The 56,820-nt window shown below is 70.4% G+C and carries 45 protein-coding genes, 2 pseudogenes and 1 riboswitch; of the genes and pseudogenes, 11 read left to right on the top strand and 36 right to left on the bottom strand.

The genetic code is table 11. From position 1 onward, the window contains the following. Positions 1 to 20 precede the first annotated feature (20 nt). Positions 21 to 1,154, top strand: coding sequence for a LamG-like jellyroll fold domain-containing protein (locus D7V97_RS03225; RefSeq protein ID WP_147444669.1), 1,134 nt, complete (start codon positions 21 to 23; stop codon positions 1,152 to 1,154). Between the two features lie 3 nt (positions 1,155 to 1,157). Here the strand turns inward: D7V97_RS03225 and D7V97_RS03220 are convergent, their stop codons facing one another. Both D7V97_RS03220 and D7V97_RS03215 read right to left on the bottom strand, forming a co-directional pair. Then, a complete protein-coding gene (locus D7V97_RS03220) occupies positions 1,158 to 2,102 on the bottom strand; it encodes a PEGA domain-containing protein (RefSeq protein ID WP_120609096.1) in 945 nt (314 codons plus the stop codon). Beyond that, positions 2,099 to 3,760, bottom strand: a complete 1,662-nt coding sequence (locus D7V97_RS03215; RefSeq protein ID WP_147444668.1) for a serine/threonine-protein kinase — start codon at positions 3,758 to 3,760, stop codon at positions 2,099 to 2,101. The genes D7V97_RS03220 and D7V97_RS03215 overlap by 4 nt, the downstream gene beginning before the upstream one ends. Here D7V97_RS03215 and D7V97_RS03210 point away from each other — a divergent pair. Further along, entirely contained in the window at positions 3,759 to 5,081 is a 1,323-nt protein-coding gene (locus D7V97_RS03210) for a sigma 54-interacting transcriptional regulator (RefSeq protein ID WP_120609094.1), read from the top strand. The two genes, D7V97_RS03215 and D7V97_RS03210, sit on opposite strands and share 2 nt — an antisense overlap. A 4-nt stretch (positions 5,082 to 5,085) precedes the next feature. Here the strand turns inward: D7V97_RS03210 and D7V97_RS03205 are convergent, their stop codons facing one another. Continuing rightward, a complete protein-coding gene (locus D7V97_RS03205) occupies positions 5,086 to 6,108 on the bottom strand; it encodes a serine/threonine-protein kinase (RefSeq protein WP_120609093.1) in 1,023 nt (340 codons plus the stop codon). 196 nt (positions 6,109 to 6,304) lie between these two features. On the opposite strand from D7V97_RS03205, the gene D7V97_RS03200 reads away from it, so the two are divergent. Beyond that, positions 6,305 to 8,131 carry a glycosyl hydrolase family 18 protein gene (locus tag D7V97_RS03200; protein ID WP_120609092.1) on the top strand — a complete coding sequence of 609 codons (1,827 nt, stop codon included), beginning with the start codon at positions 6,305 to 6,307 and terminating at the stop codon, positions 8,129 to 8,131. A gap of 50 nt (positions 8,132 to 8,181) precedes the next feature. On the opposite strand, the gene D7V97_RS03195 is transcribed toward D7V97_RS03200, so the two are convergent. After that, complete coding sequence (locus tag D7V97_RS03195; protein WP_120609104.1) at positions 8,182 to 8,643, bottom strand: SMI1/KNR4 family protein; 462 nt, start codon at positions 8,641 to 8,643, stop codon at positions 8,182 to 8,184. Positions 8,644 to 8,833: 190 nt separating this feature from the next. On the opposite strand from D7V97_RS03195, the gene D7V97_RS03190 reads away from it, so the two are divergent. Then, on the top strand, positions 8,834 to 10,285 hold the full coding sequence (locus D7V97_RS03190; RefSeq protein ID WP_233582488.1) for a hypothetical protein: 1,452 nt from the start codon (positions 8,834 to 8,836) through the stop codon (positions 10,283 to 10,285). On the opposite strand, the gene D7V97_RS03185 is transcribed toward D7V97_RS03190, so the two are convergent. Genes D7V97_RS03185 through tal form a run of 5 tightly spaced genes read right to left on the bottom strand, consistent with a single transcriptional unit; the run spans position 10,268 to position 19,831 of the window. Further along, positions 10,268 to 13,930: a hypothetical protein gene (locus D7V97_RS03185; RefSeq protein WP_120609090.1), complete on the bottom strand. Its 3,663-nt coding sequence runs from the start codon at positions 13,928 to 13,930 to the stop codon at positions 10,268 to 10,270. The two genes, D7V97_RS03190 and D7V97_RS03185, sit on opposite strands and share 18 nt — an antisense overlap. Beyond that, positions 13,927 to 15,960 carry a CHAT domain-containing protein gene (locus tag D7V97_RS03180; RefSeq protein ID WP_120609089.1) on the bottom strand — a complete coding sequence of 678 codons (2,034 nt, stop codon included), beginning with the start codon at positions 15,958 to 15,960 and terminating at the stop codon, positions 13,927 to 13,929. The genes D7V97_RS03185 and D7V97_RS03180 overlap by 4 nt, the downstream gene beginning before the upstream one ends. Next, a complete protein-coding gene (locus D7V97_RS03175; protein ID WP_120609088.1) occupies positions 15,957 to 18,155 on the bottom strand; it encodes a M48 family metalloprotease in 2,199 nt (732 codons plus the stop codon). Before D7V97_RS03175 ends, D7V97_RS03180 begins: the two co-directional genes overlap by 4 nt. A gap of 24 nt (positions 18,156 to 18,179) precedes the next feature. Further along, positions 18,180 to 18,701: a hypothetical protein gene (locus tag D7V97_RS03170; protein WP_120609087.1), complete on the bottom strand. Its 522-nt coding sequence runs from the start codon at positions 18,699 to 18,701 to the stop codon at positions 18,180 to 18,182. 8 nt (positions 18,702 to 18,709) lie between these two features. After that, positions 18,710 to 19,831 carry a transaldolase gene (gene tal / locus D7V97_RS03165; RefSeq protein WP_120609086.1) on the bottom strand — a complete coding sequence of 374 codons (1,122 nt, stop codon included), beginning with the start codon at positions 19,829 to 19,831 and terminating at the stop codon, positions 18,710 to 18,712. 208 nt (positions 19,832 to 20,039) lie between these two features. On the opposite strand from tal, the gene D7V97_RS03160 reads away from it, so the two are divergent. Beyond that, positions 20,040 to 21,944 carry a transketolase gene (locus tag D7V97_RS03160; RefSeq protein ID WP_120609103.1) on the top strand — a complete coding sequence of 635 codons (1,905 nt, stop codon included), beginning with the start codon at positions 20,040 to 20,042 and terminating at the stop codon, positions 21,942 to 21,944. A 12-nt stretch (positions 21,945 to 21,956) separates the two neighbouring features. On the opposite strand, the gene D7V97_RS03155 is transcribed toward D7V97_RS03160, so the two are convergent. From D7V97_RS03155 to D7V97_RS03145, 3 genes and pseudogenes are all read right to left on the bottom strand, one after another. After that, entirely contained in the window at positions 21,957 to 22,517 is a 561-nt protein-coding gene (locus tag D7V97_RS03155) for an ankyrin repeat domain-containing protein (protein WP_120609085.1), read from the bottom strand. A 61-nt stretch (positions 22,518 to 22,578) separates the two neighbouring features. Continuing rightward, positions 22,579 to 22,914: pseudogene (locus D7V97_RS46445) on the bottom strand (catalase-related domain-containing protein); the annotation flags it as partial. 65 nt (positions 22,915 to 22,979) lie between these two features. After that, a complete protein-coding gene (locus D7V97_RS03145; RefSeq protein WP_233582487.1) occupies positions 22,980 to 23,672 on the bottom strand; it encodes a glutathione S-transferase N-terminal domain-containing protein in 693 nt (230 codons plus the stop codon). A 53-nt stretch (positions 23,673 to 23,725) separates the two neighbouring features. On the opposite strand from D7V97_RS03145, the gene D7V97_RS03140 reads away from it, so the two are divergent. Further along, on the top strand, positions 23,726 to 24,658 hold the full coding sequence (locus D7V97_RS03140; protein ID WP_120609084.1) for a LysR family transcriptional regulator: 933 nt from the start codon (positions 23,726 to 23,728) through the stop codon (positions 24,656 to 24,658). A 21-nt stretch (positions 24,659 to 24,679) separates the two neighbouring features. Here the strand turns inward: D7V97_RS03140 and rraA are convergent, their stop codons facing one another. The 7 genes from rraA to D7V97_RS03105 form a co-directional block, all read right to left on the bottom strand. Then, positions 24,680 to 25,195: a ribonuclease E activity regulator RraA gene (gene rraA, locus D7V97_RS03135; protein ID WP_120609083.1), complete on the bottom strand. Its 516-nt coding sequence runs from the start codon at positions 25,193 to 25,195 to the stop codon at positions 24,680 to 24,682. 164 nt (positions 25,196 to 25,359) lie between these two features. Then, positions 25,360 to 26,664, bottom strand: a complete 1,305-nt coding sequence (locus D7V97_RS03130; RefSeq protein ID WP_120609082.1) for a hypothetical protein — start codon at positions 26,662 to 26,664, stop codon at positions 25,360 to 25,362. Between the two features lie 91 nt (positions 26,665 to 26,755). Beyond that, positions 26,756 to 27,811, bottom strand: coding sequence for an alcohol dehydrogenase catalytic domain-containing protein (locus tag D7V97_RS03125; RefSeq protein ID WP_120609081.1), 1,056 nt, complete (start codon positions 27,809 to 27,811; stop codon positions 26,756 to 26,758). 17 nt (positions 27,812 to 27,828) lie between these two features. Next, positions 27,829 to 29,127, bottom strand: a complete 1,299-nt coding sequence (locus D7V97_RS03120; protein ID WP_120609080.1) for a universal stress protein — start codon at positions 29,125 to 29,127, stop codon at positions 27,829 to 27,831. 54 nt (positions 29,128 to 29,181) lie between these two features. Then, positions 29,182 to 31,983, bottom strand: coding sequence for an HAD-IC family P-type ATPase (locus D7V97_RS03115; RefSeq protein WP_120609079.1), 2,802 nt, complete (start codon positions 31,981 to 31,983; stop codon positions 29,182 to 29,184). A 106-nt stretch (positions 31,984 to 32,089) separates the two neighbouring features. Further along, a complete protein-coding gene (locus tag D7V97_RS03110) occupies positions 32,090 to 32,506 on the bottom strand; it encodes a DUF1036 domain-containing protein (RefSeq protein WP_147444667.1) in 417 nt (138 codons plus the stop codon). 39 nt (positions 32,507 to 32,545) lie between these two features. Then, positions 32,546 to 32,857: a hypothetical protein gene (locus D7V97_RS03105; protein WP_120609077.1), complete on the bottom strand. Its 312-nt coding sequence runs from the start codon at positions 32,855 to 32,857 to the stop codon at positions 32,546 to 32,548. Between the two features lie 297 nt (positions 32,858 to 33,154). Continuing rightward, a riboswitch (S-adenosyl-L-homocysteine riboswitch) is annotated at positions 33,155 to 33,227 on the top strand. Between the two features lie 87 nt (positions 33,228 to 33,314). On the opposite strand from D7V97_RS03105, the gene ahcY reads away from it, so the two are divergent. After that, a complete protein-coding gene (gene ahcY, locus D7V97_RS03100) occupies positions 33,315 to 34,745 on the top strand; it encodes an adenosylhomocysteinase (protein WP_120609076.1) in 1,431 nt (476 codons plus the stop codon). 84 nt (positions 34,746 to 34,829) lie between these two features. On the opposite strand, the gene sthA is transcribed toward ahcY, so the two are convergent. After that, a complete protein-coding gene (gene sthA, locus D7V97_RS03095; RefSeq protein WP_120609075.1) occupies positions 34,830 to 36,227 on the bottom strand; it encodes a Si-specific NAD(P)(+) transhydrogenase in 1,398 nt (465 codons plus the stop codon). Positions 36,228 to 36,416: 189 nt separating this feature from the next. Here sthA and D7V97_RS03090 point away from each other — a divergent pair, with 189 nt between their 5' ends. Beyond that, positions 36,417 to 38,312, top strand: coding sequence for a hypothetical protein (locus D7V97_RS03090; RefSeq protein ID WP_147444666.1), 1,896 nt, complete (start codon positions 36,417 to 36,419; stop codon positions 38,310 to 38,312). On the opposite strand, the gene D7V97_RS03085 is transcribed toward D7V97_RS03090, so the two are convergent. Next, positions 38,302 to 39,159, bottom strand: coding sequence for a LysR family transcriptional regulator (locus D7V97_RS03085; protein WP_120609073.1), 858 nt, complete (start codon positions 39,157 to 39,159; stop codon positions 38,302 to 38,304). The two genes, D7V97_RS03090 and D7V97_RS03085, sit on opposite strands and share 11 nt — an antisense overlap. A 71-nt stretch (positions 39,160 to 39,230) precedes the next feature. Between D7V97_RS03085 and D7V97_RS03080 the strand changes: the two genes are divergently transcribed. Next, the gene (locus D7V97_RS03080) at positions 39,231 to 40,070 is read left to right on the top strand and encodes a nuclear transport factor 2 family protein (protein WP_120609101.1); all 840 of its coding nucleotides are present in this window, start codon (positions 39,231 to 39,233) and stop codon (positions 40,068 to 40,070) included. Positions 40,071 to 40,073: 3 nt separating this feature from the next. Here the strand turns inward: D7V97_RS03080 and D7V97_RS03075 are convergent, their stop codons facing one another. After that, positions 40,074 to 40,529, bottom strand: coding sequence for a 2,4'-dihydroxyacetophenone dioxygenase family protein (locus D7V97_RS03075; protein ID WP_120609072.1), 456 nt, complete (start codon positions 40,527 to 40,529; stop codon positions 40,074 to 40,076). Between the two features lie 83 nt (positions 40,530 to 40,612). On the opposite strand from D7V97_RS03075, the gene D7V97_RS03070 reads away from it, so the two are divergent. After that, the gene (locus D7V97_RS03070) at positions 40,613 to 42,070 is read left to right on the top strand and encodes a PLP-dependent aminotransferase family protein (RefSeq protein WP_120609071.1); all 1,458 of its coding nucleotides are present in this window, start codon (positions 40,613 to 40,615) and stop codon (positions 42,068 to 42,070) included. Here the strand turns inward: D7V97_RS03070 and D7V97_RS03065 are convergent. The 11 genes from D7V97_RS03065 to D7V97_RS03015 all read right to left on the bottom strand — a co-directional run bounded on the left by D7V97_RS03065 (position 42,042) and on the right by D7V97_RS03015 (position 52,913). Next, complete coding sequence (locus tag D7V97_RS03065) at positions 42,042 to 42,485, bottom strand: nuclear transport factor 2 family protein (protein ID WP_120609070.1); 444 nt, start codon at positions 42,483 to 42,485, stop codon at positions 42,042 to 42,044. The two genes, D7V97_RS03070 and D7V97_RS03065, sit on opposite strands and share 29 nt — an antisense overlap. Before the next feature lie 26 nt (positions 42,486 to 42,511). Beyond that, positions 42,512 to 42,640 carry a hypothetical protein gene (locus D7V97_RS46440; RefSeq protein ID WP_255424746.1) on the bottom strand — a complete coding sequence of 43 codons (129 nt, stop codon included), beginning with the start codon at positions 42,638 to 42,640 and terminating at the stop codon, positions 42,512 to 42,514. Continuing rightward, positions 42,637 to 43,230: a DUF2239 family protein gene (locus D7V97_RS03055; RefSeq protein ID WP_120609069.1), complete on the bottom strand. Its 594-nt coding sequence runs from the start codon at positions 43,228 to 43,230 to the stop codon at positions 42,637 to 42,639. Before D7V97_RS03055 ends, D7V97_RS46440 begins: the two co-directional genes overlap by 4 nt. 70 nt (positions 43,231 to 43,300) lie before the next feature. After that, a complete protein-coding gene (locus tag D7V97_RS03050; RefSeq protein ID WP_233582486.1) occupies positions 43,301 to 44,146 on the bottom strand; it encodes a hypothetical protein in 846 nt (281 codons plus the stop codon). A 110-nt stretch (positions 44,147 to 44,256) separates the two neighbouring features. Next, positions 44,257 to 45,276, bottom strand: coding sequence for a hypothetical protein (locus D7V97_RS03045; RefSeq protein WP_199728684.1), 1,020 nt, complete (start codon positions 45,274 to 45,276; stop codon positions 44,257 to 44,259). A gap of 51 nt (positions 45,277 to 45,327) precedes the next feature. Further along, positions 45,328 to 46,788, bottom strand: coding sequence for a hypothetical protein (locus D7V97_RS03040; RefSeq protein WP_120609067.1), 1,461 nt, complete (start codon positions 46,786 to 46,788; stop codon positions 45,328 to 45,330). Positions 46,789 to 46,905: 117 nt separating this feature from the next. Further along, complete coding sequence (locus D7V97_RS03035) at positions 46,906 to 48,198, bottom strand: amidohydrolase family protein (RefSeq protein ID WP_120609066.1); 1,293 nt, start codon at positions 48,196 to 48,198, stop codon at positions 46,906 to 46,908. A 94-nt stretch (positions 48,199 to 48,292) separates the two neighbouring features. Further along, on the bottom strand, positions 48,293 to 48,676 hold the full coding sequence (locus tag D7V97_RS03030; protein ID WP_120609065.1) for a hypothetical protein: 384 nt from the start codon (positions 48,674 to 48,676) through the stop codon (positions 48,293 to 48,295). 14 nt (positions 48,677 to 48,690) lie between these two features. Next, complete coding sequence (locus D7V97_RS03025; RefSeq protein ID WP_120609064.1) at positions 48,691 to 49,161, bottom strand: hypothetical protein; 471 nt, start codon at positions 49,159 to 49,161, stop codon at positions 48,691 to 48,693. Between the two features lie 17 nt (positions 49,162 to 49,178). Next, a complete protein-coding gene (locus D7V97_RS03020) occupies positions 49,179 to 51,128 on the bottom strand; it encodes an FG-GAP-like repeat-containing protein (RefSeq protein WP_120609063.1) in 1,950 nt (649 codons plus the stop codon). A 129-nt stretch (positions 51,129 to 51,257) separates the two neighbouring features. Continuing rightward, positions 51,258 to 52,913 (bottom strand): cell wall anchor protein, encoded by a 1,656-nt coding sequence (locus D7V97_RS03015; protein ID WP_304988497.1) that lies wholly within the window; start codon positions 52,911 to 52,913, stop codon positions 51,258 to 51,260. A 219-nt stretch (positions 52,914 to 53,132) separates the two neighbouring features. Here D7V97_RS03015 and D7V97_RS03010 point away from each other — a divergent pair, with 219 nt between their 5' ends. Then, the gene (locus tag D7V97_RS03010; RefSeq protein ID WP_120609062.1) at positions 53,133 to 53,723 is read left to right on the top strand and encodes a DUF938 domain-containing protein; all 591 of its coding nucleotides are present in this window, start codon (positions 53,133 to 53,135) and stop codon (positions 53,721 to 53,723) included. Between the two features lie 11 nt (positions 53,724 to 53,734). Here D7V97_RS03010 and D7V97_RS03005 read toward each other — a convergent pair whose 3' ends face one another. The 3 genes and pseudogenes from D7V97_RS03005 to D7V97_RS44010 form a co-directional block, all read right to left on the bottom strand. Continuing rightward, positions 53,735 to 54,292, bottom strand: a complete 558-nt coding sequence (locus D7V97_RS03005; RefSeq protein WP_120609061.1) for a hypothetical protein — start codon at positions 54,290 to 54,292, stop codon at positions 53,735 to 53,737. 202 nt (positions 54,293 to 54,494) lie between these two features. Next, positions 54,495 to 56,288 (bottom strand): tetratricopeptide repeat protein, encoded by a 1,794-nt coding sequence (locus D7V97_RS03000; RefSeq protein WP_120609060.1) that lies wholly within the window; start codon positions 56,286 to 56,288, stop codon positions 54,495 to 54,497. Between the two features lie 214 nt (positions 56,289 to 56,502). Further along, positions 56,503 to 56,820: pseudogene (locus tag D7V97_RS44010) on the bottom strand (hypothetical protein); the annotation flags it as partial.

Genomic DNA, 56,820 nt, shown 5'->3' with positions numbered 1-56,820 from the left:
GGCGGTCGGTGTGGGGCGGGGTGCTGGGGGGCTGTCTGCTCCTGTCATCCCTGCCCGCCGCTGCCTCCGATTGGTTCGCGGACGACTTCGAGACGGGCACGTTGGTCGTGGAGGATTCGCCCGCGGGCCGCTGGGACGATGCGGTGCCGTTCAGTCCCAACACCCTCGCCAGCGGAACGGCGGGGGCCCACCGGGGGCGGTACGGGTTCACCGTGGTGGACCGGGACAGCGTCTCCGGCTCGCAGGCGAGCATCAATGTCGTGCGGGCCTCGCTGACCTCCGAGTTCCACATGCGCTCGTGGCTGCGCATGCGGGCGGTGGGCACGACAGGGAACGTGGTGCTGATGCAGGGCCTGCCGATGCTGGTGGAGCTGCGGCTCGTCCTCCTGCCCGGGCTCCGCTGGGAGCTGGCGGCGCGGAGTGGTTCGGGCCGGACCTACGTGAGCCTGCATGGCTCGGACGTGGCGGCGGATCGCTGGTACCTGGTGGAGTTCGGCATCCGGGGACTGGGGACGACCTCTGGCGAGGCCCGGCTCTGGGTGGATGGGATTGAACAGGGGACGGCGCTCAGCGGGCAGGACTTCCGCGGCGCGGCCAACATGGTGGAGCAGGTCATGGTGGGCGAGCCGTGGAGCGACACGGGGACCTTCACGGGCTCCTTCGACTTCGACGACGTGCGGGTGAGCGCCGCGCCCATGGCCAGCCGTCTGGAATTGCAGCGGCCGGTGGCTGCGTCCGGGTCATCGGGATGCCTCGCGGTGGAGGTGTCGCTGCGGTCGTCCGAGAACGGGACGCTCGCGCCCTCGCCCTATGACGCCGAGGTGGCCCTGGCCGTGAACGGCGGCGCGGGCGACTTCCACGAGGATGCGGATTGTGATTCTCCCGTGGCGCGGGTGGTCCTTCCCAAGGGGGGCTCCGAGCGCCGCGTGTACTTCCACCCCAAGGACTCGGGCGGCACGGTGACGTTGACGGCGTCGCACGGGGATTTCCTTCCGGCTTCGCTCTCGGTCGATCCGGCCAACGTCCTTCCTGGGGATGGAGACGAGGACGGGGGCGGGCCCTGGACGTGCTCGTCGGCGCCTGGAGCCTTCGGGGGGCTGCCGTTGCTCCTGGGGGCGTGGCTCTGGCGCGCACATCGGCGGCGAGCCCGCTGAGGCCTACCGGCCGGGTGTGAGGCGCAGGCCGGAGACTCCCAGCAGGTGCGTGCTCCGGTACGTGTCGCTCGACGGGAGCCAGCGTCCGCTCAGCTCGGCGAAGACGTCGAACTTCCGGGAGAGGGAAAGGCTCGCGCCCGCGGACAGCCCTCCGCCGAAGAGGGCAGGGCCTCCCAACGCATAGCCATCCAAGGACAGGAAGAAGGTCAGGGGCCCGATGAGCCGAGGCGCCTGGGCGCCCACGCGCGCGGCGGCGCCGAACTGGCTTCCCACGGTGGCGTTGAGTTCGCCAAAGACATACGTGCCGGAAAGTCTCGCACCGGCTTCCATGCCCGCGCCCGACAGCGGGGCCAGCCCCAGCGCGGCCCGCACCTGGGCGCTGAACGCGAGCGTGGAGACGAAGGACGCGGACACTGGCGCGGGCGACGGAAGGACGACGCGCACCTGCTCCGTGCGGCCGGGACGCACCTTGACCTGGAGCGTGGTCAGCCCCGGGCCCACGTCCAGCGTGTGCGTGCCAATGGGGACCGACCCCTGCCACGGGGCCTGCCCGAGCTGGCGCCCGTCCAGGTGCAGCTCCGCTCTGGAGGGTTCGACGTCGACGGTGAGCACGCCCTGGAGCCGGGAGCGCAGGCTCTCGAAGAGGGTCACCACGGTGGGCTGCACGCGCTCCGGATCCAGGTGCGCGTCCGGATCCGCTTCGAGCGCCTGGGCGAAGGCGGTCTCCATCTGGGCGTACTGACGGAGGGCCGCGTGGACCTCGCCCTGGATGAGGCGCAGGCGTGCGATCTGTGTTTCATCGCGGGTCTGCCGCAGCCCTGCTTCCACGCGGGACAGCGCGGCTTCGAAGTCCGCTTCCGACAGGGCCTGGAGCGCCGCTTCCATTTCGCGGGGCTCGGTGCCGGGGGAGGCGAGCAGCAGGGAGAGCAAGAACCCAGCGGCGCTCATGGCTGGAGCTCGATGCGGACCACGGCCTTGGTTCCCGGGAGGACGTCCACCTGGCGCTGCTGGGGAGCGAAGCCGTCGCGCTCCACCCGGACGGAGTGCCGTCCTTCGGGCAGCTCCAGGGACACGGGCGTCGCGCCGTGGTGTTTGCCATCCACGCTGACGTCGGCCCAGACCGTCTTGCCGTCGTGCACGGTCACCACGCGCAGCTCACCCTGGCCGTGGGTGGCGACCTGCCGGGGGGCACTGCCCTTGAGGGCCGACGGCGCGGACCTGGCCGGGACGCGGGCCCGGTGGGTGGGGGCGGTCTTGGATACGGGCGCGGTGGTGGTGCGTGGCTCCGGCACGTTCGCCGCATCCGACGCGGAGGCCGCTGTCTTCACGGATGCCTTCGGCGTGGGCTCGGTCCCTGACGAGGAATCCGCTGACCTCGCGGGTCCTCCGGACGGTGCCGGAGCCACGGTGGCGGGTGCTTGAACCCCGGGCTCCTCACGCGCCACCGAAGCGTTCGGAGCCTCGTGCAGGTTCCGGAGCGTGAGCGCGCCAAAGACCAGGACAGCCACACCCACGCCCCCCAGCGCCGCCAGGGACAAGGGCCGCATGCGCTTCCGCCAGGGCACGCCAGGGGCGTGAGCCGGTGTCGCCGAAGGCATAGCTCCCTTCGGAGGACTCAAGGCCACACGCTCCGCGTCCTCCATCGCCGTGAGCAGCGCGAGCGCCCCCGCGTGACGCTGCTCCGGATTCATCGCGGTGGCGCGGACGAGCACCTCCGTCAGCGGCAATGACAACCACGGCGCCTGTTCCCGCAGCGCTCGCGCCGCATCGCGCGGCCCCTCCCCGAGAAGCCGACACGTGCTCGCGGGCGGCAGGCCCGTCAGCGCCTCCAGCAACACCAGACCCAACGAATACAGGTCCGCGCGGCCGTCGACCGGTTCACCCCGCGCCTGCTCCGGCGCCATGTAGCTGGGCGTTCCCAGCCGCAGGCCACTCCGGGTGGCCTCCTCGCCGCGGTGCTCCCAGAGGATGCCGAAGTCGAGCAGCGTCGCGCGCCCGCCGGGCGACAGGAAGATGTTCGCGGGCTTGATGTCGCGGTGCACGCAGCCGCGCTGGTGGATGAAGTCCAATCCGGCGCAGAGCTGCCTCGCCAGGGCGAGCACCTCCGCGACGGGCAGGGGACCGGGCACCGACCGCAGGTAGCGCGCCAGCGACATCCCCTCCAGGTGCTTCATCACGATGAAGGGCCGTCCGCCCTCCTGACCTACCGCGTGGATGGGCGTGATGTGCGGGTGCTCCAGCCGCGCCATCGCGCGTGCCTCCCGCTCGAAGCGCGCCACGCTCTCCGGATCCTCGCACAGCGCTTCATGAAGCAGCTTGATGGCCACGGTGCGTTCCAGCGCGACGTCCAACGCCCGGTACACCTGCCCCATGCCACCGGCGCCCAGCAACTCCTCCAGCCGCCACTTGCCCTCCAGCAGGTCCCCCGGTGTCAGCGAGCGCCGCGCCGACGTGCGGGCCCGCCACCCGGCCTCGCCCGCGTGTTGGGTGATGGCGGTGCAATCGGTGCACGGGGACCCCGCGAAGGGCAGGGGAAGCCCACAGGTGGCGCACGATGAGGGTTGCTTGTGGAGCGCCATGGGCGGTCCTATGTTGCCATAACCCATGGGCGCTTCCTCCACCGAGCCGCTCTCCCCTGGTGCCCTGGCGGAGGGGCGGCCCGATGCGCGCGGCCCCCGCTTCCGCGTCGTCGTGGAGATGGGCCCCGACGCACGGCGGGAAGTCGTTCTGGAAGGCACGCTGCTGGTGGGCACCCAGGTCGAAGGCGGCCTCCAGCTGAGCGACCCGACGGTGTCCCGCGTCCACCTGGAGTTGCAGGCCCGGCCGGAGGGCGTGCGGGTCCGCGACGTGGGTTCGCGCAACGGCACGTGGTCCCTGGGCGTGCGCATCCACGAGGTCACCGTCGCCAGCGAGGCCCGCTTCTCCCTGGGCAAGACGACGCTGCTCGTGGTGCCCGAAGCGTCGGACGATGCAGGGGCCCTCACGCCCCGCACCGCCTTCGGACGCGCGCTGGGCCAGAGCGCCGCGATGCAGCGGCTCTTCGGCGTGCTGGAGCGCACCGCGCGCTCCTCCTTCTCCGTGCTGCTGCTGGGCGAGACGGGCACCGGCAAGGAGCTGCTCGCGGAGGCGCTCCACCAGCACTCGCCGCGCGCTGGGAAGCCCTTCGTCATCGTGGACTGCGGCGCGGTGGTGCCGTCGCTCATCGAGAGCGAGCTGTTCGGCCACGCGAAGGGCGCCTTCACGGGCGCGCACGCCGAGCGCCAGGGCCACCTGGTGAACGCGCATGGCGGCACGGTGTTCCTCGACGAGGTGGGTGAGCTGCCGCTGGAGCTCCAGCCGAAGCTGCTCCGCGTGCTGGAGTCGGGCACGGTGCGCCGGGTGGGCGACAACGCCACGCGGGACGTGGACGTGCGCGTGGTGGCCGCCACGCACCGTGACCTCAAGGCGGAGGTGGCCGCGGGCCGCTTCCGCGCGGACCTCTACTACCGGCTCGCGGTGGTGCCGGTGCGGGTCCCCGCGCTGCGTGAGCGTTCGGAGGACATCCCCCTGCTCGCGCGGCACCTCTTCGAGCAGGCGGGCCATCCAGACTTCCCGCTGACGGACGCGCTGGTGCAGCGATTGGTCGGCTACGACTGGCCGGGCAATGTGCGCGAGCTGCGCAACTTCGTGCACCGCGTCCTCGCGGCCGGGGAGGTGGACCTGCCGGACGCGCAGCCGGTGAGTGCTGTCGCCGCGCCCCGGGACCTGAGCGGGCTGACCTTCAAGGAGGCCAAGGAGCAGCTGGTGGAGGCCTTCACCCGCGAGTACCTCACGGCGCTGCTCGCGAAGTGCGACAACAACATCTCGGAGGTGGCGCGCACGGCGGGGCTGGCGCGCAGCCACGTCCACGGCCTGCTCCACCGCTACGGGTTGAAGGCCGGCGGCTGAAGCCTCAGCCCTTCGTGGGCGACGTCGCGTGCGAGGACCCGGTGCTGAGCGTGGCGGTGGCCACCTCCCGCGCGCGGTCCTGGCCCCAGGGCAGCCGCCCCGCGCCGGGAAGGAACGGGGCCACCAGCTCGGCCAGCTCGGGCAGGCCCACCAGCGGTGCGCCGGCGGTGCGCAGCGACTGGTCGAACACCGTCCGCAGTTCCAGCAGCGACGGGCGCTGCGAGGGCGTCTTGGACAGCGCCGCCGTCACGCTCTTCTGGAGCGGCGCGGGCACGGCGGGGCGTACGGCCCCGAGCCCTCGCGGCACCTCCGTCAACACCGCGTCCATCGTGCGCGCCGGGCTGTCGCGCCGGAAGGGCTGCACGCCGGAGAGCAGCTCGTAGAGCGTCAATGACAGTCCATGCACGTCCGTCCAGGGCTCCAGCGGTGCCTCCCGGAGTTGCTCGGGCGCGGCGTACTCCAGCCGGGCCTTCACCTGTCCGGGCTGTGTCTCGGTCAGGCGCCCCGTCCGCCGCGCGATGCCGAAGTCGAGCAGCTTCACGGACCCGGTGTCGGCGAGCATCACGTTGCCGGGATGCAGGTCGCGGTGGATGAGCCCCAGCGGTTGTCCGTCACGCCCGCGCAGCGTGTGCAGGTGGGCCAGGCACTCGGCCACGGTCGCGGCGATGCGCACCGCGTGGGCCCATGGCAGCGGTCCCAATCCCGCTGTGCGGCGGGCTTCCAGGAGCTGCGCCAGCGTGAGGCCGTGCACGTACTCGAACACCAGGAACAGCAGCCCGTCCTGCTGCCCGAAGGCACGCAGCCGCGCGAGGTACGGGTGGTGGAGCAGGGTGGACAGGTGGGCCTCGTCCAGGAACTGCCGCACCCACGCGTCGTCGCCCGCGACCTCCGGGCGCATCCGCTTGAGCGCCACCAGTCGGTCCGGCCCCACCGCGCCCTTCACCTCCGCGAGGAACACCTCGGACATCGCGCCCAGGGCCAGGCGCTTGAGGAGGACGAAGTCATCGAGGTTCGGGCCCTGTGGCATGGGTGGACAATAACAGGCACATGGCCATTGCCCGGGGCGGGGTGGAAGCCCTCCGGTGGTTTGTCACGAGTGGGTTTCATCCTGAAGAAGCAGCGGACGGAGCCGGGGCCGTTGGGAATCTTTCGGGACGTTTGACCCGAATTGATGGGGTCCGTCCTCCCTTGGGCCGCACCTTCTCCCTGGGAGGCTTCACCCCATGCATCCCCCTCGTCCCCCCTCCCGCGCGGCCCGGTCCGCGCGGATGGCCACCGCCACGCTGCTCCTGCTGCTGTTCCCCGCCCTGGCCGCCGCGGCGGACCGCGGTGCCTGGGCCCCGAACGTCGCGTATGTCGTGGGCGACATCGCGTCGTATGGCGGCAAGGGCTACGACTGCCGGCAATCGCACACGTCCCTGGTGGGCTGGGAGCCGCCCAACGTCCTCGCCCTGTGGCTGGAGCGCACGGGCAACCCGCCCGCGGACACCCAGGCCCCCACCGCGCCCACGGGGCTGACGTCTCCGTCCAAGACGTTCGACAGCGTATCGCTCGCGTGGGGCGCTTCGTCCGACAACGTGGGCGTCACGGGCTATGAAATCTTCGTCAACGGCAGCGCGACGGCGGCGGTCACCAGCACGGCGGCGAATGCCACCGTGACGGGGCTCGCGGCGAACACCACGTACAGCTTCACCGTGAAGGCGCGTGACGCGGCGGGCAACCGTTCGGCGGCGAGCGCGGCGTTCAGCACCACGACGCCCACGCTGCCTCCGGTGGACACCCAGGCCCCCACCGCGCCCGGCTCGCTGCGCTCCACCGGCGTGACGGCCAGCAGCGTGTCGCTGGCGTTCAACGCGTCCTCCGACAACGTGGGCGTCACGGGCTACGAGGTCTTCGTCAACGGGGGTGCGACGGCCGCGGCCACGAGCACGACGACGAGCGTCACCGTGACGGGGCTCGCGGCGAACACCACGTATACGTTCACGGCGAAGGCGCGGGATGCGGCGGGCAACCGGTCCTCCGCGAGCAACAGCATCTCCGCGACGACGAGCAACACGCAGCCTTCGGGCAGCAAGGTGCTGGTCGGCTACTGGCACAACTTCGACAACGGCTCCACGAACATCCGGCTGCGCGACATCTCGTCCAAGTTCAATGTCATCCAGGTCGCCTTCGCGGAGCCGGTGCCAGGCGCGGGGTCGGGCACCATGGGCTTCACGCCGTACAACGCGACGGTCGCCGAGTTCAAGGCAGACATCGCCACGCTCAAGGCACAGGGCCGCAAGGTCCTCATCTCCCTGGGCGGCGCGAACGGCACCATCCACCTGGACGACGCGGCGGCGAAGCAGAACTTCGTGAGCAGCATGCAGGGGCTCATCAACACGTATGGCTTTGACGGCCTGGACCTGGACCTGGAGGGCAGCTCGTTGGCGCTCAACGGTGGTGACACCGACTTCCGCAGCCCCACGACGCCGCGCATCCTCAACCTCATCGCCGGCACCCGGCAGCTCCTCAACGACAACGCGGGCCTCCTGCTCACCATGGCGCCGGAGACCGCCTACGTGCAGGGCGGCTACGCGGCGTACGGCGGCCCGTGGGGTGCGTACCTGCCGGTCATCCACGCGCTGCGCGACCGGCTGACGTACCTGCACGTGCAGCACTACAACACCGGCACGGTGACGGGGCTGGATGGCCGCGCCTACGCGCAGGGCACGCCGGACTTCCACGTGGCGATGGCGGAGATGCTGCTGCAGGGCTTCCCCGTGGGAGGCAACGCCAGCGCCATCTTCCCGGCGCTCCAGCCCGCGCAGGTCATCATCGGCCTGCCGTCCTCGCCGCAGGCCGCGGGCGGTGGCTACACGACGCCGGCCAACGTGCAGAAGGCGCTGGACTACCTGATGAAGGGCCAGTCCTTCGGAGGCACCTACGTGCTGCGCAAGGCGGGCGGCTACCCGGGCTTCAAGGGGCTGATGACCTGGTCCATCAACTGGGACAAGTTCACCAACTTCGAGTTCTCCAACAGCCACCGCGCCTACCTGGACACCTATCAGTAGGCAGTGATGCCGCCGCCCACCGGGTGCATGCCGGTGGGCGGGGGCAGGCGCTATCCATCCAACCAGAAGAACGCATCTCCACTGGCCAGCGCCTTCTCCAGGAACTCACGGAAGGACGCGGCGATGGGGCGCACGCCTTCGGGGAAGGTCTCGTGGTACCCGTCGAGGATCGGGTAGCGGCCGTCCTTCGGATGGGCCACGTCGAGGATGACGTAGTCGGAGTCCTGAAGGTCGACGAGGGTGTACCAGGACGCCGGGCCGAAGCTGTCGTCGTCGCGTGGTCTCATGGCGGCCCGTGCGCGTTGGATTTCAGCGAGCGGCAGCAGGTGGTAGTTCGCGTGCGGGAAGCGCTTGAAGAGGGTGGCTCCGTCGCAGTGCAGGTAGAAGGCTCGCAGTTCCGGATCCAGCGTCCACCCGACCCGCGCCTCGAAGGCGGCGATCCGCGCGGGCGTCGCGGGTGGGTTGGGGAAGTGATGCCGGGTGAGCTCGGCCAGCAATGGGTCCAGCGGCATGTTGGCGTCCTCAGTCGGCATAGGGCTGGTCCGGCCCCACCGCGCGCCATCTTCCTCCGAGCAGCGGTCCGTTGCGTCTTCGGCGAAGATGCGGGACACCGAGTCCGTCAGGCCGCTGCACCTGGGGTCACCGACCCTTGTGCCGCGGTGCTGACGTCCTCTTACTGCGAGCCGAAGGATGCCCGAGCCCGTGAAGGATGAAGCGCTGCAGCTCCTGCTCGCTCGCGCCGACGACCGCCGGCCCGTGCTGGAGGAGGGGCTTCCGGCGGAGTCCACCCACGACGCACCGAGGCCCGCGCCGCTTCCTCGCCGCGCCGAGGGCGTGACGCTGGAGCGCTCCGACGCGAACCCGAATGACTTGGCCGCGCAGCGCTGGGGTGTCATCGCGCCCGTGGGCACGGCGGGCGATGCCATGCTCCACGCCATCGAGCCGCTCCTCCAGCACCGCGAGCAAGAGCAGGGCGTTCCCGTGATGCGCTACCGCGTTCCTCCCGGCATGGATGCGAACGCGGCCGTGCGATGGAAGGAGTCGGTGCATCGGGCCGAAGATGTCCCCGAGGAGGAACGACCGAAGTATCTGCTGCTGCTCGGGGACCTGCCGGACGTGTCCATTGAGTTGCAACACGTGCTCGCGCACGGTGCGTTCGTGGGGCGGCTCCACGTGGGCCTGCCCGACGGCGAGCCGGACCTCGCGGGCTACACGGCCTACGCGGAGAAGGTGGTCGCGGCGGAGAAGCGGGGCGCGCCTCCGGAGGCCCCCGACATGCTCCTCTACACGGCGCGGGATGGGACGACGGCCACCACCTCGGGACACAAGTTGTTGGTGGAGCCGTGCCTCCAGGTGATGGAGACGCGGTGGAAGGCGAAGCGGCCCGCGCTGAAGGTCCAGGAGGTTCCCTACGCCTTCGCGGGTCCGGACGCGCTGCTGGAGGCCGCGGCCAATTCGCGCTCGGCGGTGATGCTCACGGTGGCGCACGGGTTGGGGCGGCCCTCGAAGGGCTGGGCTTCTCCCCAGGAACAGCGGGCGATGCAGGGCGCGCTGACGCTGGGCGGAGGTCCCCCGCTCACGGGGGCGCTGCTGCGGGACACGCCCTTCCTGCCCGGGGGCATGTGGTTCAGCGTCGCGTGCTTCGGCGCGGCAACCCCCCCGAACAGCGCGTTCCACGCGTGGCTGGATCAGATCGCCAGGGCTGGCGGGTTCGCGGGCCGTCCCGCCTCCGTGCTGCACAGCCTTCCCAAGGCGGGCGAGCGTCCCTTCGTGGCGGCGCTGCCCCAGGCCCTGCTGGCGAATCCGCGAGGCCCGCTGGGCATCATCGGTCACAGCGACCTGGCGTGGACGCTGGGGTTCCTGGACACGGAGGACATGACGCGCAGCCGCGCCTCGCGCGTCCTCTCCGCGCTCCAGGTCTTGTCCCATGGCAGCCGCGCGGGCGTCGCCCTGGACGCGCTGATGAGCGCGTACCGTGGCGTCAACGACGCGCTGCTGGAGGGCTACCGGGCCCGGCAGGACGCGCAGTTGTATGGCGTTCCGGACCCCGTCGACCCGAAGCGACAGGGCTACCAGTGGATGCTGCGCAATGACTTGCGCGGCTACCTGCTGCTCGGAGACCCCGCGGCGAGGCTTTCAGGGCAGCAGCCGTGAGGTCGGTAGCGGCGTCACAAGCGGATCCCGTCCCTGGATCCGCTCACACTCCGCATAGCTGCTCCGCGCCTGCTCCTCGCCTTCGTCCAGATAGCTGCGACGCACATCCGGGGGAAGGCAGTCCTTGTTGATGGAGCGAAGCCGCCGCTGAAGCTCCGGAACATCCAGGGGCCAGAGCTGCGCCGGTCCATAGGCGCAGGCCACCAGTACCTGTCGCCCGTCCGGACTGAACTCGGCGGACCCGACCCCCGTAACACAGTCCTGGAGCACCAGGGACGCTCCCGTTCCATCCGCCCTCCACAGCCGCGCGGTCCTGTCACTCGCGGTCGTCAACACCCATCGGCCATCCGGGCTGAACCCGGCGGAGTGAACGGAATCTTGATGCCCGTAGAGCACCACGGGCGTGCCCGTTCCATCCGCCCTCCACACCCGCGCGGTCCTGTCCGCGGAAGCCGTCACCACCCACTGGCCATCCGGGCTGAACCGCGCGTCGCCGACCCAGTCCTGGTGCCCCTTGAGCACCACGGGCGTGCCCGTTCCGTCCGCCTTCCACACCCGCGCGCTCCCGTCGGCGTAAGCCGTCACCACCCATCGGCCATCCGGGCTGAACCGCGCGGACGTGACTTTGCCCGCATGTGCCTCCAGCACCACGGGCGTGCCCGTTCCATCCGCCCTCAGCACCGTCGGAGTTCGGGCCGACACGATCACGACCCACTGCCCGTCGGGGCTGAAGTGGGCGGAGACCGCTTCCTCGTCGTGCCCCAGCAGCCGGGGTGCTCCGCTCCCGTCCGCCTTCCACAGCTGGGGCGCGCCCCCGATGATCCCGGTCGTGGTTATCACCCACTGGCCGTCCGGACTGAACCGCGCTGAACCGAGGGACCTGATCCGCGCCCCCAGCACCACCGGGGGGCCCGTCCCATCCGCCCTCCACACCCGCGCCATCCCGTCCTTGGAGACCGTCACCACCTGTTGCCCATCCGGGCTGAACTCGGCGGAGTCAACGTAGCCCGCGTGCCCATCGAGCACCACGGGTGCTCCCGTCCCTTCCGCGCGCCAGACGCGTGCCGTTCCGTCGACGCCCGCAGTGACGACCCGCTGCCCATCCGGACTGAACCGCGCGGACAGGACCGTGTCGGCCGGATCCTCAGGTCCCTGGAACACCACGGGAAGCTCCAGCCGGGTCGCCTTCCAGACCCGCAGCATCCCGTCCATGGAGGTCGTGACGATCCGCTGTCCGTCCGGGCTGAACTCGGCGGAGCCAACGTAGCCCGCGTGCCCATCGAGCACCAGGGGCGTGCCCCTTCCATCCGCCCTCCACACCCGCGCGCTCCCGTCCCAGGACGACGTCACCACCCACCGGCCATCCGGGCTGAACCGCGCGGACCTGACGCCGGCCGCATGTCCCTCCAGCACCACAGGCGTGCCCGTTCCGTCCGCCTTCCACACCCGCGCTGTATGGTCGTCGGAAGCCGTCACCACCCACCGGCCATCCGGACTGAACCCGGCGGAGTTGACCTTACCCTCATGCCTCTTGAGCACCACGGGCGAGCCCTTCCCATCCGCGCGCCACACCCGCGCCGTTCCGTCCTTGGAAGCCGTCACCACCCATTGCCCATCCGGGCTGAAGTCGGCGGAGGAGACGGGCTTCGTGTGCCCCTTGAGCACCACGGGCGAGCCCTTCCCATCCGCGCGCCACACCCGCGCCGTCCTGTTGTCGTACGACGCGGTCACCACCCGCCGCCCATCGGGGCTGAAGCGCGCCGAAAGGACAACGGCCTCGTGTCCGTTCAGCACCACGGGCGAGCCCTTCCCATCCGCGCGCCACACCCGCGCCGTTCCGTCCTTGGAAGCCGTCACCACCCATTGCCCATCCGGGCTGAAGTCGGCGGAGGAGACGGGCTTCGTGTGCCCCTTGAGCACCACGGGCGAGCCCTTCCCATCCGCGCGCCACACCCGCGCCGTCATGTCGTCGGAGGCGGTGGCCACCCATTGCCCATCCGGGCTGAACATGGCGGAGTTGACGCCAAGCTCATGCCCCTTGAGCATCACGGGCGTGCCCGTCCCATCCACGCGCCAGACCCACGCCCTTCTCGCCCACGAGGCCGCCGCCACCCGCTGGCCATCCGGGCTGAAGGCCGCGACCTCCAGCGAGTCCGCCCCCTGGAACGTCAGCTCCGGAAGGGGTTCCTTCAGGAAGTCATGCGCCAGCTGTGTCCACCACCGCGCCTGCGCGGGGTCGGGCACTTCGAGGAGCAGCTTCGTGGCCATCACGGTGTAGCCGCGGCTTTGCAGGTCGCGAGCCCCCGTTATCAATGCCAGTCCTCGCGCGTCTCGCGCCTGCTTGACGGCTTCCCGCGTCGCCCGGATCGCGTCGCCCCTTGCCTGCTCCGCCGAGGACCGCTCTGTCACAGCCCAGATGAGCAGCAGGGTCATCATTACCGCCACGCCCGCAGCCACCGAGGCCAGGACGATGAGTTTGCGCCGCTCGGCCGCGTCACGCCGGCGCCGTCGCTGCTCCGACTCATGCTCGATGCGCTGCTGCTTGAGGTCGAACACCTTGCGCGCGAGCCAGTCGTGTCCCAATTCGAAGTACCGGCTGCCCTGGTGCTGCTCCGCGTGCAGTACCGCCGCTGCTTCCAGGTGCGTCAGCACTTCGTCCGCGTGCTGGGGCGGCAGCTCGGCGCGGGCCTCCTGCTCTGTCAGCAGCGTCCGGCTGCCGTCGCTCGCGATGAGGTACTGCTCCAGCAGTCGGCGCGCTGCCCTCTTCTTGTCGGAGCCGAGCGCATCCAGCGTCGCCTCCAGGTAGCGGTGCACCATCGGCTCTGCGGCGACGGGCTCCACGGCCTGTCCCCGCGCCCGCTCGTCCCACAGCGCCCGGCAGACAATCTGCGCGAACGCGGCCTGCACCTCGGCGTCGTCGTCCTGATCACCCTGGCCCGCCATGCGCACCTGCCGCATCAGCCCGCGCACCTCCTGCTCGGACCACGGCTGCGTGGGCAGGCCCTTCTCGGTGGCCAGCCGGCACGACACCTTCACCATCTCGCCCACGGTGAGCGGCCCCAGCCGGAAGCCCTGCTCCAGCAACTCGCGCCTGCCCCGCACGCGGTCGCGGAAGCGCCCCAGGTAGTCCTCGCGCATCGCCAGCACGAGTTGCAGCCCGCGCACCGGCTTGCGCGCCAGCGCGTCCAGCCCCTTCAGCAGCGCGCCCGTCGCCTCCACGTCGCGCCCGGGCAGGAAGAGCTGTTCCAATTGATCCAGGTAGATGAGCACCGGCCGGTCCGACCGCTGTGAGGCGAGCTCCAGCGCCGCGTCCAGCGCCTGCACCGTCCCCGCTTCCTCCGGCGGCGGCCCCAGCTCCAGCTCCGTGTGCATCGTGCGCACGAGCCGCGCCAGCGGGGCCTCCCCCGCGAGCCACCCGTCGATGCGCACCGTGCGGAACTCGTGCGCCTCCTCCAGCAGCGGAATCACCCCGGCCTGCATCACCGACGACTTCCCCGCGCCAGAGGGCCCGAAGAGCGTGAGACACGGGTGCGCGAGGATGCGGTTCACCAGCCGCTGCGTCACCGTCTCACGGCCGAAGAAGCGCTCGCGGTCCGCCGCGCGGTAGGGCTGCGGCCCGAGGAAGGGATTCACCGGGCCGCTCATCGCGCGCCTCCAGTAGTCACCGCGCCGAGGGCCTCTGCCACCGCGCCTGCTTCCGCCTGCACTACCTGGACGCCCGCGCCCGCGGGCAGGCCCCGGCCGGACTTCCACGACTCTGCCTCATGCACCCCGGGCTCCAGCAGCACCAGGCTCTTGCGCGGCAGCGGCCGGCGTCCGAACAGCCGCGACAGCAGCATGCGGTGGTGCCACGCCAGCAATGACAGTCCCATCAGGAGCGCGGGCCGACTGTCCATCGTGCCCAGGATGGCGTCCGCCAGGTCCGGCGGCAGGACGGACTCCAGGTCGCGCACGCCGTGCAGGTAGTCGTCTTCCGTGAGCAGGGGTGTTTCAAAGACGTGGTCGGGCAGGTAGCCCCGGTACAGCCGCACCAGCGCCACGTCGCGCGACGGATCGAAGTCCGACGGCAGCGCGTCGAGCGGCTCCCAGTCCTGCCCCGGCAGGCGACGACGGATCAGTGCGGAGCCCTCGTCGGGCGTCGAGGGTTGGATGACATAGAGCGGCAGCTCCGGCCGGTGCAGCGCGAGCGCCTGCTCCAGCACGGGCATGCGCAAGAGCGTGATGTGCACGCCGGGTTTCAGTCGCCGCGCCAGCGCCTCCACCAGCGGCAGCGTGGGCGTCGCATCCCGGAACACCTCCTGGAAGTGCGAGTCCAGCGTCTTCGGCCCGAAGCGCAGCGTGAACCGCTGCGCGAGCGCGCTCATCGGCAGCGCCTCCGGGACGGCCCAGGGCGTGCCTCGCATCCGGCCGTGCAGCAGCTCCCGCAGGTCCTCGTCCGTGGCGCCCCCGTGGTCGCCCAGCACCAGGGAGAAGGGACGTGAGACCAGGTCCAGCAGCCCGCGCAGGGACGGGTCCTCTCCTCGCACCGGCTCGGCCTGCACGGGCGCACGAGGCGCGGTGTTCGCCCGGGCGGGCCGGAAGGAGAAGAGGGTGGTGTCACTGCCCCGCAGGTACAGCACGGGAGAGAACGCCTCGGCGCTCTCTCCGAACTCCGTCAGCACCGTGCTGCGCGCGTCGTGGAGGCAGCGGGCCACGTCGCCCCGGTGCCGCGTGTCTCCCACCAGCGCGCGGTAGAAGGCCCGCGAGCATGCGCGCGCCACGTCTGTCTTCACCGGCCACAGGTGCGCCACCACCGCGTCCGCGCCGCCCTGCGCGAGCAATTCCGCCGCGCTCGTCAGCGTCCCGGGTTGCGCGCCCTGACAGGCTTCGAGCACCACCAGGCGCAGGTCGCCCCGGAAGGCTCCCGCCAATTCCTTTGCCAGCAGCTCCACGGGAAGCCACGCGGGCGCGCCGTCCGCGTCCGTGAGTTCGAGGACCGGGGCACCGCGCGCGTCCACGCCGCCATGACCGATGAAGTGCAGGATGTGCGGCGCGGGCTCCGAACGGAGCCGGTCGATGACGTAGTCGCGCCGCGAGCGGGGCCCCACGAGCGGCTCCATCCACTCCAGCGCGCCGGAGTCGATGGCCGGTTGGAGCATGGCGCGAAGGCGTGCAGGCGCCTCCACATCCAGCGGCGACACGACGAGCAGCCGCACCGCCCCCGTCACCTCACGCGGAAGCCAGGGCTTCGTGGACTGCACCCCGCGCACGATGCACAGCTCCGGTGAGATGCCCAGGAAGTCGAGCGCCCCGAGCGGTCCACAGAGCGCCTCCCACGGAAGGGCCTGGAGTTCTCGGTCGCGAGGCAGGAGCCTGAGCAGCAGGGGCTTCTTGCTCCCGGTGTTGCGCAACACGCCCCGCAGTTCGAGCAGCACCTCCTGGAGCCCGCTCCGGAAGAGCGCGGAGTGCAGCTCGCGCGCCTGCTCGGGAGACTCCAGGCGGGCCCCGCGCACGGCCGCGTCCCGCACCCACTCGCCGAAGCGGCGGAGGGCCTCGGGCGAGTGCGCGGGCCCCAACGTGTGCGGCGGAGGTTGTTGGCCCCCGCTGCCTCGCGCCGTGGCGCTGACCTCATCGCCTGCCCGCGCGAGGTCCACCTCCAGCCAGAATCCGGGCCCTGCCGATCCGCTCGTGCTCATGCGAGCGGCAGCCTACCCCTTTCGCTCCAGGGGCCCGAGCCCGCCTGCCCGGCCCCCCGCACGGCACACACCCCCAGCGCCGCGACCAGTGAGAGCACGGCCCCCAGATTGAGGATGGCCTTGAGCGTGAGCCAGACGAAGGCCAGGTCCACGTTGCCGCCGAAGAGGAGGTTCAAACCCAGCACTCCCACCGTCATCAGGGCCCCCGAAACAGTGGCCGTGAACAGGCCCTGCAGGACCCCGAGCCGGGGTGCTCGGGCCGCGGCCAGGGCCGCTGCTGCCGCCTGGAGCAGGGCCGCGAACCAGACCTGCCCTGCGAAGAAGACCGCCAGGAAGAGTGGGGTGCGTCGCGTCGCTTCCTCCACGCTGGAGACCAGCACGAGCCGGACGAGCAGCAGGAGGAAGAAGAACACCATGCTGGGAATGACCCCGCGTCTCCAGTCCAACCGCCATGGGCCTGGACGCGGCGGCACGAGCGGATCCGAAGACGTCGCAACAGCTTCCCTCCGTTGCGGCCAGAACCGTGCGGCCCAGGGGAACGCCCAGGCAACCACGCTCGTCATCAGCAAGAACCCGGAGGAGGTCATCTTCAGGTAGCCGTATCCCCCAATGAAGAGGGCGAGCCGGGCCGGGTTCCCGCCCTCCTTCACGACCTTCGCGCTCTCGCGGAGCAGCGTGAGCTGGGAAAGCCACTCCACCAGCGCGGCGCTCACGAGGAGCAGGCATGCCGCGCAGGCCAGGTAGCGCGCACGGGAAGCCCCGACCACCGCCAGCCACTCCAAGGCGCAGACCGTCATCCACTGGAAGAGCAGTGCCAGGCTGGCCACCAGCACCAGGGCCCAGGGCAGGCTCCCGAGCACATACCGCGCGAAGAGCGGGACGGTCATCGTCTCGAGGGCCTTGTCGAACGACAGGAACTCTCCCAGCACCAGGCCCACGCCCAGGCAGAGCGCCAGCTTTGGCCCCACACCGCGCAGGGACTCTCCGCGCCTCGAAGCCGAGAACGCCGTACGCCAGAGGCCCAGTCCCGTGATGCAGATGGCCAGGGGAATGAAGGCAAGCGCCGCCCCCTCACGGGTGAAGTCGCGCAAGGGAGTCCCCGCCAGCAGCCACATCAGGAACTGGTCCATGTCGGCGAAGGCGACCATGGCCAGCAGCCCCACCGCGAAGGCCTCTCCCCAGGCGGGACGGGACAGACGCTGCTCCCCCGTCAGGACGCGGGCGCGGCTCTCCGGGGGCGGATGGTTGCGCAGCAGCTCACGCCAGCGCCCACCCTTCGGCCGCGGCAGCGCGGCCACGACGCGCTCCAGTGCACCACCCTCCGGCCCCTGCAGCTCCGAGGCACGCAGGTCGGCGTAGAGCTCACGAACCCGCAACACCGAGTTGCGCACCAGCACCACCAGCCCCGTGAGCACGACCATCCGCCAGGCGGTATGGAGCGTCCAGGGCCAGGCGGACTTCATCGCATGCGTGAGGCCCTGGAGGAGATAGGGGAGGAGCGCCACCAGCAGGAAGCCCCACCAGAGCGCGACGGAGAAGAAGGCCTTTCCCACGTCCGCGTTGCGCAGGTGTGCCAGCTCATGCCGCAGGACCGCGTCGAACAGGGGGCGGTCGCTCTGGAACTGCTTCACCAACCCGCCGGAGAGCGCCACCCAGTGACGTCGCGTCCTTCCGAAGACATGCCCACTGGGTGAGGGATTGAAGGGAGCGAGCACGAACCGGGGCTGGCGTTGGAGCCCGGCCTCGCGACACAGCCCGTCCAGGTGGCCCATCAGCTCGGGGAACTGCGCGCCCTTCAAGGGCACCAATCCCTTTCGTCGGAGGGTCCAGGCAGGGAGCAGCCAGAAGAGGACCGCGCTTACGCCCAGGAGCAGCGCCATCCCGACAGAGATTCGCAGGGTGAGCGCCTTCACATAGGGCCGCATGCACGCTGCTTCCACTGGGCTCGTCATTTCCACAGGCGGGTCGGCCGTCGTCAGCCTGGCCATCGCCCCCTGGAGCTGCGCCTCCGCCGACTGGAAGGAGGTCTGCATGCAGGCTTCATCCGGGACGGCGCCCACCGGGAGGGTGCGGAAGAAGAAGGTGCTCGCACCGAGCACGGAGACGAGCAGCAATACGAACCGGAGGCTCGTGTTCGAAGGGAAGGCAAAGGCATCAAGCCGGGGCGAGACCCCGGGAAGGGAGGTGGACGTCATGGGACACCTCGTCAGGCCAATCCCTTACGCGGAGGGCTGTGGCACCGCCGTGGCCGCCGCCATGGACAGACTTCCGACCATGGAGTCGGCGAGCAGCTGCGCCTTGTCCTCGGGGAGGTCGACCTGGTGCGCCTGGGCCAGCGCGATGGCGTGGACCTTCACGAGCATTTCGGGCGTCAGCCCTTGAAGGACCGCCTTCGGCGGGTGCGTCTGTGCTCGTGAGGGTTTGAACCACTGGAAGACGCGCTGGACCAGCGACTTCAAGAACCCCGAGCCTTCCTCCTGGAGGTGCTTGCCCAGCTCCCGTGAGATGAACCGGGCGACCTCGGCGGCCACCTTCAAGGCCACCGGGGTGATGAGCATCGCGGCGTCGGCGACGCCGAAGCCCAGGGGTTGCTCCTTCGAGGACGGCTGCGCGAGCGCGCGTTCCGGGTCGCGGAAGTAGACCTCGCTCATGGCCCCGAACAGCGGGAGCTCGTCGGGGGCACTGCGGCTGACAAAGGCTTGCGCCAGCTCAGCCGTCAGGTCCCTCTCCTGCTCATTCATGGTTCCCCCTACTGTTTCGCGAGCTTCTCCCCCACCGCGGACAGCAGCTTGTCGAAGGACTCCTCGAACAGGCGGATGCCGTCGGTGGCCAGCTCGTCGGTGACCGTCTTCATGGAGATGCCGCTCGTCTCCAGCTGGCGCATCGTCGCCTCGGCGGCCGGGAGGTCCTCCTCCAGGCTGGGGCGCACCTTGCCGTGGTCTCGGAATGCATCAATCGTCGCGGGCGGCATGGTGTTCACCGTGTCCCGGCCGATGAGCTCCTCCACGTACAGCACGTCCCGAAGCTTCGGGCTCTTGGTGCTGGTGCTCGCCCAGAGCACGCGCTGCACCCGGGCGCCCTTCTTCGCGAGCGCCTCCCACCGCGCGCCGCTGAAGACCTCCTTGAAGGCGCGGTAGGCGAGCTTCGCGTTCGCGATGGCCACCTTGCCGCTCAGCGACTCCAGCGCCTTCTGCTGCTCGGCGGTGACGCCCGCCTTCACCTTCTTCTCAATCTCCTTGTCCACGAGGGCGTCGATGCGACTGACGAAGAACGACGCCACGCTCGCCACCCGCGACACGTCTCCGCCCGACGCGGCGAACTTCTCCAGGCCGGCGACGTAGGCGTGGGCGATCTCCCGGTAGCGCTCCTGGCTGAAGAGCAGCGTCACGTTGACGTTGATGCCCTCCGCGGTCAGCTGCTCGAAGGCCGGGACGCCCGGCACCGTGCCCGGGACCTTGATCATCACGTTGGGCCGAGCGAGCGTCTTCCACAGCCGCCGCGCCTCCTCCAACGTCCCCTTCGTGTCGAGCGCCAGCCGGGGCGACACCTCCAGCGACGCGTAGCCGTCCTGCCCCTTCAGCGAGTCATAGACGGGCCGCAGGATGTCCGCGGCGCCCTGGACGTCGCGCACCGCCAGCTGTTCGTAGACGTCGTTGCCGGAGACGCCCTTGCCCTTCGCCGCGTCGAAGAGGTCCTGGTAGTCCTCGCTGCCCGACACCGCCTTCTGGAAGATGGTGGGGTTGGACGTGAGCCCCTTGAGCCCGTCCCCGTCGATGAACTTCTTCAGGGTGCCCTGCGTGATGTAGCTGCGCTGGAGGTTGTCCACCCAGAGGGATTGACCAAACTCGGCAAGCTGTCGAAGCGGGTTCATGGGTTTCTCTCCGGTGGGGGCCGCAAGGCTCCCAGATGGCGTTTCCTGAAATTGCTCACGTCCGTCCCCCCAGGTCCAAGCGGGCGGGCGGGCACTCGCGGATTCTGCCTGGGACTGGGGCCAGCGGGGCGAAGCGCTTCTCCTGGGCCTGGGCAGTCAACACAGTACGGAGGGCACCGACGTGCCCCCCACCCCCAGGAGCGAAATGATGGCGGACACCTTGGCGGACCTCGCGGCGCAGCTGCGCATCGACAGCATCCGGTGCACCACGGCGGCGGGCTCGGGACACCCCAGCTCCTCCATGTCCGCGGCGGACATCATGGCGGTGCTGTTTCAGAAGTACCTGCGCTTCGACTTCCAGCAGCCGCGCGCCCCCAACAACGACCGCTTCGTGCTCTCCAAGGGGCACGCCTGCCCGGTCCTCTACTCCGCGTTCAAGGCGGCGGGCGCCATCGACGACAAGGAGTTGATGTCTCTGCGCAAGTTCGGCAGTCGGCTCGAAGGTCACCCCAACCCGCATGTGCTGCCGCTCGTGGACGTGGCCACGGGTTCGCTGGGACAGGGGTTGGCCATCGGCGTGGGCATGGCGCTCACCGCGCGGCTGGACGGACTGCCGTTCCGCACCTACGTGCTCATGGGCGACAGCGAGACCGCCGAGGGCTCCGTGTGGGAGGCGTTCGACAAGGCGTCCCACTACAAGCTCGACAACCTCTGCGCCATCATCGACATGAACCGGCTGGGCCAGAGCACGGAGACGGAGCTGGGCTGGAACGGCGAGGCGTATGCCGCCCGGGCGCGCGCGTTCGGCTGGCACGCCATCACGCTCGACGGCCACGACCTGGACGCCATCGACCGCGCGCTCGCCGAAGCCCAGTCGAAGCAGGGCCAGCCCACCTGCCTCATCTGCAAGACGGAGAAGGGCCGCGGCTCCTCGCTCATCGCGAATCAAGACGGCTGGCACGGCAAGCCGCTGCCCGAGGACAAGGCCCGCGACGCCATCCAGGAGCTGGGGGGCGAGCGCCACGTGCGCATCGACGTGAAGAAGCCGGACGCGCTGAAGCCCTCCGGTCAGGACGCCGCCGCGCCGCTGAAGCTGCCTGGCTACGAGGTCGGCCAGAAGGAGGCCACCCGCAAGGCCTACGGCGACGCGCTGCTGGCGCTGGGCAACGCCCGCCCGGACGTGGTGGCGCTGGACGCGGAGGTGTCCAACTCCACGTACTCGGACGCGTTCCGCAAGGCCCACCCGAAGCGCTACTTCGAGATGTACATCGCCGAGCAGAACATGGTGTCCAGCGCGGTGGGCATGGCGGTGCTGGGCAAGCGCGCCTTCGTCAGCACCTTCGCGGCCTTCCTGTCGCGCGCGTATGATCAGATCCGCATGGCGGCCATCTCCAACGCCACGCTGCACCTGTGCGGCAGCCACGCGGGCGTGTCCATTGGTGAGGACGGCCCTTCGCAGATGGCGCTGGAGGACCTGGCGATGATGCGCGCGGTGGGCGGCAGCACCGTGCTCTACCCGAGCGACGCCAACCAGACCGCGAAGCTGCTGGCCCAGGTGGTGGAGCGCAAGGGCATCAGCTACCTGCGCAGCACCCGGGAGAAGACGCCGGTGCTCTACCCCGCGTCGGAGGAGTTCCCCATCGGCGGGTGCAAGGTGATCCGCCGGTCCGACCAGGACGTGGCGACGGTGGTGGCCGCCGGCATCACGCTGCACGAAGCGCTCAAGGCCTGGGCGATGCTGAAGGAGGAGGGCATCGCGGTGCGCGTCATCGACCTCTACTCGGTGAAGCCGGTGGACGCGAAGACGCTGCGCGAGGCCGCGCGCGAGACGCACGGCAGGCTCATCGTGGTGGAGGACCACTGGGCCGATGGCGGGCTCGCGGACGCGGTGCTGGAGGCGTTCACCGGCGAGCGCCAGCGGCTCCCCTCGGTGGTGCGCCTCGCGGTGACGAAGCTGCCCGGCTCCGGCAAGCCCGCGGAGCTGCTGAACGCAGCCGGCATCGACGCCGAGCACATCGTGGAGGCCGTCACGTCCTTCGTGGAGGACGTCACCCTGGACACGGAAGGGAAGGGGAAGCCCCAGGAGCAGGCCTGGAGCCACCCGGACGCCTGAGCCCCGCCCGCTTCAAGGCGTCTGCGAGGACAGGGACTCCAACCGCGCGGCCGCGCGCTGCGCCCCCATGCTCCGGGCATAGTCCCGCGCCGTGCGCTGGGCCGCGTCCCGCTGCTCCGGGTTCGCGCCGCGTTGGAGCAGCAGCTCCAGCACCTCCAGCTTGTCGAACATGGCCGCGAACATCAGCGGCGTGCGGCCATCCGGGCCCGCGCCATCCACCCGCGCGCCCCGGTCCAGCAGCAGCGTGGTGATGGCCAGGTTGCCCTTGAAGGCCGCACCCGCCAGGGGCGTCTGCCCGGCGTCGTTGGTCAGCTCCGGATCCGCCCCGCGCTCCAGCAGCAGGCGGGTGGCGTCCACGTGGCCGTGGTAGCTGGCCAGCATCAGCAGCGAGTCGCCCCGCTCGTTGCGCAGCCCCAGGGACAACCCGGCGTCGAGCAGTGCCCCCAGCTGAAGGGCATCTCCCGTGCGGACGTGCGAGAAGGCCGTCCTCGCCAGCTCCAGCACCGCGGCGTCGTCCGCGCCGCCGTCCAGGGTTGGGGAGGGGCCTGGGTTCTTCGGGTCGTTCGAGCTCATGGACAGTGTTCCCTTCTGGCTGGCGCGCGCGGCGGAGCTGCTGGACGGAGGTGGCGATGTGGGAACCATACTCCTCGTCGGCGGCGCGGAAGTGCGCGATGGCGCGGGCGATGATGTCGTCGCGGCTCACCTGCGCCAGGCTGCCGGAGAGGTTGTCCACCAGGCGCTGCCTCTCCGGCTCGGTCATCAGCCGGTAGAGCGCGCCGGTCTGCACGAAGTCGTTGTCCTCCGCGTGCTTGCCGTGGACGTAGGTGCCCGTCAGGCCGCTGACCGCGTAGCCCACGCCGGGGGACTCGTCCGTCTGCGCGGGGTGGACTTCCGCGCCGCCGGGGCCGGGCCGGACGCTCGCGATGGCGTGGCGGCCCGGACACCCGAGGGCGGAGGCGCTGCGTGCCATCGCCGGGAGGATGCGCTCCGTGTGGCCGGGCCTCAAGGTTGGAGCGAAGCGCTGACGCGCCGCCGCTACGGGCGCGCCTTGCGCTTCTCGAGCTCGGCCAGGTACATCACGCGCTCCTCCGCGAAGGCCTTCGCGACGCCGGGGCGCTCCGACAGGCGCGCGAAGTAGGCGCTGAGCGCGGGCCACTTCTTCAGCTCGATGGGCGTCGCCACGCACCAGCCCAGCACGGTGACGAGGTATGCGTCCGCGACGCTGAAGCGCTCCAGGAGGAACTCGCGCCCGGTGAGGTGCTGCTCCACGTAGGCGAGCCGGGGCGTGCTCTTCGCCAGGGCATAGGCCCTCCCGCCTTCGGTCCCCGCCGAGTCGAGGAGCGGGGCGAAGGTCGCCTTGTGCAGCTCCGTCCCGATGAAGGACAGCCACTGCTGGAGCCGCGCGAGGCCCCGCGGGTCGGTGGGCGCGAGGTTCGCATGGGGCAGCGCCTGGGCCACGTACTGCAGGATGGCGGCGTTCTCCGTGAGGACGTCACCGTCGTCGGTGCGCAGCGCGGGGACGAGCCCGAGCGGGTGCACCTCCAGGTAGTTCTTCCCGTCGTGCGTGCGCTTCGTCTTCGAATCGACCTCGATGTACGTCGCCTCGGTGCCGGCCTCGTAGAGGCACATGCGCGTCGCGGCGGAGCAGGCGAGGGGGGAGAAGTAGAGCTGCATGGGACGGTCCTCCAGGACATGGAAGCGGGTGGTCTTCGCGACAACGAAGGGCACTCTCCATTGCCGAAGAGGATGCGTCCAACGCATCGTTGACATAGACTCGATGCATGGAAGACATCGCCCCTCCACCGGCCACCCGCCTCGACATGCGCGACCTGCGCGTGGTGCTGGCCCTGGCCTCCGCGGGCACCACGGCGAAGGCCGCGTCCGTCCTGCACCTCACGCAGCCGGCGGTGAGCCGCGCGCTGCTCGCGGCCGAGGAGCGGCTGGGAGCGCGCCTCTTCGAGCGCACGCCTCGCGGGCTCGTGCCCACCGTGGCGGGCCAGGAGCTGGTGACGGGCGCGACGCGGCTCCTGGTGGAGCTGGGGGACCTGGAGCACCGCGTGCGCGCGCCGGTGGCGCCGTCCGTCCGCCTCCGGCTCGTGTGCGAGTGCTACACGGCCTACCACTGGCTGCCGTCCGCGCTGGTGACGCTGCGCAAGAGCCTGCCGGGGCTTGGCCTGTCGCTGTCGGTGGAGCACACCCAGTCTCCGGTCCAGGCGCTCGTGGCGGGGGAGCTGGACGTGGCGCTCATCACCACGGCGTCCGTCCCGCCGCGCATCGGGGTGGAAGCGCGGCCGCTCTTCTCGGATGAGATTGTCTTCGTGATGGCCGCGTCGCACCCGCTGGCATCCCGCAGGGCGCTCACCCGCGAGGACATCCGCGGGAGCACGATCCTCACCGGACAGACGCCTCCGGCGGAGACGCACTGGTTCATGACGCAGGTGTTCGGCCGCGAGCGGCCCCGCCTCAAGGTGGAGAAGCTGCCGCTCACCGAGGCCATCCTCGACGTGGCCCGCGCGGGCCTGGGCATCGCGGTCATCTCCGAGTGGATCACCACCCCGCATCTGGCGAAGGGCGACCTCGTCACGAAGCGGCTGGCGTCAGGGGCCCTGCGGCGGCCCTGGCGGATGGCCTGGAGGAAGGAAGTCGGCGACGCCGCTTCCCGCCTCCACGCCGCGCTCGAAGCCACGGTGCCCCGGGCCCTCGCGGTGGGGTGAGCTTCTCCCAGGCGGACCGTCTCAGCGCAGCGGCTGCGCCGACGTGACGATGCCGTCCGCGTCCGCGTAGAGGTGGTGGCCCGGGATGAAGTTCACCCCCGCGAAGCGCACCTCCACGTCGCGCTGGCCCTCGTTGCGCTTGCCGCTCTTGAGCGGGTGGGTGCCCAGCGCCTTCACGCCCACGGCGGTGCGGCCCACCTCCTCCGCGTCGCGGATGCAGCCGTTCACCACCACGCCCGCCCAGCCGTTCTTCTGCGCGAGCGCGGCGAGCTGGTCCCCCACCAGCGCGCAGCGGCGGCTGCCACCGCCATCCACCACCAGCACGCGGCCCCGGCCGGGCTCCTCCAGGGCCTTGCGCACGAGCGAGTTGTCCTCGGGCGCCCGCACGGTGCTGATGGGGCCGGAGAAGTCGCGGCGGCCGCCGTAGTCCGCGAAGCCGGGTTCGGCGATCTGGAAGTGCGCGGTGCCCGCATGGGCATCGCAGAGGTCGGCGGTCTTCGGAGCGGAGGCAGGGGCGGGGTCGGGGGAGTCACTCATGAACCCGCAGCCTGCGCAGGGCCCGCGTGAGGACGCAACCCCGCTTGCTCCTTCCAGGGCATGGCACCCTCAGCGGGCAGCTCTCCGCGCAGGAGCGGGCCCGCCGCCGCGCGCCGACCTTCCGGGCCGGCGCGCGGCGGTGAAGCGGTGTTGGAGGCACCGCTTCAGTTCTGGCGGCCCAGGTTCTGCGCGTTGTTGCTGTACGTGTTGCCGCTCTCGCTGAAGGTGGCCGTCTTGAAGACGTAGACGCCATACGCGGGGCTCTGGGAGATGACGGTGTCGGTGAGCTGGAGTCGGCCCAGGCCCGAGGAGCCGACCGCGCCGCCCACGGAGATGTTGGCGACGATGTCCCCGTCGTTCGTGAAGTAGTCGCAGCAGAAGGCGTCCGAGCCCCCATTGCTCACCTCGGCGAAGGCGATGACGCTGTTGCCGCCGGCGGAACGGATGGAGATGCCCTTCCAGAAGCCCGGCGTCGCGGTCCTGCCCGTGAACACGATGCGCTCCGCCGCCGTGCCCCGCGCCACCAGCGAGCCGTCCCCTTCGATGCGGAGGCCGGACTGCGCCTCGAACTGGAGCCGCGTGCCCGGTTCGATGGTGAGCGCGCCGGTGTACGAGACCGTGGTGTTCGGCAGGCCGGTGGAGATGCCATAGGGCACATCCAGCTTGTGCATCGTCTGGGTCGCCCCGGAGTCCGCGACCGGTGCGCCCACGACGTGGACGACGTTGTCGCCATTGGCCGCGGGGTTGGTGGCGCTGTTGCCGGAGTAGACGGTCGTGGCGTCCAGCGCGCCCACGATGGACATGCTCACGGTGACGGGCGCGCCCAGGTTGCCCCGGAAGATGTTCTGCGAGAAGCCCGGCAGCCGCGCCTTGTTGAAGGCGAAGAGACCCAGCGTGCCGCTCTTCTCCACCGTCGTGTGCGCGATGCGCACCTGGCTGATGGAGTCCTGCAGGGAGCCCACCACCACGGCGGCCCGGACGTCCACGCCGCCACCGGCGCCGTAGAAGAAGTCACAGCAGAAGGGGTCCTCGTTGCCCGCGTAGGAGATGACCACGTGCTCCAGCACGTTGGCGGGGGTGTTGGACTTGAACGCGAGCCCCTTCCAGAAGCCCGGCGCGGCCGTCGTCGAGGTGAAGGTGATGGGCAGGGCCTCCGTGCCCACCGCGTTGAGCGACCCCGTCGGCGTGATGAGCAGCCCCGCGTTGGGCCCGAAGCGGACCTCCGTTCCCGGAGCGAGCGTCAGCGCGCCACTCACCTCCACGACGCCCGTCACCGCGTAGACGCAGCGCTCGTCACCGGGGGCCCAGCTCGTCGTGCCGCCCAGCTTGCCGGAGATGTCCCGCACGCAGGCGCCGCCGGGCCCGGGGCCGTCGCCGGGGCCGTCCCCGTCACCGCCGCCACAGGCCGCCAGCAGGGAGGTGGCGAGGAGCGGGAGCAGCCGCGGAAGACGAAGCAGGGAATGTGCCATGGAATCACCCGGAAGCGGTCGAGCGGAAAATGCCGCCATTGGGGGGATTACGCCGGCCCGCGCGGATATTCTGTCCGGGGTGGGAAACAGGTCACGGACGGATCGCGACCTTGAGCACGCCGTCCTTCCGCTGGCTGAAGAGCTCGTAGGCCTCACGGATGTCCTTCAGCGCGAAGCGGTGCGTGAAGAGCGGCGTGAGGTCCACGCGCTTCGCACGCACCACCTCCATCAGCCTGCGCATCCGCTCCTTGCCGCCCGGGCAGAGCGTGGTGACGATGCGGTGGTCGCCCAGGCCCGCGGCGAAGGCATCGTAGGGCAGCTGTAGCTTGCCGGAGTACACGCCCAGGCTGGAGAGCGTGCCGCCGGGGCTCAGGGTGCGCAGGGCGTTCTCGAAGGTCTGCTGCGTCCCCAGCGCCTCGATGGCCACGTCCACGCCGCCGCCGGTGAGCCGCTTCACCTCCGCCACGACGTCCTGCTGGCGGAAGTCGAGCACCACGTCCACGCCCAGCTTGCGCGCCATGGCCAGCCGCGACTCATCCCCGTCCACGCCGATGACGAGCGAGGCGCCCATGAGCCGCGCGCCCATGGAGGCGCACAGCCCGATGGGCCCCTGCGCGAACACCACCACCGCGTCGCCAATGCGCACGCCGCCGGACTCCGCGCCGCCGAAGCCGGTGGAGGCGATGTCCGCCAGCAGCAACACCTGCTCATCCGTCAACCCGTCCGGGATGGGGGCCAGGTTGGCCTGCGCGAAGGGCACGCGCACGTACTCCGCCTGCACGCCATTCATCATGTTGCCCAGGCGCCAGCCGCCCGCGGCCTCGATGCCCGAGCCATGCCCGCACTGGGACAGGTGGCCGGAGAGACAGCCACGGCACTGACCGCAGGGCGTGATGGCGCCCACCAGCACGCGTTCGCCCACCCGGTAGCCGGTGACGCCCGGGCCCAGCTCGTCGATGACGCCCACCATCTCATGGCCCACGGTGAGGCCCGGCTTCACCGGGTACTCACCCCGGACGATGTGCACGTCGGTGCCGCAGATGGTGGTGAGCGTGACGCGGATGACGGCCTCGCCCGCCCCGGCCTTCGGACGTTCCACGTCCTCCACACCCACCTGGTTGATGCCTCGGAACACGGTTGCTCGCATGGACTGCTCCTCTCTTGTCACGCGCGCGGCATGCGCACCGTCACGGCGGGCCGGTCGCTGCGCGCCATCACCTGCTGGGCCACCGAGCCCAGCACCACCCGGCTCACCCCGCCGCGGCCGTGCGTGCCCAGGCAGAGCAGGTCCACGCCATACCGTTCGGCGGCCTGCGTGATGACGCCCGCGACGTCATCCCCGGTCAGCACCGACAGCTCCACCTTGTGGTTGCCGTCGTACTCGGAGTCGGGCACGCGCTGCTCCAACTGGTGCCGTGCCGCCTGGAGCTGTTCGGGCGTGGCCTTCGCGGGCTCGACGTGCAGCAGGTGCACCGTGCCCCCGGGCGGCGTCAGCGCGAAGGCATAGGCGATGGCGCGGTCCCCCGGCGCCATGAAGTCCGTGGTCGCCAGCACCGCGCGCACCCGGGGCGGTTCCATCTCCACGCCCTGTTCGGCCGAGGGCACCGGCACGGTCACCACCGACATGGAGGCCAGCCGCCGCGCGTGCTGCGACACGCTCCACAGCCTGGCGAGTGCCTTGCGTTGGTGCGTGCCCACCACCAGCAGGTCCACCTGCTCCTCGGAGGCCAGCGCGACCAGGTGATCCGCGACGCGGCCCAGCCCCGGCTCCAGGCGCGTGCGGATCGTCACGCCTTCCGAGCGCAGCGGCTCCAGCAGCGTGGACACGTCCCGCTCCAGCGCCTCGCGGAGCTCAGGGGACACGTCCTTGTAGCTGTGCGGATGCACCAGCCCCAGGCGCTCCGCCTCTTCGGACACCCAGAAGACCCGGCCGCCCACCACGTCCAGCGGCCCGAACTTCGAGAGCTTCTTCACCTGGTCCCGCGCGACCTCGAAGGGCCGCGAGCGATCCACCCCCAGCATCACCCGCAGGGGCCGCTCGCCGCGCGCCCACGCGTCCAGGGCCGTGCCTTCCCGGACCACGAGGAAGGGCACCTCCAGCGCCTGGGCCATCCGGTCGACCGTGCCTCCCAATCCCAGGAAGGGCGTCTCCTCGCGCGGCGCGGCGGCCACCACCCATTGGAAGTCGCGCTTCGCCACCAGCTCGGCCAGGGCCTTCTCCGGCTCCCCCGTCACGAGGACGCGCTCGACGGGCATGCCACACAGCGCCTCCAGCCGCTGGCCTTCTTCCTGGAGCGTGGCCTCGGCGGCTTCCCAGCCGGTCTGACCGAAGGTGCGCGCCACGGTGCCCGACATGGCGTGGATCAGGCACAGCGGGACCTGCATCCGCCGGGCGAGCAGGGCCGCCGTCTCACTCGCCCGCCCGGAAGCTTCGGAGAAGTTGGTGGTGCAGGCGATGGTCATGGAGGCCCCCAGGTCGGTGCTGCCCTGAAGGTAGTCATTGGCGACGGGATGGCCTCAGGCCGGCAACCGGGCGCGTCCCTCCGGCAGGGGCACGCGTCCTGTCTGCCTTCCGCCGCGCGAGCGCAGCCACTTCTCCAACCCCACGACAGGCAGCACCACCGCGCCCACCAGCACCGAGCGGGCGATGTCCCCGGCGGACAGGGGCGCGGAGCCGAAGATGCGCTGGAAGAAGGGCACGTACATGAAGGCGGCCTGGAGCAGCACCAGCGTCGCGATGCCCACGAACACGGTGCGGTTGCCCCACAGCCCCACCTCCCGCATCGAACCCATCAACGTGCGGCACAGCCACAGGTAGAAGATCTGGAAGCTGATGACGGTGTTGACCGCCATGGTCTGGGCCTCCGCCAGCGGCAGGGGATTCGCCGCGTCCCGGGTGCCCCCCTGGCGCAGGAACTCCCAGAGGAACAGGCCGATGGCGCCCGCCGCCATCAGCAGCGCCACGAGGCCGGTGCGCATCACCACGAAGCGGTTGAGCACCGGGGCGTCCGGGGCGCGGGGCGGACGGCTCATCACGTGGAGCTCGCGGGCCTCGAAGGCCAGGGGCAGCGCCAGCGTGACGGTGGCCACCAGGTTGATCCACAAGAGCTGCGTGGGCCGCATCGCCATCAGCGGCGCGTGCACGCCCCCGGCCTCCTGGATGGGGAAGAAGGCCACGGCCGCCATGAGGATGAGGGCGAGCCCCAGGTTGGTGGGCAGCACGAAGGCCAGCGACTTGATGAGGTTGTCGTAGACGCGCCGGCCCTCCTCCACGGCGGAGACGATGGTGGCGAAGTTGTCGTCCGTCAGCACCAGGTCCGCCGCCTCTCGGGACACCGCCGTGCCGGTGATGCCCATGGCCACGCCGATGTTCGCCTGCTTGAGCGCGGGGGCGTCGTTGACGCCGTCGCCGGTCATCGCCACCACGTGGCCCTTCGCCTGGAGCGCCCGCACCAGGCGCAGCTTGTGTTCAGGGGCCACGCGCGCGAACACGTTCGTGTCCGCCACCGCCTGCGTCAGCGCCGCGTCGTCCAGCTCGGACAGGCGCGCGCCCGTGAGGCCCGGACGCTCCGGCGAGTGGATGCCCAGCTGGAGGCCGATGGCCTCCGCCGTGGCCAGGTGGTCGCCGGTCATCATCTTCACGCGGATGCCCGCGACGTGGCAGCCCTTCACCGCCGCCACGGCCTCCTCGCGAGGCGGATCCACCATCCCCTCCAGGCCCAGCAGCGTGAAGCCGTCCTCCACGTCCTGGGCTTGAAGCGACGTGGCCCGGGGCGCGTCCTTGCGCGCGACCGCGAGCACGCGCATCCCCTGCCGCGCCATCCGCTCCACCTCCGCCAGCACGGCGTCCGCGTCCGTCTCCGGCGCGCAGCGGCGCAGCACGACCTCCGGGGCGCCCTTGAGGAACAGGTCCCGGCGCTCCGGGCCGTCCGCGTGGAGCGTGGCCATGAACTGCTGTTCCGACTCGAAGGGGATGGCGTCCAGGCGGGGGCGGCGCGCGCGCACGTCGGCCACGCCCAGCCCCACCTTCTCCGCGGCGATGAGCAGCGCGCCCTCGGTGGGGTCCCCGGTCATCCGCCATCGCTCGGAGCCGGCCCGCGCGGATCCGGCGAGCAGGCTGGCCTCGTTGCAGAGCACGCCCGCGCGCAGCAGGGAGACGACGTCCTCGGGAGGCGCGTCGGTGGGCTTGCCGCCCCACAGCAGCTGCCCGTCGGGCGCATGGCCCACGCCGGTGAGCTCGTAGCGGCCGTCCGGCGTCCACAGCGCGCGCACGGTCATCTCGTTGCGGGTGAGCGTGCCCGTCTTGTCCGTGCAGATGACGGTGGTGCTGCCCAGCGTCTCCACCGCGGGCAGCTTGCGGATGACGGCGCGGCGGGCCGCCATGCGTTGCACGCCAATGGCCAGCGCGATGGTGACGATGGCGGGCAGGCCTTCCGGGATGGCGGCCACGGCCAGCGTGACGGCCACCATCACGGCGTCGCTGAACGCATACCCGCGCACCAGCCCCACGCCGAGCAGCACGGCGGACAGGATGACGATGCCCACCGTGATGATGCGGCCCAGCCGGGCCAGCTCCTGTGTGAGCGGCGTGCTCAGGTCGGTGGCCTGTTCCATCAAGTGGGAGATGCGGCCCAGCTCGGTGGCCCTGCCCGTGGCGACCACCACGGCGGTCGTCGTGCCGGACGTCACCAGGGTGCCCCCGAAGGCGAGGCTCGCGCGGTCCCCCAGCTCCGCGTCCCCGGCGACGGCGGCGACGCGCTTGCTCGACGGGACGGACTCCCCGGTGAGGGCGGCCTCCTCCACCTGGAGGTTGCGAGCGTGCAGGAGGCGCACGTCCGCGGGCACACGGTCACCGGACGCGAGCCGCACGACGTCACCGGGCACCAGCCGCGAGGCGGGCAGGTCCACCGCGCGGCCATCGCGCATCACGGTGGTGGACTCCGGCACCATGTGGCCCAGCGCTTCAATGGCCTTGCCCGCGCGGTACTCCTGCACGAAGCCGATGAGCGTGTTGAGCACCACCACGGCGGCCACCACCAGCCCGTCCGTCACCTTGCCCAGGAGGATGGCCAGCGCGGCGGAGGCGATGAGCACCCAGATGAGCGGGCTGTTGATCTGCCGCCACAGGAGCTTCCACGCGCTGTCACCCTGCTCGCGCTCCAGCACGTTGGGGCCATGGCGCGTGAGGCGCTCCACGGCCGCGGCTTCCGTGAGCCCCGTGGCCGTGCTGCCCAGTTGCTCCAGCACGGCTTCGGGGGGCAGGGCATGCCATGCGACAGGCCTGCCTTTGCCCCCCTGATTGCCCGGCTGCTCCTGCATGACGTGCCTCCCCGGAGGGAAGCTGGGCACGCCCGGACGCGGGGACCGGAAGCGGCGGGCTTTGGCTCATCGGCCAGCAAGCCCGCCTGCGTGCGGAGGCCGCGTGTCAGGGATTGAAGGTCATCGTGTAGTTCGTATAGCTGCCAGTATCGAGCTCCCGGTAGCCCAGGCTGCGCGCGTTGGTGTTGCAGATGCCTTCGCAAAGATTGAAGGCGGCGTTCGGCGTGCAGGTGGTGTAGGCGCCCGCCCAGACCTTCCCGCCGCCCTCGGCGTAGTAGTAGGAATAGCGGCTCGGGAGGCTGGGCCCGAAGACGATCTTGCATTCACCCGGGTTCAGGCTCCACCAGCCCTGCTTCTGCCAGGGGATGCCACCCTCCGAGGCGCAGGCTGGCGCATACCAGTCATACGTGGTCCAGATCGCGACGCTGGTTCCATTGCAGAACTGCATCCAGGCCTGGGCCTCACCCGCTGTTCCCAGACCGATCGCCAACGCCAGCGCCGTTGCAAGCTTGTGAGTCGACACATGAACCTCCTTGGGTTGTGACGTGATGCTCGGGGTGGGCTACGGGATGGGGCGGCGGGCGCCGCCCTCGGTCTTGAGTCCGGGGGAGGCATCCGGCCGCGCCGCTTCCGTGCCCGCGGCGCTGCGCAGCTGCGCTTCCGAACCCGGGTCGACGACGTACTTCACCGGCACGGCCGTCACCGGCGCGGAGGTCCGCGCGGCCGCCAGCTCCTGCTCCGAGGGCCGCTCCCGCGAAGGCGCGGCCTGCAGCTGCGTGGACGGGGACGTCGGTGCGTCGTCCCGGGTGCCGCCACCGCAGCCCACCGCCAGCGCCGTCAGGCCCAGGGCCATGAGCGTTGCATGCTTCGTCATTGTGCCGCCTCCATGGGAAGTGACAGTCCTTGTCGGGCTGTCACTCGCAGTTACGGCGGCGTCTTTCTTTATTCTCCCCACCCAATCCTTTGTGTCCCGGCTGGATGTTTGTGTTTGATTGGGAATTCAGTGGATGGCCGGTTTTTCCGTTCCCACCGGCAGCGCGGGACTGAAGTGAGGGCGGGCAGGGGAGCGGGCGGATGTCCTCCGGGGTACCCCCACATCCGACCGCCGGCCGGGCCCCGGGTCGGCAATCTCCCTTTGAAATCCGGAGCGCCTTGCCGTAGTTTGCAGGGCGACTTCGAGGAGCGTTGCGAGGCCCTCCCGGCCCCAGGCTCGAAGCCGAATGACCCAACGGCGCTCACCTGTACGCGTTTCTTGCGAGGGTGAGTCCGGCCGAAGGTCCGACCTCCTCCTCGCCAGGACGGCGCGCCAAACCTGGACCCGGAGCCATTCCATGACCGCAGCCCCCCAGAAGCAGAAGCAGGACTACGCCGTCGCCGACCTCAAGCTCGCCAGCTGGGGCCGCAAGGAGATCCGCATCGCCGAGAGCGAGATGCCCGCGCTCATGGCCATCCGCGACGAGTACGCCAAGCAGCAGCCCCTGAAGGGCGCCCGCGTGACGGGCTCGCTGCACATGACCATCCAGACGGCGGTGCTCGTCGAGACCCTCCAGGCGCTAGGCGCGCAGGTGCGCTGGGCGTCGTGCAACATCTTCTCCACCCAGGACCACGCGGCCGCCGCGCTGGTGGAGGCCGGCACGCCGGTGTTCGCGCACAAGGGCGAGTCCCTGAAGGAGTACTGGGACTTCACGCACCGCATCTTCGAGTTCGGCCCCGCCGGCAGCGACCACGAGGGTCCCAACATGATCCTCGACGACGGCGGCGACGCGACCCTGCTCATGCACCTGGGCAAGCGCGCGGAGAAGGACCTGGGCGTCATCGCGAACCCGGAGAGCGAGGAGGAGCGTGAGCTGTACGCCTCCATCAAGGCGAAGCTCGCGGAGGATGCGACCTGGTACTCCCGCAAGAGCGCCAAGATCATGGGCGTCACGGAGGAGACCACCACGGGCGTGCACCGCCTGCAGGAGATGTCCAACAAGGGCACGCTGCTGTTCCGCGCCATCAACGTCAACGACAGCGTGACGAAGAGCAAGTTCGACAACCTGTACGGCTGCCGCGAGTCCCTGGTGGACGGCATCAAGCGCGCCACGGACGTGATGATCGCCGGGAAGATCGCCGTCGTCGCCGGCTACGGGGACGTGGGCAAGGGCTCCGCGCAGGCCCTGCGCGCGCTGTCCGCCCAGGTGTGGGTGACGGAGATCGACCCCATCTGCGCGCTCCAGGCCGCGATGGAGGGCTACCGGGTCGTGACGATGGACTACGCCGCGGACAAGGCGGACATCTTCGTCACCGCGACGGGCAACAAGAGCGTCATCACCCACGACCACATGGCGAAGATGAAGGACCAGGCCATCGTCTGCAACATCGGCCACTTCGACAACGAGATCGAGGTCGCCTCCCTGGAGAAGTACCAGTGGGAGGAGATCAAGCCCCAGGTCGACCACGTCATCTTCCCGGACAACAAGCGCATCATCCTGCTCGCCAAGGGCCGCCTGGTGAACCTGGGCTGCGGCACCGGCCACCCCAGCTACGTGATGTCCAGCTCGTTCGCGAACCAGACCATCGCGCAGATCGAGCTGTACTCGCACAGCGACAAGTACCAGGTGGGCAAGGTCTACGTGCTGCCCAAGCACCTGGATGAGAAGGTCGCCCGCCTCCAGCTCAAGAAGCTCAACGCGCAGCTCACCGAGCTGACGCCGGAGCAGGCGAACTACATCGGCGTGGAGAAGTCCGGTCCGTACAAGCAGGACACGTACCGCTACTAAGCCGTCCGTCGCCGTGACACCCGGGGCACCGTGGGCCGTACGCCCGCGGTGCCCTTCGTCATTCCAGCTTCGGCGGGCCCGGCGTCAGAACAGGCGGTTGAGCCCGTTGAGCGCGGCCACTCGGTAGGCCTCGGCCATGGTGGGGTAGTTGAACGTGGTGTTGATGAAGTAGTTGATGCTGTTGCCCGCCCCCTCCTGCGCCATGATGGCCTGGCCGATGTGGATGATCTCGGAGGCGTTGTCGCCGAAGCAGTGGATGCCCAATATCTCTCGCGTCTCCCGCTGGAAGAGCAGCTTCAGCATGCCCACGGTGCGGCCGGTGATCTGGGCGCGCGCCAGGCTCTTGAAGAAGGCGTGGCCCACTTCGTAGGGGACGCCCGCCTGGGTGAGCTCGCGCTCGGTGCGGCCCAGGCTGCTGATCTCGGGGCTGGTGTAGATGCCGGTGGGGATGTCCTTCACCAGCTTGTGCTCCAGCCGCCCCTCCACGATGTGCGTGGCGGCGAAGCGGCCCTGGTCATACGACGCGCTCGCCAGCGACGGGGCGCCCACCACGTCTCCCACCGCGTAGATGTGGGGCACGGACGTCTGGTACGCGTCATTCACCTGGATGCAGCCGCGTGAATCCACCGTGATGCCCAGCGGCTCCAGGCCCAGGTCGCGGCTGTTGCCGGAGCGGCCGTTGGCCCAGAGGAAGACGTCTGCCTTCAGCCGCTTGCCGCTCTTCAGGTGCAGCACCACGTGGTCGTCGTGGGCCTCCACCTGGGTCATCTCCTCCTGGTGGCGGATGAGCACGCCCTGCTCCCGCAGGTGGTAGGAGAGGGCGTCTGAGATTTCGTCGTCCAGGAACGACAGCAGCCGGTCGCGCGTGTTCACCAGGTCCACCTTCACGCCGAGCATCCGGAACATGGAGGCGTACTCGCAGCCGATGACGCCCGCGCCGTAGATGATCATCGACAGCGGGGCTTCGCGCAGCCGCAGGATGGTGTCCGAGTCGAAGATGCGCGGGTGGCGGAAGTCCACGCCCGCCGGGTGGTAGGGCCGGGAGCCGGTGGCCACGACGAACGCCCCGGCCGTCAGCAGCTCCACGGAGCCGCGCGGCTCCGTCACCTCCACCGTGTGGGCATCCCGGAAGCGGGCCCGACCCACCACCAGGTCCACGCGGTTGCGCTCGTAGAAGGTGCTGCGCAGCTGCACCTGCTTGGACACCACCGACGACGCGGCGCGCATCATGTCCGCCAGCGGCGTGTGGCGCGCCAGCTCCGAGCGCAGCTCCGGGTGGTCCCGCTGCACGTCCATCAGGCGCTGGATGGCGTGGCGCAGCGCCTTGGAGGGAATGGTGGCGGTGTGGGTGCAGGCGCCTCCCACCAGGGGGCTCTCCTCCACGGTGCACACCCGGCGGCCGGACTTCACCGCCTTCATCGAAGCGCCTTCACCCCCCGGACCCGAGCCGAGGACCACCACGTCGAACTGCCGAGCACTCATGGAGTACGTGTTTCCCTCAACCCCGGTCCCGAGGGAAGAAAACCTGTCCCGGAGGAAGGCCTGCCCGCCTGCTCCGGGGCCCACGGGCCGGATTCTCCGTTCAAGTGTTGATTCCTGGAGTCCCGGCCCGGCACGCTCGCGGGTTCCTTCTCCTGGCGCCGCGGATGCCGGCCCGCCTGGGTACAGCCAATGCACGAGAAACTCCGAGAAGCCCTGCGCCGAGCCCACTTCACGGGCCTTGCCAGCGCCCAGGACTGGAATGATTTCGAGCGGATGGTGAGGTCGATGTTCTGGACGACCCTCACCATCCTGACCAACGCGCTCCTGGAGATGGTGGGCAAGGAAGGGATGCAGGAGGCCGCCACGGACTGGGACAAGGCCTTTTTCATCGTGGGCGCCGTCAAGAAGGAGAACCGGGAGCGCAACCCGTCCTTCCGGCGGGCGCGGCACGCTCCGACGATGCTGTCCCTCTTCGATCCCCCCGAGGATTCCCTTGAGGATTCCCTCGAGGAGTCCATCAAGGAGCTCCCCAAGCCTCCGAAGAAGTCGGCGCTCCGTCTGCGGGGCTTCACGAACGCCTGTCCCCAGCGCGTGAAGACGAAGCAGCTCGGGCAGCGGCTGTCACGGCTTTCGTCGCTGGTGCTCAAGGGCCAGAAGGACACGGCCTTGAAGGGTGCGCATGCGTCCTTCACGGAGGACTTCGGGGCCTTCCATGCCATCTACCGCAGCCTCAAGGATCAGCTCCTGACGCACGCGCCCAAGAAGGACTCCTCGCTGGGAAAGGATCCCCAGGAGCACTGGCTGGGGAAGCTGAAGAAGAAGGGCGGGGGCCGCAAGCGCTACCTGGGGGTGACAGGGCAACCCGACATGGGGCTGGTCCTCATCGAGGAAGGGGAGCCGGTTTCGTGGATCCAGGCGCTCGTCCACCTGACGGTCTTCCGCAAACGCATGCAGGGAAAGCAGTTGAAGCAGGTGATGACCCACGTGGACGAGGACGGGGCTGACATCGCCCACTCCTTCACCCATGTGGTGCTCGGCGGACTCCCGACCTGTGTGTGGCTCCACAACACGAAGTCCAGGAAGGGCGAGGGGGCCACGCGCATCATCTCCTTCGTCGACAAGCAGCAGGTCGTCGAAGGGACGGTGCTGGATACGAAGTACGAGGACCTGGACACGCTGAGCATCCTCGACCTGTCCTACGAGGAGCTCTTCCTCCTCCTCCAGATGGCCACGCAGGATTGCATGGGGGCGAGCGACGCGAAGATGGCGGCGCAGCTGCTCAGCTTCCTGGGCCCGGAGTACGCGACGGGTGATTGCAAGCCCATCTCGGATGGGCTCTTCGACACCCAGATCCAGTGCCCCCTCAAGGTGAAGACCCTGGGAAGCGAACGGGAGAGCCCGCTCACCACGAAGGTCTCCGTCTCCGTCCGGACCGTCTGCTCGACGGTGCTGTCCATCCTGTTCCTCTCCGAGCCCCGACATGCGCTGCCGCTATGGCTGTCGAACCTGGACGCCCTTCGCTGCGTCGCGACCGGCGCGATCAACTTCACCCAGCTGTTCGCCAGGAAGTGGACCTTCGTGAAGGGGCAGGGAGAGGACCCGGTCGACGTGGCGCTCGTCAAGGACGCGCCCCACACCATCGGCTACCTGCTGGCCTCGGCGAACATCGCCAAGTACACCCTCTCTCCGGATGACGAGGACACGCGCAAGCTCAAGGAGCTGATCATGCCCGCCTGCGAGGTGTTCTTCAAAGCGGGCTCCCTGCCAGACCTTTCCCTGATGCTGAAGACGCTGAAGACCCATTTCTCCTCCCCCGTCGTGGAGGAGGACGATGACGACTTCAGCGGCTACTTCGAATCGAAGAAGGACGACGAGGACGAGGTCGACGAGGTCTGGGGCTATCAATGGGATTGGACCCCGCCCACCAGCAAAGGTGCCCTGAAGACCTACAACACCACGGTCCTCCCTCTCAGGATGCTGAGCCTCGACAACAAGCAGCTCGTGCCCGTCGTCCGGCAGCTCACCTTCATCGCGCCCATCGTGAAGATCCTCCTGCTGCGCGAGCTGCTCCTGTTCACGAAGTGAGGACCCGCAGGCGCTCGAGCAGCTCCGCGACGGCGGGGCGCACGGGCGCATGGGTCCGTTGCACCGCATGGACCGTGTTCGTCAGCGCGGCCTTGCCCCAGCCCACCACCTTCAGGCCCCGTCCCGGGGCGACGCAGAAGTCGGGGACGACGGCGACGCCGTGGCCGCTCCCCACCCACGCCAGCACCTCTTCCAGCTCCTCGAAGTGCGCGGTGCTGAACCAGCGCGGGTGGCGTCTGCCGAAGTGGTGGCCCAGCCAGCGCCCCATCACGTAGTCCCCTTCGTCGTAGGTCACGAGCGGCACGTCCTGGAAGTCCTCCTGCGCGCGCAGGCGGCGGGCCCAGGCGGCTCCGGCGACGAGCACCAGCTTCTCCTCGTACACCGGCGTCAACACCAGACGCGGATGCACGGTGGCCCGGTAGGTGAAACCCACGTCCACCTGTCCTTCGAGCACCTGGCGGAAGACGTCGTCGGCGGAAGGGTAGCGCAGCGTCAGCCCCCGTCGCGGTCCCTCCTCCGCGAGCAGCTTCGGGAAGAGCACGTAGCGGCCGAAGCCGGAGACGGCGGCGATCTCCAACGGCCGGTCCGCCTCCTCGCCCTGCAACACCGCCTGCACGTCCCGCGCGAAGCCGCCGAGGAACCGGAAGAGGCGATCCGCCACGGGCGTGGGGACGAGGCGCGCGGAGCGGCGCTCGAACAGGGGCGCGCCGAGCGTCTCCTCCAGCCGGCGCAGCTGGTAGCTCACCGTGGGCTGGGTGCGGTGCAGGCGCGCGGAGGCCGCCGTGACACTGCGCGCTTCGTAGACCGCGACGAAGGTGCGCAGGAAGGGGAGGTCCGGGAAGTCCATCGAGCGTTTCTATGGCCCTCCGCCAGCACTATCAATTGGCGTCATCTCCGCTTCGCGCGCACCTTGTCGCCATGCCCAAGCCCCTGCTCCTGGGAATGGTCCTCGCGCAGCTCCTGGCCTGTACGCATCCCCGTCCCCCCATGACCTCGTCCCATCAGAACGCCACGCCCGAAGAGGCGGTGCGGACGTACTTCCTCGCCGCCGACTCCCATTCCAGCCGCCTGCTGCGCCAGGCCTTCCACCCCGCGGTGCTCATGCAGTGGGTGGACGGTGAGCGTGGAGCGCTGAAGACACTCACGCAGTTGGAGTGGTGGCAGCGGTTGGACGCGGAAGCAGCCCATCCGGAGCCCGCGCTGGAGCGCCGGTGGACGGTGCTCGACCGCGAAGGCCCCTTCGCCTTGATGGAGGCGGTCTCCCGCTGGCCCGACCATGTCTTCAATGACCTGCTGCTCGTGGTGGAGACGCCCACGGGCTGGCGCATCGTGGGCAAGGTGTTCCAGCGAGTCGGAGCGGGGGAGCAGGTGGCCGCGTCCGCCTCCGAGGTGGAGGCGATTCGCGCGGTGCTCGAAGGGAAGATCGAAGCGCATGCCGTCTACAGCCCCGCGCTCCTGCACGAAACCCATACACCCGACTGCCGGTACTACCGCCTGCACGTGGAGGGGGTGCCCTTCACCTGGGTTCCGCTCTCCGAGGCGGCGGCCCGCTACGCGCTGAACCAGGAGGCCGGCGTCCAGGACCGCGACAGCCCCTGGCGCATCCTCCAGGTGGAGGTCCGTGGGAACGTGGCTGCGGCGAAGCTGGACGTCGTCGTCGAGGGGACGCGTTTCATTGATCACCTGCTGCTCGTGCGCGCCGACGGGCGGTGGAGGATCTCCGCGGCGGCCTGGGGCGACCCCCGCCCGCGTCCCTGAGCGCTACTCGCAGGTCGCGAGGAACTCCGCGCCGGTCTCCTGGCACCAGCGCCGGTAGCTCTCCAGCCGGTCGGCGGGCATCGCGGTGCGGAGGACCTGGCCGTCCTCGCCCAGGTACTCAATCCCGCCGCGCACATGGATGAGGATGACCACCGGCTCCTCGCCCACCACCTTCCAGCTGTCGACGTTGCCACGCGGTTCGTAGACGTAGCCGCCGGGGCCCACCACCTCCCCGGTGTCGAGCTGGCGACGGCCCGAGAGGTTGAAGGCGTGCACCTCGCCGGTGTGACGGTGGCGCGGGATGCGGGTGCCGGGCTCCAGCCGGAACAGGTACACCCAGCCACTCCCGTCGCGGAAGAAGCGGAGCGGCTTGAACGAGAGGCCCGGAGACTGCATGGGGAGCCACGGGATGCGTTCGGAGTCGACGGGAAGGGACGCGAGGACGGTGGAGGAGGTCATGGCGCCAGGGTGCCCCAACCCTGGACCTGTGGGAGGGCCAGGATTGACGATTTCCATGGGGCCAATCCATGGGAGCATCGGGCATGGATTTCCACGTCACCCTCCAGGGCCGCCGTGACCTGTCCGGGCAGATCTACCGCGAGCTGCGCGCGGCCATCCTCGACGGGCGCCTGCGACGTGGCGAGCGGCTGCCGCCCACCCGCGAGCTGGCGCTGCGCCTGGACGTGTCCCGCAACACCGTGAGCCTGGCCTACGAGTGGCTCACGGCCGAGGGGCTCCTGGAAGGGCGCACGCGCGCGGGCAGCTTCGTCCAGGGGGAGGCCGCCGCGCGACGCGGCCGGGCGGGAGGAGACGCTGGCGGTGTGCGCCTGCGCGCCCGGGCCTTCTGGCGCGAGCTGCCCGGGGAGCCCGTGCTCCAGGCTCCCGCCGCCTACGACTTCCGCGTCGGCATTCCGGAGACCTCGCACTTCCCCTTCGAGACGTGGCGCCGGCTGGTGGCGCGCCAGCTCCGGGCCACCGCGCTGTCCGAGGGGTATGCCGAAGCGGCGGGGCACGCGGGGCTGCGCGAAGCGGTGGCCCGGCACGTGGGCGTCGCGCGGGGCGTTCACGCGGAGGCGGACGATGTCCTCATCACGCATGGGGCGCAGCAGGCGCTCGACCTCGTGGGACGGGTGCTCATCGAACCGGGGGACTGCGTCGCGGTGGAGGACCCGGGCTATCCCCCTGCTCGGCAGTTGTTCCAGTCCCTGGGCGCGCGCGTCGTGCCCGTGCCCGTGGATGCGGAGGGGCTCGACGTGCGGGCGCTGCCGGACTCCGCGCGCCTCGTCTATGTCACGCCGTCCCATCAGTTCCCGCTGGGCATGCCCATGTCTCCGGCCCGGCGGAGCGCGCTGCTCGACTGGGCGAAGCAGCGGGACGCGGTGATCATCGAGGACGACTACGACAGCGAGTTCCGCTTCGGAGGCCGGCCCCTGGAGACGTTGCATGGGTTGGATCGCTCCGGCCGCGTCCTCTATGTGGGGTCGTTCTCGAAGGTGATGCTCCCGGTGCTGCGGCTGGGGTTCCTCATCGCGCCGCCGTCGCTCCAGCGGGAGCTGCGGTGGGCCAAGCGCGTGATGGACTGGCACAGCCAGCTCCCCGCGCAGGCGGCCCTCGCGCGCTTCATCGACGGGGGGATGCTGGCGCGGCACATCCGCAAGATGCGCCGTGAGTACGAGGAGCGGCACGAGCGCGTCCTGGAAGGGCTGACACGCCACTGCGGTGACTGGCTTCAGCCCCTGCCGTCGATGGCGGGCCTGCACCTGAGCGCGACGTTCCAGCGGGGAGGCCTGAAGCTGGAGCGGGAGGTGGTGGCGCGGGCCCAGGCCGCGGGTGTCGGGTTCGTCACGCTCTCGCGCTACTGCGCCGGGCCTAAAGCGAAGGCGGGCCTGGTGATTGGCTATGGCGCGATACCCACCTCGCGCATCGCGGAGGGACTGCGGCGCCTGGGCGTGTGCCTCGCCGCCGCGTCCCTCACTTCGCCAGTTTGGTCGCGTGGCTAGCGGCCAGCTTCCACTGGCCCTCGCGATACACCCAGGTGTCGGTGAACTGGTAGTCGCCCGCGAACTGCACCTTGCCGGAGTGGCCCTTGAGGGTGGTGATGCCGGTGATGACGGCGGCGTCGCCGTACAGGACGACCTTCTGGTGGTGGTTCTTGAAGACCTCGTAGACGGGGTCGCGCTTGGACACCTCCGCGAGGTTCTGGTCGAGGTTCGTCACGGTGCCCTTCGAGTCCGTGAGCGTGAACTGCTTGTCCAGGCTCTTGCGGAGGGTGTCCGCATCGCCGGCCTCGAAGGCGCGACAGATGGCCGCTTCGACCTTGAGCAGGTCGCGTTCGTCCTGCGCGGGGTCGCGTGCTTCCGCGGTGGCGCTCGCGGCGACGGCGAGGAGGGTGGTCAGCGGGGTCTGGAAGTTCATTCGCGGCTCCCTGCGGGGTTGAGGACTCAGGTGGCGATGCGAACCCGTTGCTTGCCCAGGTTGTTCCCTTCGAACAGGCCCCGCAGGGCCGTGGGCGCCTGTTCCAGTCCTTCGGCGATGGTTTCGGCGCACTGGCGGTTGATGGGCGCTCTCACGGTGTCTCCTTGGCGAACGCAGGGGCCGCGAGGCGGCGTGCGCAGTCGCGGATGTCCTCCGGCCACGCACGGGTCCACTTGTTGAAGCGCGTGCGGTCACCCGCGTAGAGCGCGCGGGCCGCCTCCTCGTAGCCCGGAGCGTTGCCGGCCATCGTGGTCATGAAGCGATCCGCGGCGGTCTGGGCCTGACGGACGCGGTCGGCCTCGCCGTGCGTCGCGCGGGCGGCCTCCACCAGCTTGCGCAGCGCTACGGAGGCGCCGCCGGGCTGGTGGGACAGCCACTCCCAATGCCGGGGCAGGAGCGTCACCTCGCGGGCCACCACGCCCAGCTTCGGACGTCCGGGGCCTCGGGGGTCGGAGCCTTCCGCCGTCGGTTCCGGCGCCGGCTGGAGGCGGGCGAGCACCTCCTCCAGCGAGCCGCGCAGGTGGAAGTCGACCTGCTGGCCCGTGGCGTCATCGAACAGCAGGAGGGATTCGGATTCGCCCGCGTCGAGCGCGCGGCGCGCCACGGTGACGACCTCGGCCGGTGGCCCGGAGGCAAGGAGGCGTTGTCCCGCGAAGGCGGTCCAGCAGGCGGAAGGTGAAGGCATGACGGGATATTACCCGGATATAAATGGGCGTCAATTATGCCCGGGTAATATGCCGCAGTGGGTTGAGCCGTCAGGGAGCCGCGCGACGCGTGGCCCGGCGGCGCCAGGGCCGGAGCGTGGCCAGGAGGGCCAGTGCGCTCAGGCCTCCCCCGGCCTGCGAACAACCGTGGTGTGACGTGCCCTCGGGGTCCTCTCCGGGCTCTTCTTCAGGGTCTTCTGGCAGCGCCTGGGCGCACGTCAGCTCGAAGTCCACGGTCACGGGCGGCAGCGTGAGGTGGGCGTGCTCCAGCGTGCCCTTGAGCGTGGCCTGGTGGCGTCCGGGCGTGAGGCCCCGGGTCGGGGGCATGGTGGGGTTTGGCTCCCCGCAGACCGTGTAGAGGAACATCAGGCCCCGGTTGTATTCGTAGAGATGGGTGTCTGGGTTTTCGCCCGTCGGAGTCAGCCCGCCGTGCTTCGCGTAGGACCAGGCTTCTCCGTCCACCTCCACCGACCAGTGCACCCACGGCAGGAACGGCACCAGCTCCGGCGACGGCGTGAAGCGCAGGGTGGTGGTGTCGCCCTCCGCCTGCGTGTTCCCGCAGCTCGAATCCCCATACACGGCGAAGGTCATCCGTTGAGGCGTCCCGGCCGTCAGGGTCCCGGTCGTCGTGGGCAGCGACAGGGCCGGGCCCGCGGTGAAGGTCGTGGCCTGGGTCTCCTGGGGTCCGCCGAAGTTGCAGACGCCCTTCGCTTCCAGACGGTAGGGGGTGCCCGGCACGAGCGGCGCGTCCGGGACCAGGACCTGCGTCTGGTGGGCTCCCGCCGTGACGCTCGCGGGCACCGGAGTCCCATCGTCCAGGAGCAGCCGCACGGTGGTCGGATCCACGCTCTCCAGGAGCGGTGGCACCACCACCAGCCCGGGGAGGTTCGCGGGCACTGCTGCGCCGTCAGCGGGGAGCGCGAAGCGTGTCCCTCGCAGGCAGTTGGGCGCGACGCAGGCGTGCGCTGAAGAAGGAAGGAGCGCTCCCATCCCCAGGAGGAACATCCCTACGGTGGCCAGCTTCGGGGTGTGTCCGTGCATGCCTCATCAGACACCGGAGGCTGGAAGGTTGGGACATGGCTCAGTGGGGACGCACTCCGCGCGCGCCGCCGCCAGAGCTGGAGCGTGGCGAGGAGCCCGAGCGCCGTGAGCCCGCCGCCCGCCTGCGAGCAGCCCTCGTCATCGGGGACAGGGTCGGCGGGCTTCTTCGGGCACGTCAATTCGAAGGGCACCTCCACCGACGGCAGCGGCGGATCCAGGTGTTCGAGCACCGGACGCAACGTGGCCACGTGTCGCCCTGGTTCGAGCCCCAGGTCCTGGGGATGCGCCGTCGGGGGAGTCACCTCGCAGACCGTGTAGAGCCACAGCAGGTCCCGCGTGTACTTCAGCCGGATCGTGTCGGCGAGCTCGCCGGTGGGCCCCAGCGAGCCGTGCGGTGCCGTGGCCCAGGGCTTGCCATCCACCTCCACCGTCCAGTGCACCCACGGAAGGAAGGGCACCAGCTCCGGCGCGGGCGTGAAGCGGAGCCGCAAGGAGCTGCCCTGCGTGTCCACCGAGCACGTCGCCCCTCCGATGACGGCGACGGTCCCCTGCTGCTCCAGGCCGGCCTCCAGCAGCCCCGTGGCCCTGGGCAGGGGCAGGGGGGCGCTCGCGGTGAAGGTCGCCCCCAGGGTGCCTGGCCCATACGGACAGGGGCTGTCACCCTCCAGGCGGTAGGCGGCTCCGGGAACGAGCGGCGCGGCGGGCACCACGACCGCGCTCCCGTGGGCGCTCGGGGTGACTGTCGCCGCCACGTCGGCGCCCTCGGCCGTGCGCAGGTGGACGCTGCCCGCGTCCAGGGTCTGGAAGATGGGGGGCACGATGAAGAGGGCGGGCAGGTTCGCGGGGACCTCCGCGCTCGCCGAGGTCGGAACGCTGCCCCCGCTGTCGCAGACGGGACCGCTGCAGGCCTCCGCGGAAGGGGGCAGTCCTGTCCCTCCCATCATGCACGTCACCACGCCCAGGGCCTTCCAGCCGCGTCTCGTCATGCGGCTTGAGACACCCGGGCCTGGAGGATTGGGACATCCGGCGGGAACGCGCTACCCCGCGAACGCGGTGGGGCGCCGGAAGATGGGCGGGAGGTGCGGCCGCTCCTTCTCCTCCGCGCGGGTGTGGACGGAGTTGAGGCGGTCCAGGAACTCGTCCTTGGGCATGCGCTCCGTGCGGCCCCAGGGGTTGGTGTACTCGACGTACTCCTCGCCCGTCTTCTCATCCACGCCGGTGCCCGTCACCACCACCTTGTGGCCGCCCCCCGTCCAGTCGATGCCCACCGCGACGGACTCGCCCTCGGCGGTGCGCTCCTGGATGAGGTCCCACGCCGTGGCCTCCTCCGTCGCCGTGTCGATGCCGGACATCGTGTCGTACTTGCGGCCGAAGACGGCCTCCGCGAGCCGGTCGCTCTCGCTCGCGTTCAGCCCCTTGTGCACCGCGTCGCCGTCCCCGTCGTAGTGCGTGTCCGTCCCGTCCTGGTAGTCCAGGTCCGCGCCGTTCGCCGCCTCCATCAACGCAGGCGCCAGCAGCTCCTGGCTCTCCGAACGCACGTCGTCGCCGAAGCCGTGCGCGTCGGTGCCCAGCGCCTCGCGCGCGATGACTGTCTTTCCGTCCGCCAGCGTCACCTGGCCCTCGGGGCTGGCCAGTCCGCTCACGAGCCGCACGTACTCGGCGGGGTTCTCCTTCACGAGCTGGATTTCCACCGCCGTCGCCGCGCAGGTCCCCTTGTTGCGCTGCCCGATGGACTCCGGGGTGGCCACCTCCTGCACCACGTCCGACAGGAGCTGCCCCCGGTCGATGCCCTCTCCCAGCTCCTGCGTGGCGAGCCCGTTCAACTGCTCCAACAGCGTGCCCCCGCCGCCCAGGGCCTCGTCACCGGGCAGGGAGCCCTTCAGCAGCAGCGTCTGCAGCGCGAGCGCGGCCACCGGATCCCCCTCCGGTTCGATGGCGAGCAGCTGCTCCTTCACCGCGAGGTACTGCGCTTGGTCGGTGGGTGAGAGGGATTGAAGCGCCTCCTGCTCCAGCGCGGCGTTCGACTCCACCATCTCCGCGGCCATCTGGTGGCGCGTCGACGTGGGGTCGGTGTCCTTCGTCGAGTTCACGTGCTCCGCGTCCCGGGTGATGTCCGCGCCCTCGTCCGTCTTCTTCTTGGAGTGGAGGTGGAAGCCCCCGAGCAGGAGGTCGGCCTGGGACAGCGCGCTCTCCCGGGTGCGCGGGCCGTCCTCGCCCAGCAGCGTGTTGAGCTTCGAGCGCTCGCGCAGCTTCCCCAGCTCCAGGTCGTTGTGCACTTCGCGCTGCGAAGGGCCCTGGCGGAACTCCTGCGGGTCGATGGCGACGGCGGGCGTCTGGGCGCGGCCCCCGGCAACGAGGCGGTTCGACTCCGGGGCGAAGCTGTCCCGCGTCGGCAGGCCCGTCGCACGGGGCGCCTGCGCGGACGGCGGCGCGGCCTTGGGGCCATCGGTGCGCGTGACGCGCGGAGGCGTGGCGTTCGGCGAGGGGATGCGGGACATGGGGACCCCAGGGCCCCGGATGGACACGTCCGGGCCCGGCGAGAGCGATGGGTGGAGGCTTGCTTTCTTGGATTGTCGCTCCCGGACTTCAGGAGTTGCGGCGTTGGGCGGGGGGCCTCAGCGTCGGTACAGCGTGCCGCCCTTCATCACCAGGCGCACCTGACGCACCGCGGAGATGTCCTGCGTCGGGTCGCCCTCCACGGCGACGAGGTCCGCGAGCAGCCCCGGCTTCACCTGCCCGATGCGGTCCTCCCAGTGCAGCATGCGCGCGTTGCCGGAGGTGGCTGCCTGGAGTGCCTGCGCGGGCGTCACGCCGCTGCCCACGAGCAGCTCCAGCTCTCGCGCATTGTCCCCGTGCGTGAAGACGCCCGAATCTCCGCCGACGCACAGCGGCACGCCCGCGGCCAGGGCGGCCTTGAGGCCCGCGCGCTTCTTCTGGGATGACTCCGGCTCCGGATCCACGCCCCGCTTCCAGCCGCGGTACTGGAGCATCGCGTCGCCCGCGGCCAGCGTGGGGCACAGGAACACGTTGCGCTGCGCCATCAGCTTCCAGACCTCGGGCGTGCCGCCGTCGCCGTGTTCGATGCTCTCCGCGCCGGCCAGCACCGCGCGCTTCATGCCCTCCGGCGTGCTGGCGTGCACCGCGACGGGGCGTCCGCCGCTCCTCGCCGTCTCCACGATGAGGCGCATCTCCTCCTGGGAGAAGGTGGGCAGCGCCTCGCCGCGCGGGCCCCAGCGGTAGTCGCCGTAGACCTTGATCCAGTCCGCGCCGCGCCCCATCTGGCCGCGCACCGCGCGCGTCAGCCCATCCACGCCGTCCGCCTCCTCCGCGCCCTGGGGCACCGTCCATTCCGAGGCGAGCCCCTTGGGGCCGTAGCTGCCGGTGGCGACCAGCGCGCGCGTGGTGACGACCATGCGCGGGCCCGGGATGATGCCCTGGTCAATGGCTTGCTTGAGGCCCACGTCCGCGTCGCCCGCGCCCTCGGTGCCCAGGTCGCGCGTGGTGGTGAAGCCCGCGAGCAGTGCAGCCTTCGCGTGGTTCGTGGCCCGAGCGACGCGCAGCGCCAGGGACTCCTTGAGTACCTGGTCGTTCCAGGGCGCCTCGTTGTACGGGTGCAGGAACAGGTGCGAGTGGCCTTCGATGAGCCCCGGCAGCAGCGTGGTGCCCGGCAGGTCGATGACCTCCGTGCCCTCCGGCGCCTTCAATCCCTGGGCAGGACCCGCCGCGACGATGCGCTCCCCGGTGACGAGCACCGCCCAGCCCGCGTGAGGCTTGGACGTGGTGCCGTCGAAGACGCGCGCTGGCCGCAGCAGGTACGAGCGGGGCGGCGTGGCCGCGGGAGCCTGGGCCCGGACGGACGCGGAGACGAGGACGGCGAACAGGACGGTGGCGAAGAGGGGAGCGCGCATGTCGGGGCGGCAGTCTGCGCGGTGCCACCCTCACTGCGCCAGGGCGCGGAACCCTCACCCTACAGTCATTGGGGGGGTGGCATTCACAGGGTGTTCATTTCTTGAGCTTCTCAAGGTCCTGCGGCGTGAGAGATGGCGCCAGCGTGAGCTCACCGGCCTCGTCTCTCCAGACAGCATGGGTCTTCCCCGCGACCCTGACCAGGGAGCCAACGTCACGTCCCTGGGCCTGCGTCAACCACTGGCGGGCGTCCGGCATCGAGACGAACTCGTGCTCGATGAGGTTCGCATCGGTGGCGGGAGTCTGCGCGTCTCGCAGGTAGCTCCTGAAGCCATCGAGCATCGACAGCTTGTCGATGTAGTGCAGGCCGTAGGCCGCGATTCGCAGCGTTCGCTCTTCTTCGGGAGTCGCGGCCTGCGCGAGACGCTCCATGACGGGGAAGAGTGCGTCGAAGTCGAAGTCGTCGAGAGGGGAGGTCATGGGCTCCTGGGATGTTAGAGGGCGGCCGCGATGGGGAGGAGGACCAATGCTCCCGAACCCCCCGTGCCCACGACAAAAGCCGCTCCTGCCACGAAGACGACGGTTCCCACGAGGAGCTCCGTCTCGTGCTCATGGACCCACTGAAGCGCGCCTTGCATGGTCGGGAATGCGACAGGGCGCGACTTGAGCTCCTCGATGCAGCGCATGTACTTCTTCAGGCAGAGATTCGCGCAGTAGGTGCCATAGCTCTTGTCGCCCCGCTTGTAGGGCCACGGTGGCGGTGCCTTCCAGCACTCCGCGAAGCATTCAATCTGCTCCTGGTCGCAGTCTCGATGGGCGTTGGCGACAAGGATGAGTTCCCGGGTCCTGCTGGGAACCGCCGTGCCGGGCTCGAATGCTTCGTCCTTCCGGATGACCTCGCCTCCAGCACTGCACGCCGTGGCGAGGGCGGCGAACAGCAGGGTGGCTGGGAGTAGGGCGCGCATGTCGGGGAGATGTCACGTCACTGCGCCAGCGCGCGGAACACCTTGGTGTCGCCGTCGTAGCTGTTGGGGTTCCAGTACACCTTGTCCGCGCCGCCCCGGCCGTCGATGTCCGCGAAGGCGAAGGTGGTGTTCTCCGAACCGCTGTAGCCGGTGTTGTCCATCACCGGGCTGCCCGCGAAGTTCGTGCCCGTGCTCGGGTAGATCTGCATCCGGCCCTGGCGGTAGGTGGGACGCCAGAAGACCTTGTCCGCCTTGCCGTCACCGTCCACGTCCGCGAAGTAGAGGCGCGTCGTGTCCACGCCGCTGGTGCCCGCGTCGTGCGCGAACGCGAACGCGAAGGCCCCCGCGCCCGTGGCCTGGTACACGCGCGTGCGGCCCCCGTCCTGGTCCGGGTTCCACAGGAGGCGGTCCGCCTTGCCGTCACCGTCCACGTCCGCGAAGTACACGCGCGTGCCTTCGCTCGTGTTCGCTCCCAACGTGCTCTGCACCGCCGCGCCGAAGGCCGGCGTCCCGGCGCACTTCGCCACGAAGGTCTCGAAGGCACCGGCCCGCTCCTTTGGGTTCCAGCGCAGCAGGTCCGCGCATCCATCCCCCGTCACGTCCGCGAACGACAGGCGCGTGGACTCGCTCTGGCTCGCCGCCTGGAAGACAGACACGCGGTCACCAAAGGTGCCGTCGCACTTCGACGGGTAGATGCGCACCTCGCCGTCTCCCAGCGTGGGCCGCCAGAGGACCTTGTCCGCGCACCCATCCCCGGTGACGTCCGCGAACGAGAACCGCGTCGTCGACACCGCGCTGAACGCACCCTCGTTCTTCACCGCCGCGGCGAAGCTCCCGTCACACTTCGACTTCGCCACCCACGTCTCCCCTCCGCCCAGGGTCGCGTTCCAGGAGATGCGGTCCGCGCACCCATCCCCGGTGACGTCCGCGAAGAACACCTGCGTGGCCGCGGAGGTGCCGCCCGGCGTCGCAGAGAAGGTGGAGCCGGCGGAGAAGAGGGCAGGGCGAATGGTGGCGAGCACCGCGAAGTGATCCGACGGCGTGTTGCCGCCGCTCGCCGTCCGGTCGATGACGGGCGCGGACGACGTGAGCGCACCCCCGTTGTGGAAGATGTAGTCCAGCCGCGCGTAGGTCGTGGAGGGCGTGCCGTCCCACGCGTTGTTGAAGGTGGCGTCGTCCTCGCCTGTCGTGCCGTCGAAGCGCGCCGTGCGGAACAGCTTCGCCCCCGCCTCCAGGTCCTCGATGGTGCTCTCCCCCTGCGTGGACGGACTCTGCGCGTCCGAGTTGAAGTCCCCCATCGCGATGACAGGCAGCCCCGCGGGCTTCGTGGCGAGGAACGCGGCCATCTGCGCCGCCTCCTTCACCCGGCCCAGCGAACACGCCGCCGCATAGGCGAAGTGCGTGTTCGCCACGAAGTACACCTGGCCCGACGTCAGGTCGCGCAAGCCCACCCAGGCGATCTTCTTGCCCTCCGCGTGGCTGAAGCACGTCGTACCGGAGGCGTAGGGGTTCACCAGCGCCTCGTTGCCCTGGCCCACCTCGGTGGCGAGCTCGAAGCGGCTCTTCTTGAAGAAGATGAGCTTCGGACTGCCGCCGCCAGGGTTGTAGACGCCGTAGGGCTTGTCGGTGCCCGTGAGGCCCGCGATGAGGTCCGCCGGGATGCTGGGCCCGCCCACCGGGGCCTGCGCCTCCTGCACGCCCACGATGTCCGCGTTGTTCGCGAGGATGCGCTGAAGGACCGCCGCCTTGCGGTTGGGCCAGGCGAGCACACCCGTGTCCAGCGGCCCCCGCACGTTGTACGTCATCACCCGGAACGCCTGGTGCGCTGTCGTCGCCGCGGCGCGGGCCTCTCCCAGCAGCGCATCACTGGAGGGCAGGTCGCCCGGTGCGCCCTCCTGGGGACCGCAGCCACCCACCAGGGACGCCACCAGCGCGGACAGCACGAAGCCGGTTTGGAAAAATCGCATGACTGCGATTACACGAGCAAAACGGGAAAGAACATCAATTCCATTCCCATTGAACGATTCCGGATGTTTCACACGAAGGGGCCGCGCCCGGCGTGAAGCCGGGCGCGGCCGTGGGTGACTGCGATTGGGCTACTGGCGCACGACGCGCCTGAGCTTGAAGGGCGAGGGGGTCTCGCTCATCGTGTAATAGGCCGTGCCGGTGGAGTCGTACTCGATGGCCTCGCCCTGGCCCTCCACCGTGTCCGTCAGGGAGACGGGGGTGGCGGCGAAGGCGGTCTCGAAGGCCGCGCCCGGGGCCGCGCGGAACTCATACACCTTGCGGTAGGTGCGCAAGAGGAAGCGGTTCGCGCACGGGTGGATGTTGCCCGACGTGGCCGCGCCGTAGTTGGCGTCCGTGGCGCTGGTGGGCAGCGTGAGGTTGGCCACGAAGACGAGGGTGGACATCGTGCCTGGCGCCGGCAGCGGCTGGGGGAACTTGTAGACCTTGGACGCGCCCGTGTAGGACTTGGTGATGATGTAGATGTCGCCCGTGGTGGGGTGGACCATGATGGTCTCCGCGTCCTTGGGCGTGTCCGGGTACTGGAACGGGAAGGCCGTCGCGGTGAGGCTGCCGCTCGTCTGGCCCGCGCCGATGTTGGGCTCCGGGATGCGGTAGACGGCGAAGGTGGACGGCGGCGTGGGGAAGTTGGCGCTCGCGCGGCCAATGTCACCCATGTAGATGCACTGGCCGGTGGGGCACGGCCCGGAGGCGACGTCCTCCCAGTCCGCGGGCGTCACGTTGGACACGTTGAAGGTGCCCAGGGTGCTCGCGTCGGCGGTGCTGATGGCCACGATGGCGGTGGTGTCCTCGTTGTGCACGTAGAGGACGCCCGGCGTCAGGCGGCTCATCGCCAGGCCCGACGGCTCCACGATGGCGGGGGACGCCACGTTGCCCTGGATCGTGTACGTGGTGGCGAAGGTGTCACCCGCGGAGCAGGACGCGGACGCGCCCGCCGCGCGCAGGGCGACGACCTGCGCGATGTTCGTCTCCGCGTAGGGCGACGAGCCGTTGAACGCGCCCTGGGCTCCCGCGACGCCCAGGTCCATGTGGGCCACGTCGAAGAGCAGGCCCGTGGACGAGGACACGAGGCAGGTGTCGAGCGGCTCCGCGAAGCCCGTGGGCGGCACGATGGGGCTCGTGGGGCACGCGGCGCCCGTCCAGATCTGCGAGCCGAACCACACCGCGACGCCGTTGGATGTGCTCGTGGTGATGGCGGGCGTGTTGAAGCTGGCCGTGGTGCCGTTCTTCTGGCCGGCCTGCGCGTCGATGGGGTTCGTGGGGTCCGCGCCGGAGAACGCGGAAATGGTGCCGGCCATGTAGCTGGCCAGGTCCAGGTTGAACGCGTAGCTGGCGGGCTCGGACGCGGTCGCGACCTTGTAGAAGACCCACGCCTTGATCTGCGACGCGCTCTGGTCCGAGCGCAGCAGCGTCCAGCCCGCGGGCGCCGTCGCCACCGCGGCCACGACGTTGCGGTTGATGATGCGCGCCAGCAGCACGTCACCCGCCACCGTGCCCGCGGGCGTGGGGATTGTCAGAGAGGTGATGCTCTTGCCGGTCGCGCTGCTGCTGCTCCGGTAGGCGATGTTGGACACCGCCTGTCGCGTCGCGCCGACCTCGGCGGAGACGCCCTCCTGCTCGGAGGGGGAAGAGGGGTCCGTGTCCAGCGGACCGCAACCCGCGACCGCGAGCAGCGACACCGAGCACAGCATGCGTGAGACATTGCGATTGAAGAACTTCAAGGTCACTCCAGCCTGGATGGTGATGCGAGACGAACATCCACGAGAACGACTGCGTTCTCGCTTTCGCAGGAAGTTGTCGGAAAGGGCGAAGGAGTGTTGCGGAATTCCCGCACGTCGTTGGTTCGTGTCGCCCGTGGGTGCAATCTTCCGCGAGGAGCCCTTTGGACAAGGTTGACCGTGGGTGTGGGCTTCCCTCGCGTGCGCGGGTGTGGAAGGACGGCGGCCATGATGCGCCACGCCCCCGCCACCGAGCGCAACCGCGAACCGCTCCTCGCCGTCCTCCGGGAGGTGCTGCCCGCTTCGGGCGTGTTGTTGGAGGTGGCGAGCGGCACCGGCCAGCACGCGGTCTTCTTCGCCCGGGCGTTCCCGGGGTTGTCCTGGCAGCCGACGGACGGGGACCCTGGAGCGCTGGAGAGCATCAATGCGTGGCGCGCGGAGGAGGGGACGCCCAACCTGCTGCCCGCGCGCATGCTGGACGCGAGCTCCGACGCGTGGCCGGTGGAGCACGCGGACGCGATGCTCTGCGTGAACATGATCCACATCGCCCCGTGGGAGGCGTGTCAGGGCCTGATGCGGGGCGCGGCGCGGGTGCTGCGCGCGGGCGGGCGGCTCGTTCTCTACGGGCCCTACTTCGTGGAGGGCACGGTGCCCGCGCCCAGCAACGTCGCCTTCGACGAGTCGCTCCGGGCCCGGGACCCGACCTGGGGCGTGCGTGAGCTGGGCGCGGTCACCGCGGAGGCGCTGCGACACGGGCTCACCCGGGAGCGCGTGGTGGAGATGCCGAGCAACAACCTCACGGTCGTGTTCAGCCGGTAGGCGCTCTCAGGCTACATGCCGGGGCAGTGGCCGCCCTTGAGCTGGCGGGCCGTCTCGTGGACCTCGTCGATGAGCTGACGCTTCTGCATCGTGTCCATGGCGGAGTAGGTGACGGTGATGCCGTCCTGCGTGTCCTGCGCCACCGCGCGGGACGGCACGGTCGGCGCTCCGGCGGTGTCCAGGGCACCGCCACCTCCGGTGCCGCTCTCATCGCGGCCGGCCTGCTCCTCCGTCGCGCTGTCGCCCAGGTCCTCTTCCTGCGCCAGGTCCATGGGCGTCTGCCCCTGGGTGCGCCGGGCTTGTTCGTCCAGCATCCGCCGGCTGCGAAGCTGGAGGTCCGCCACCTGCGTCGGATCCGACGTGGTGAAGATGAGCGCCACCCCGTCCGACGTGTCCTCGGTGCGGACCTGTGCTCCTGGCACGGCCATGGGGCAGCGCTGATCCACGGACGACTGCGCGGAGGGGGAACTCGCTTGGTGCGACGTGGACTTGTGCATCTCCTGCTTGGAACAGCCCGCGGAGAAGCACAGCGTCGCGGACGCGGTGAGGGCCAGCGAGAGTCTGGACATGGGCACGGTGCGACTCCTCTGTCGTGAGAGTCCTTCGTGCGGAACGTGGGGACGTGGGCCCGGCCTTCGCAACAGGCCCCGGCGCGCGGGGCGCCTGGCGGCCCCACCCGGGAGGCAGGGGCCTCCATCGCGAAGTCGACAGGGAACATCCTCGCGCGGGATTTCGTCCCACCCGTGTCGGGGGCCTGTGTTTGCCCCCGGCTCACCACACCGCTTCGAGCTGGAGCATCACGCCATGCTTCTCGTAGATGCCATTCGTGTAGTCATACACATGGCAGAGGCGCTCCGCGCCCTCGCACGCGGCGGTGTCCTCGTCGGTGAGTCGCATGTCGATGTTGGAGCGGTTCACCAGCAGCTCGTAACGCGCGGAGAGTCGGAAGTGCTCCGACAGCCTCGCGCTCAGGGACGGGCCCAGCGAGAAGCGCACGTCCTCGCGGCGGCGTGCGTTCCAGGTCTCGGTGGCGCCGTCGGTCGTCTCGACGCGCAGCGAGCTGTCTTCGAGGTAGCGGCGCCACTCCACCTCCGCATCCACGCTGGCGGTGAGCCAGGGCAGGGGTTGCCACCGTCCGGAGCCCCCGACGGCGTGGCTCATGAAGCCGAAGGGAATGACATACGCCTGCGATGCGACGGTGGCCTCCGTGGGGGTGATGGCTTGCACCAGCGTGCCGATGCGGTCCTGCCGGTAGCGGTACCACGCCGTGAAGCTGCCGGAGCGCAGCCGCCCTTCTTGGGACAGCGTGGCCTCCAGGCGGGGCCCGGTGAGGTACGCGAACTCCTCTCCGAGCCCGTCCTTGCCGGAGAAGCCCAGGTCCAGCCGGGTGCTGGTGTGTTCGGTCTCGTCCCACGCGAGCCACGCGCCCGCGTTCACCGCCGCCTGCAGCCCTCGGAAGTCCTCCAGGCCGGTGAAGAACAGGTCCCCGCCCGCGAGCAGGCCCATGCGCACGCGGCGCGCGGCCTCCCACTCCACCGCCGCCGTCGCCCGGTGGAGCTGGAGCGAGTAGTCCTGGACCGAGCTCAGGGCGTAGGCCCGCTGCGTGCCGCCGTAGGAGAGGGTCGCGAAGAGTCCGTCCGACAGTCGGAAGCGCGCGGTGAGGCCCACGTTCGCTTCGGCGAAGGCGCTCGCGGTGTCCAGGTCCGTGGTGGCTCCGGAGACGTCTCGCGCGGCGATGCCCACCTGGAGCACGTTGCTGTCGAAGCCCGGCCCCACGCTCGCGGTGGCCCAACCACCGGGGCCGGTCAATCGCAGTCCAAAGGACAGCAGGTCCAGGTACTGGTGCGCGGTCCTCCGGTCCAGCGGAGTCAGGGGCAGCGTGAGCGCCGACGTGAGGTCCTCGTGGGCTTCGGCGCGCGCTCCCAGTCGGTAGGCCGCGGCGCCCGCCATGAGGCGTGCCCGTCCGGAGTCGGGCGTCAGCGTCGCGGCGCGCAGGAAGTGGGCGCGCGCCTCGTCGAAGCGGCCGGCATCGAAGGCCGCGAGCCCCTGGCGGTAGGCTTCGTCCCCTTCGTTGACGGTGGGGGCTGGCGTGAGGAGCGCGCGCAACTCCTCCACCAGGGGAGCCTCTTCGGCGGAGGCCCCGGCCGCGGCGCGCTCCGCCCATTGCGCGGCACGCTCGGGTGAGCCCGCGTCGAACGCCGCGAAGCCCGCGTTGGCCCAGGCGACCCGCGCGAGTGGGGCCTCGGCGCGGACCTGGGCGAAGGCCTGCTCGGCCTCCTCGAAGCGGCCCAGGGCGTAGAGACAGGCGCCCCGGTTGAAGTTCCACCCGTCGGGTTCGGGAGCGTCCGGCGCCTGTCCCGCGGCGTCGAGCGCTTCCAGGGCTTCCGCGGGCCGGCCGGTGCGGAAGCGCGCCAGTCCCACGAGGTAGAGCGCGGCGCCGGACGGTGCGGCCTGGAGCGCCTGCTGCTCCGCCTCCGCGTAGCGGCCCGCCGCGAAGGCCTGGCGTGCGTCCTCCAACGGCTCACCGGCCGTGAGCGCCACCAGGAGCAGGAGGCCCGTCCACATGCTCACGGACGTACCTCATTCCGTGAGGGCCGGCGCGGGAACCGTGCTCCGTGCACGCAGACGCGGCCCCGCCCATCCGGTCCGATCCCCGGTGCCATGAGGAGGCACCGCCCGCTGGGACTCCTCGGAGACAGGGGCACCGCCGCCGCCGGGAGCGCGTTGACGCACCCCGAAGCCGCGGGCCGCGTCGGTCGCGCGGGGCCTGTCACGGCGCTCATCGCCGGGGTTGCTGGTTGGGCGGCGGCTGAAACGGAGGCGGTTGCTGGTTGGGGGGCGGTCGCGCGCCGTCGGTCCTCGGGGACGGCGAGCGCATGTGGCCGTCATCCCCCGGCGGGCGCTGCCCATTGGGACGACCCGGCCCGGGGCCCTCCTTCGGGCCTCGTGTCCCCGCACCGGGAGGCGGACGGATGGCCTCCCCTCCTCGCGGCGGAGGCGCGGGACGCTCCACCTTCATGCGGCCCAGGATGGTGTCCACCTTCTCTCCCGGCGCGATGACATCCACCGTGTGCGAGCTGCGCACGTGCGCCTGCTG

Origin of the sequence: Corallococcus sp. CA053C, from assembly GCF_003611675.1 — a bacterium.
Taxonomy (GTDB): Bacteria; Myxococcota; Myxococcia; order Myxococcales; family Myxococcaceae; genus Corallococcus.
The sequence above is the reverse complement of the archived record's forward strand: the minus strand, read 5'-3'. Positions and strand labels throughout refer to the sequence as shown.

Excerpts from the sequence above, each read along its gene's own strand:
- D7V97_RS03030 (WP_120609065.1), bottom strand. The coding sequence starts at position 48,676 with ATGACCTCCCCTCTCGACGACTTCGACTTCGACGCACTCTTCCCCGTC.
- D7V97_RS03105 (WP_120609077.1), bottom strand. The coding sequence starts at position 32,857 with ATGACGAAGCATGCAACGCTCATGGCCCTGGGCCTGACGGCGCTGGCG.
- D7V97_RS03155 (WP_120609085.1), bottom strand. The coding sequence starts at position 22,517 with ATGAGCTCGAACGACCCGAAGAACCCAGGCCCCTCCCCAACCCTGGAC.
- D7V97_RS03045 (WP_199728684.1), bottom strand. The coding sequence starts at position 45,276 with ATGACGAGACGCGGCTGGAAGGCCCTGGGCGTGGTGACGTGCATGATG.
- D7V97_RS03080 (WP_120609101.1), top strand. The coding sequence starts at position 39,231 with ATGCCCAAGCCCCTGCTCCTGGGAATGGTCCTCGCGCAGCTCCTGGCC.
- D7V97_RS03000 (WP_120609060.1), bottom strand. The coding sequence starts at position 56,288 with ATGTGGACGGGCCTCCTGCTCCTGGTGGCGCTCACGGCCGGTGAGCCG.
- D7V97_RS03020 (WP_120609063.1), bottom strand. The coding sequence starts at position 51,128 with ATGCGATTTTTCCAAACCGGCTTCGTGCTGTCCGCGCTGGTGGCGTCC.
- D7V97_RS03125 (WP_120609081.1), bottom strand. The coding sequence starts at position 27,811 with ATGCGAGCAACCGTGTTCCGAGGCATCAACCAGGTGGGTGTGGAGGAC.
- D7V97_RS03120 (WP_120609080.1), bottom strand. The coding sequence starts at position 29,127 with ATGACCATCGCCTGCACCACCAACTTCTCCGAAGCTTCCGGGCGGGCG.
- D7V97_RS03035 (WP_120609066.1), bottom strand. The coding sequence starts at position 48,198 with ATGCGCGCTCCCCTCTTCGCCACCGTCCTGTTCGCCGTCCTCGTCTCC.
- D7V97_RS03005 (WP_120609061.1), bottom strand. The coding sequence starts at position 54,292 with ATGTCCAGACTCTCGCTGGCCCTCACCGCGTCCGCGACGCTGTGCTTC.
- D7V97_RS03205 (WP_120609093.1), bottom strand. The coding sequence starts at position 6,108 with ATGCCACAGGGCCCGAACCTCGATGACTTCGTCCTCCTCAAGCGCCTG.
- D7V97_RS03195 (WP_120609104.1), bottom strand. The coding sequence starts at position 8,643 with ATGCCGCTGGACCCATTGCTGGCCGAGCTCACCCGGCATCACTTCCCC.
- D7V97_RS03115 (WP_120609079.1), bottom strand. The coding sequence starts at position 31,983 with ATGCAGGAGCAGCCGGGCAATCAGGGGGGCAAAGGCAGGCCTGTCGCA.
- D7V97_RS03085 (WP_120609073.1), bottom strand. The coding sequence starts at position 39,159 with ATGGACTTCCCGGACCTCCCCTTCCTGCGCACCTTCGTCGCGGTCTAC.
- D7V97_RS03130 (WP_120609082.1), bottom strand. The coding sequence starts at position 26,664 with ATGGCACATTCCCTGCTTCGTCTTCCGCGGCTGCTCCCGCTCCTCGCC.
- D7V97_RS03025 (WP_120609064.1), bottom strand. The coding sequence starts at position 49,161 with ATGCGCGCCCTACTCCCAGCCACCCTGCTGTTCGCCGCCCTCGCCACG.
- D7V97_RS03075 (WP_120609072.1), bottom strand. The coding sequence starts at position 40,529 with ATGACCTCCTCCACCGTCCTCGCGTCCCTTCCCGTCGACTCCGAACGC.
- D7V97_RS03215 (WP_147444668.1), bottom strand. The coding sequence starts at position 3,760 with ATGGGTTATGGCAACATAGGACCGCCCATGGCGCTCCACAAGCAACCC.
- D7V97_RS03210 (WP_120609094.1), top strand. The coding sequence starts at position 3,759 with ATGGGCGCTTCCTCCACCGAGCCGCTCTCCCCTGGTGCCCTGGCGGAG.
- D7V97_RS03040 (WP_120609067.1), bottom strand. The coding sequence starts at position 46,788 with ATGTCCCGCATCCCCTCGCCGAACGCCACGCCTCCGCGCGTCACGCGC.
- D7V97_RS03180 (WP_120609089.1), bottom strand. The coding sequence starts at position 15,960 with ATGAGCACGAGCGGATCGGCAGGGCCCGGATTCTGGCTGGAGGTGGAC.
- tal (WP_120609086.1), bottom strand. The coding sequence starts at position 19,831 with ATGAACCCGCTTCGACAGCTTGCCGAGTTTGGTCAATCCCTCTGGGTG.
- D7V97_RS03010 (WP_120609062.1), top strand. The coding sequence starts at position 53,133 with ATGATGCGCCACGCCCCCGCCACCGAGCGCAACCGCGAACCGCTCCTC.
- D7V97_RS03090 (WP_147444666.1), top strand. The coding sequence starts at position 36,417 with ATGCACGAGAAACTCCGAGAAGCCCTGCGCCGAGCCCACTTCACGGGC.
- D7V97_RS03220 (WP_120609096.1), bottom strand. The coding sequence starts at position 2,102 with ATGAGCGCCGCTGGGTTCTTGCTCTCCCTGCTGCTCGCCTCCCCCGGC.
- rraA (WP_120609083.1), bottom strand. The coding sequence starts at position 25,195 with ATGAGTGACTCCCCCGACCCCGCCCCTGCCTCCGCTCCGAAGACCGCC.
- D7V97_RS03175 (WP_120609088.1), bottom strand. The coding sequence starts at position 18,155 with ATGACGTCCACCTCCCTTCCCGGGGTCTCGCCCCGGCTTGATGCCTTT.
- ahcY (WP_120609076.1), top strand. The coding sequence starts at position 33,315 with ATGACCGCAGCCCCCCAGAAGCAGAAGCAGGACTACGCCGTCGCCGAC.
- D7V97_RS03160 (WP_120609103.1), top strand. The coding sequence starts at position 20,040 with ATGGCGGACACCTTGGCGGACCTCGCGGCGCAGCTGCGCATCGACAGC.
- D7V97_RS03070 (WP_120609071.1), top strand. The coding sequence starts at position 40,613 with ATGGATTTCCACGTCACCCTCCAGGGCCGCCGTGACCTGTCCGGGCAG.
- D7V97_RS03170 (WP_120609087.1), bottom strand. The coding sequence starts at position 18,701 with ATGAATGAGCAGGAGAGGGACCTGACGGCTGAGCTGGCGCAAGCCTTT.
- D7V97_RS03200 (WP_120609092.1), top strand. The coding sequence starts at position 6,305 with ATGCATCCCCCTCGTCCCCCCTCCCGCGCGGCCCGGTCCGCGCGGATG.
- D7V97_RS03055 (WP_120609069.1), bottom strand. The coding sequence starts at position 43,230 with ATGCCTTCACCTTCCGCCTGCTGGACCGCCTTCGCGGGACAACGCCTC.
- D7V97_RS03185 (WP_120609090.1), bottom strand. The coding sequence starts at position 13,930 with ATGAGCGGCCCGGTGAATCCCTTCCTCGGGCCGCAGCCCTACCGCGCG.
- D7V97_RS03140 (WP_120609084.1), top strand. The coding sequence starts at position 23,726 with ATGGAAGACATCGCCCCTCCACCGGCCACCCGCCTCGACATGCGCGAC.
- sthA (WP_120609075.1), bottom strand. The coding sequence starts at position 36,227 with ATGAGTGCTCGGCAGTTCGACGTGGTGGTCCTCGGCTCGGGTCCGGGG.
- D7V97_RS03065 (WP_120609070.1), bottom strand. The coding sequence starts at position 42,485 with ATGAACTTCCAGACCCCGCTGACCACCCTCCTCGCCGTCGCCGCGAGC.